At 68.9% G+C, this 40,904-nt stretch carries 32 protein-coding genes and 1 pseudogene; 18 read left to right on the forward strand and 15 right to left on the reverse strand.

Features of this window, described 5'->3' with window-relative positions; all coding sequences use genetic code 11:
• Positions 1 to 193: 193 nt before the first annotated feature.
• Positions 194 to 619, reverse strand: a complete 426-nt coding sequence (locus QHF83_RS44000; protein WP_282424099.1) for a rhodanese-like domain-containing protein — start codon at positions 617 to 619, stop codon at positions 194 to 196.
• 87 nt (positions 620 to 706) lie between these two features.
• On the opposite strand from QHF83_RS44000, the gene QHF83_RS44005 reads away from it, so the two are divergent.
• Positions 707 to 1,801, forward strand: a complete 1,095-nt coding sequence (locus QHF83_RS44005) for a quinone-dependent dihydroorotate dehydrogenase (protein ID WP_282424100.1) — start codon at positions 707 to 709, stop codon at positions 1,799 to 1,801.
• On the opposite strand, the gene QHF83_RS44010 is transcribed toward QHF83_RS44005, so the two are convergent.
• Together QHF83_RS44010 and QHF83_RS53620 are read right to left on the reverse strand one after the other, a co-directional pair.
• A complete protein-coding gene (locus QHF83_RS44010) occupies positions 1,802 to 2,704 on the reverse strand; it encodes a DUF6687 family protein (RefSeq protein WP_282424101.1) in 903 nt (300 codons plus the stop codon).
• Positions 2,705 to 2,935: 231 nt separating this feature from the next.
• Positions 2,936 to 3,169 (reverse strand): annotated as a pseudogene (locus QHF83_RS53620) (DUF2330 domain-containing protein); the annotation flags it as partial.
• Between the two features lie 775 nt (positions 3,170 to 3,944).
• Between QHF83_RS53620 and QHF83_RS44020 the strand changes: the two are divergent.
• Together QHF83_RS44020 and QHF83_RS44025 are read left to right on the forward strand one after the other, a co-directional pair.
• Positions 3,945 to 4,160, forward strand: coding sequence for a hypothetical protein (locus QHF83_RS44020; protein ID WP_282424103.1), 216 nt, complete (start codon positions 3,945 to 3,947; stop codon positions 4,158 to 4,160).
• Between the two features lie 31 nt (positions 4,161 to 4,191).
• The gene (locus QHF83_RS44025) at positions 4,192 to 4,842 is read left to right on the forward strand and encodes a hypothetical protein (protein ID WP_282424104.1); all 651 of its coding nucleotides are present in this window, start codon (positions 4,192 to 4,194) and stop codon (positions 4,840 to 4,842) included.
• A gap of 33 nt (positions 4,843 to 4,875) precedes the next feature.
• Here the strand turns inward: QHF83_RS44025 and QHF83_RS44030 are convergent, their stop codons facing one another.
• Entirely contained in the window at positions 4,876 to 5,787 is a 912-nt protein-coding gene (locus tag QHF83_RS44030) for an FHA domain-containing protein (protein WP_282424105.1), read from the reverse strand.
• Between the two features lie 85 nt (positions 5,788 to 5,872).
• On the opposite strand from QHF83_RS44030, the gene QHF83_RS44035 reads away from it, so the two are divergent.
• Entirely contained in the window at positions 5,873 to 8,428 is a 2,556-nt protein-coding gene (locus tag QHF83_RS44035) for a bifunctional serine/threonine-protein kinase/formylglycine-generating enzyme family protein (RefSeq protein ID WP_282424106.1), read from the forward strand.
• A 16-nt stretch (positions 8,429 to 8,444) separates the two neighbouring features.
• Here the strand turns inward: QHF83_RS44035 and QHF83_RS44040 are convergent, their stop codons facing one another.
• The 3 genes from QHF83_RS44040 to QHF83_RS44050 all read right to left on the reverse strand — a co-directional run bounded on the left by QHF83_RS44040 (position 8,445) and on the right by QHF83_RS44050 (position 11,883).
• A complete protein-coding gene (locus QHF83_RS44040) occupies positions 8,445 to 8,990 on the reverse strand; it encodes a hypothetical protein (RefSeq protein ID WP_282424107.1) in 546 nt (181 codons plus the stop codon).
• Positions 8,991 to 9,203: 213 nt separating this feature from the next.
• Positions 9,204 to 9,749 carry a hypothetical protein gene (locus QHF83_RS44045; RefSeq protein ID WP_282424108.1) on the reverse strand — a complete coding sequence of 182 codons (546 nt, stop codon included), beginning with the start codon at positions 9,747 to 9,749 and terminating at the stop codon, positions 9,204 to 9,206.
• A 1,348-nt stretch (positions 9,750 to 11,097) separates the two neighbouring features.
• Complete coding sequence (locus QHF83_RS44050) at positions 11,098 to 11,883, reverse strand: hypothetical protein (protein WP_282424109.1); 786 nt, start codon at positions 11,881 to 11,883, stop codon at positions 11,098 to 11,100.
• 266 nt (positions 11,884 to 12,149) lie between these two features.
• On the opposite strand from QHF83_RS44050, the gene QHF83_RS44055 reads away from it, so the two are divergent.
• The 6 genes from QHF83_RS44055 (at position 12,150) to QHF83_RS44080 (ending at position 20,037) form a co-directional block, all read left to right on the forward strand.
• On the forward strand, positions 12,150 to 13,439 hold the full coding sequence (locus tag QHF83_RS44055) for a serine protease (protein ID WP_282424110.1): 1,290 nt from the start codon (positions 12,150 to 12,152) through the stop codon (positions 13,437 to 13,439).
• A gap of 97 nt (positions 13,440 to 13,536) precedes the next feature.
• Positions 13,537 to 16,359, forward strand: coding sequence for an AAA family ATPase (locus QHF83_RS44060; protein ID WP_282424111.1), 2,823 nt, complete (start codon positions 13,537 to 13,539; stop codon positions 16,357 to 16,359).
• Positions 16,360 to 16,495: 136 nt separating this feature from the next.
• Positions 16,496 to 17,128 carry a hypothetical protein gene (locus QHF83_RS44065; protein WP_282424112.1) on the forward strand — a complete coding sequence of 211 codons (633 nt, stop codon included), beginning with the start codon at positions 16,496 to 16,498 and terminating at the stop codon, positions 17,126 to 17,128.
• A 266-nt stretch (positions 17,129 to 17,394) separates the two neighbouring features.
• A complete protein-coding gene (locus tag QHF83_RS44070; RefSeq protein WP_282424113.1) occupies positions 17,395 to 18,279 on the forward strand; it encodes a hypothetical protein in 885 nt (294 codons plus the stop codon).
• A 66-nt stretch (positions 18,280 to 18,345) separates the two neighbouring features.
• Positions 18,346 to 19,227 carry an aldo/keto reductase gene (locus QHF83_RS44075; RefSeq protein WP_282424114.1) on the forward strand — a complete coding sequence of 294 codons (882 nt, stop codon included), beginning with the start codon at positions 18,346 to 18,348 and terminating at the stop codon, positions 19,225 to 19,227.
• 24 nt (positions 19,228 to 19,251) lie between these two features.
• The gene (locus tag QHF83_RS44080) at positions 19,252 to 20,037 is read left to right on the forward strand and encodes an aldo/keto reductase (RefSeq protein ID WP_282424115.1); all 786 of its coding nucleotides are present in this window, start codon (positions 19,252 to 19,254) and stop codon (positions 20,035 to 20,037) included.
• Between the two features lie 172 nt (positions 20,038 to 20,209).
• Here QHF83_RS44080 and QHF83_RS44085 read toward each other — a convergent pair whose 3' ends face one another.
• Together QHF83_RS44085 and QHF83_RS44090 are read right to left on the reverse strand one after the other, a co-directional pair.
• The gene (locus QHF83_RS44085) at positions 20,210 to 21,052 is read right to left on the reverse strand and encodes a hypothetical protein (RefSeq protein ID WP_282424116.1); all 843 of its coding nucleotides are present in this window, start codon (positions 21,050 to 21,052) and stop codon (positions 20,210 to 20,212) included.
• A 99-nt stretch (positions 21,053 to 21,151) separates the two neighbouring features.
• Positions 21,152 to 21,988: a hypothetical protein gene (locus tag QHF83_RS44090; protein WP_282424117.1), complete on the reverse strand. Its 837-nt coding sequence runs from the start codon at positions 21,986 to 21,988 to the stop codon at positions 21,152 to 21,154.
• A gap of 429 nt (positions 21,989 to 22,417) precedes the next feature.
• Here QHF83_RS44090 and QHF83_RS44095 point away from each other — a divergent pair, with 429 nt between their 5' ends.
• The 4 genes from QHF83_RS44095 to QHF83_RS44110 all read left to right on the forward strand — a co-directional run bounded on the left by QHF83_RS44095 (position 22,418) and on the right by QHF83_RS44110 (position 27,981).
• Positions 22,418 to 22,873 carry a hypothetical protein gene (locus QHF83_RS44095; RefSeq protein ID WP_282424118.1) on the forward strand — a complete coding sequence of 152 codons (456 nt, stop codon included), beginning with the start codon at positions 22,418 to 22,420 and terminating at the stop codon, positions 22,871 to 22,873.
• 384 nt (positions 22,874 to 23,257) lie between these two features.
• Complete coding sequence (locus QHF83_RS44100; protein ID WP_282424119.1) at positions 23,258 to 24,751, forward strand: serine/threonine-protein kinase; 1,494 nt, start codon at positions 23,258 to 23,260, stop codon at positions 24,749 to 24,751.
• A gap of 9 nt (positions 24,752 to 24,760) precedes the next feature.
• Complete coding sequence (locus QHF83_RS44105; protein ID WP_282424120.1) at positions 24,761 to 26,647, forward strand: hypothetical protein; 1,887 nt, start codon at positions 24,761 to 24,763, stop codon at positions 26,645 to 26,647.
• Positions 26,648 to 26,679: 32 nt separating this feature from the next.
• On the forward strand, positions 26,680 to 27,981 hold the full coding sequence (locus QHF83_RS44110) for a tetratricopeptide repeat protein (RefSeq protein WP_282424121.1): 1,302 nt from the start codon (positions 26,680 to 26,682) through the stop codon (positions 27,979 to 27,981).
• A 181-nt stretch (positions 27,982 to 28,162) separates the two neighbouring features.
• On the opposite strand, the gene QHF83_RS44115 is transcribed toward QHF83_RS44110, so the two are convergent.
• From QHF83_RS44115 to QHF83_RS44125, 3 genes are all read right to left on the reverse strand, one after another.
• On the reverse strand, positions 28,163 to 28,501 hold the full coding sequence (locus QHF83_RS44115; RefSeq protein ID WP_282424122.1) for a hypothetical protein: 339 nt from the start codon (positions 28,499 to 28,501) through the stop codon (positions 28,163 to 28,165).
• A 284-nt stretch (positions 28,502 to 28,785) separates the two neighbouring features.
• Positions 28,786 to 30,222: a DUF2252 domain-containing protein gene (locus tag QHF83_RS44120; RefSeq protein WP_282424131.1), complete on the reverse strand. Its 1,437-nt coding sequence runs from the start codon at positions 30,220 to 30,222 to the stop codon at positions 28,786 to 28,788.
• Positions 30,223 to 30,320: 98 nt separating this feature from the next.
• Positions 30,321 to 31,100, reverse strand: coding sequence for a DUF4239 domain-containing protein (locus QHF83_RS44125; protein ID WP_282424123.1), 780 nt, complete (start codon positions 31,098 to 31,100; stop codon positions 30,321 to 30,323).
• A gap of 651 nt (positions 31,101 to 31,751) precedes the next feature.
• Between QHF83_RS44125 and QHF83_RS44130 the strand changes: the two genes are divergently transcribed.
• Together QHF83_RS44130 and QHF83_RS44135 are read left to right on the forward strand one after the other, a co-directional pair.
• Positions 31,752 to 33,425, forward strand: coding sequence for a serine/threonine protein kinase (locus QHF83_RS44130; RefSeq protein WP_282424124.1), 1,674 nt, complete (start codon positions 31,752 to 31,754; stop codon positions 33,423 to 33,425).
• A gap of 93 nt (positions 33,426 to 33,518) precedes the next feature.
• The gene (locus tag QHF83_RS44135; protein WP_282424125.1) at positions 33,519 to 33,941 is read left to right on the forward strand and encodes an STAS/SEC14 domain-containing protein; all 423 of its coding nucleotides are present in this window, start codon (positions 33,519 to 33,521) and stop codon (positions 33,939 to 33,941) included.
• 331 nt (positions 33,942 to 34,272) lie between these two features.
• Here QHF83_RS44135 and QHF83_RS44140 read toward each other — a convergent pair whose 3' ends face one another.
• Positions 34,273 to 35,034 (reverse strand): glucose 1-dehydrogenase, encoded by a 762-nt coding sequence (locus QHF83_RS44140; RefSeq protein ID WP_282424126.1) that lies wholly within the window; start codon positions 35,032 to 35,034, stop codon positions 34,273 to 34,275.
• 125 nt (positions 35,035 to 35,159) lie between these two features.
• Between QHF83_RS44140 and QHF83_RS44145 the strand changes: the two genes are divergently transcribed.
• Positions 35,160 to 36,422 carry a serine/threonine-protein kinase gene (locus tag QHF83_RS44145; protein WP_282424127.1) on the forward strand — a complete coding sequence of 421 codons (1,263 nt, stop codon included), beginning with the start codon at positions 35,160 to 35,162 and terminating at the stop codon, positions 36,420 to 36,422.
• Positions 36,423 to 36,490: 68 nt separating this feature from the next.
• On the opposite strand, the gene QHF83_RS44150 is transcribed toward QHF83_RS44145, so the two are convergent.
• Both QHF83_RS44150 and QHF83_RS44155 read right to left on the reverse strand, forming a co-directional pair.
• Positions 36,491 to 36,856 (reverse strand): hypothetical protein, encoded by a 366-nt coding sequence (locus QHF83_RS44150; RefSeq protein ID WP_282424128.1) that lies wholly within the window; start codon positions 36,854 to 36,856, stop codon positions 36,491 to 36,493.
• A 377-nt stretch (positions 36,857 to 37,233) separates the two neighbouring features.
• A complete protein-coding gene (locus QHF83_RS44155; protein WP_282424129.1) occupies positions 37,234 to 39,714 on the reverse strand; it encodes a hypothetical protein in 2,481 nt (826 codons plus the stop codon).
• A 183-nt stretch (positions 39,715 to 39,897) separates the two neighbouring features.
• On the opposite strand from QHF83_RS44155, the gene QHF83_RS44160 reads away from it, so the two are divergent.
• Entirely contained in the window at positions 39,898 to 40,674 is a 777-nt protein-coding gene (locus QHF83_RS44160; protein WP_282424130.1) for a crotonase/enoyl-CoA hydratase family protein, read from the forward strand.
• The last annotated feature ends 230 nt before the right edge of the window (positions 40,675 to 40,904 follow it).

The following is a 40,904-nucleotide window of genomic DNA, read 5'->3' on the forward strand; positions in this document are numbered from 1 at the left end:
GTCGATGAACTGCGCGATGCGCAGTTCATCGAACAGGCCGAGGCAAGACTGGCGACGGGGTTGCCCGTCAAAACCCGGGCCCGTCGGATAAACCGCGCATCGCGCGGTTTATCCGCCCTCGGTCCAGGCCGTGCCTGGTCCGGGGTGCAGGGGGCGGACAGCCCCCTGCTGGGGTGCGGGGCAACGCCCCGCTCTACTTCGCGTCCCAGTCGTTGATGCCGCCGAGGTTCGTGACCTGCGTGTAGCCGGCGCCGAGCAGGATCTTCTTGGCGCGTGCGGCGCGCGGGCCGGCGGCGCAGTGCACGACGATCGGCTTCGACTTGTCACCGCCTGTCAGCTTCTCGACCTCGGAGAGGCGCGCTTCGAACTCGCCGACGGGGATGTTCGTGGCCTTGTCGAGGTGACGCTCCGCGTATTCCTCGGGCGTGCGGACGTCGATCAAGATGCCGCCTTCGGCCACGAGCTTGCGGGCGAGGGCCGGGTCGCGGTCCGGCAGGCCTGCCTGCGCGGCTGGCTGCTGCGACGGGCCGGGAGGCGCGGCCGACTCGTCCTTCGAGCAGGCCGGGACGACGGCGAGGAGGGAAAGCACGACGGCGGCGGAAAACGCAGGGGCTCGCATGGCTCCCGCACTCCCTGCCACCGTCGCCGCGGAGGCGCAAGACACGCCTTGACGCACGGCCGCCGCATCGTATGCGTTCGCCGGCCGATGTACCGCCTGCTGTTCCGCCTGCTCCTCCGCCGCATGTCCGCCGAGACGGCCCACCACCTCGGCTTTGGCCTCTTGCGGTTCTTGATGGCCCTGCCAGGCGCGCGCGCCCTTTTGAAGCGGCTCTTCGGCCCGCGGGAGCCGCGCCTCGCCGTACGGGCGTTCGGCGTCGACTTCCCCGGTCCGCTCGGGCTCGCCGCGGGGTTCGACAAGGACGCGCGGGGGTTCGAGGCGCTCGGCGCGCTCGGGTTCGCGTTCGTGGAGATCGGCACGGTCACCGGCGAAGCCCAGGGCGGAAACCCGAAGCCCAGGCTCTTCCGCCTGGAGCCGGATCGGGCGCTCATCAACCGCATGGGCTTCAACAACGAGGGGTCGCGCGCGGCGGCCGAGCGGCTCGCGAAGCGACGGCCGGGCGGCGTGATCGTGGGCGCGAACATCGGCAAGACCAAGGTCGTGCCCGAATCCGAGGCCACAGCCGATTACGTGGCGAGCGCCGAGCGCCTGGCGGCGCATGCCGATTACATGGTGGTCAACGTGAGCTCGCCGAATACGCCGGGCCTCCGGGATCTCCAATCGACGGAGAAGCTCCGTCCCCTGCTCGCGGAGGTCCGCGCCGCGCTCGATCGCGCTTCTCCCGGGCGGCGCGTGCCGCTGCTCGTGAAGATCGCGCCCGATCTCGCGGACCAGGACATCGACGGGATCGGCGACCTCGCGCGGGAGCTCGGCCTCGATGGGATCATCGCGACGAACACCACGATCCGCCGCGATGGCCTCGCGACGGACGCCGCGCGCGTCGCGGAGATCGGCGCGGGCGGGCTCTCGGGCAGGCCCGTGAAGGCGCGCGCGCTCGCGGTGCTGCGCAGGCTCCGGGCGCGCGTGGGCGATTCGATGGTGCTCGTCGCCGCGGGCGGCGTGGAGAACGCGGACGACGCGTGGGAGCGCATCGCGGCGGGGGCGACGCTAGTGCAGGCGTACACGGCGTTCATCTACGAGGGGCCCGCGTTCGCGAAGCGGATCCACGAGGGGATCTCGGCGCGAATGCAGGCCGAGGGGATCGGCTCGATCGCGGAGCTCGTGGGCAAAGAAGCGCGCTGATCAGGCCTCGAACCGCTCGAGCTGGGCGAAACGTTCCGCCATCGCGCGCGGCGCCTCGCGGAGCGGCGCCGTCGTGCGCAGCAGGGCCGTCATCCCGAAATCGACACCCTTCATCGCCCACGCGGGCCCGAGGCCCGCGGCGAGCGCGTTGCGGCTCGGCGCGGGGATCGTGGGCCGCACGATCGTATCGGCCCAGGCCCAGCGCGGCAGCTCGTACCGATACCGGAACGAGCCGTCCGGCTCCTCGAACGCGAGCAAGAGCCTGCGCACGCCCTCCCCCGTCGAACCGAGCTTCGAAAGCACCGCCCCCGGCGCCTCGGGCACGCCCGGCCCGTGGTGGAACACGCGAATCGGGCCGACGGCGTACGAGACCACGTCCCCCGCGTTCGCCCGCCGCTCGGCTTCGAGGAGCGCGGAGAACGACGTCCCCCAGAGATCCTCGCGCGACTCGATGGTCCGCACGAGCTCGCCGAGCGAGGCGAGCGCGATCGGATATGCGCTCGCCTCGGGCTTCAGCGTGACGAGGCGCCGGATCGCGATGTTCAGCCAGATGCCGCGTGTATCGGCCGGCCACTCCTCGAAATCGCCGGCCTCGGCCGCCGCGACGATGAGCTCCGCGTGCGCGGTGGCCGTCTCCGGGTCGAGCAGCGACCAGACGGCGAGCACTCCATCCGCGTCGAAATGGTTGTTCACGACGACAGCGGGCCCATCGGCGGGCGACGCCTCGCGGACGAACGTGAGCGCGATTTCGACGGAGGTATCGGCCTTGAAGGCCTTCGGCGTCCGGTTTTTCGCCCAGTGGCTCAGATCGAGGGCCGCGCCCGCGACGAGCCCGTCGCAAGAGACGGCGCCTTCCGGCGCTCGCTCGCCCATGGGAACGAACTGGAACTGTCGTGCGGCCATGGGCGAAGGCTAGCACGGAAAACACCCGAACGAGCGCGGGGCCCGGGCGAGAGCACGGGACCGCCCGATTGACGGCCGAGCTCGCGGGCTCGACACCCCGCGTGAATCGACGACGGGCTCGGCAGGCGCGTCGCCCGGGAGCGCCGCGCCCTCACGCGGGGAAAGGACGATGCTGAAAGACGGGTGGACGAGCGCATGGTGCGTGGCCCTGACGAGCGTGACGGCGATGCTCTGGAGGACGACGGGCACAGGGACCACCATGGCGAACTTGTCCGGCGGGCCCTGGTAGTTGTTCTGCATGGACAGCACGGTGCGCGTGCCGTCGCGCAGGAGGACGACCTGCGTCGCGTTGTTGTAGAGCTTCGCATCGGCGCCGCTCACGTAAAACCCGCAAAACGCCTCCGCGCTCCCCGCCCACGAGAGCGCCGCGAGCCCCGCCGCCCCGAGAGAGAATCGTGTCCGCACGGGTCGAGCGTACCCGAAAGGGGGTTTCAGGGGCGACAAATCTTGGGATTGCCCTCCCGCTCGACCGGCCCGCGTCCCTCGTGCTCCGTCGTGCCTCGACGAGAACGACTTCCTACGACGAGGGATCAGGGGTTTTCGCAGGTCTGTGTGCCATCCGGATTGGTTTTACAAACCAGGGGCGCCTCACAGCCATCTGGGCTCGAGGCGCAGTTCCCGCCTGCGGGGATCTGGCAACTTTGTTTCTGGGAGCAGATCGCCTCGCCGGCGCAGAAATCCTCGCCGGCGGGGTTGCAGGGCGCCCCGAGGCCCTGGAGGCACCGGCCATCGATGCAGGCGCCAGGCTCCATGCAGCGGCCGGCGCCGAAGGTCTCGCAGGCGCCTCCCATAGGAATCATGCACTCGAAGTCCCCCTCCTGCGACTGGCAAACCGTTCCTTGCGGGCAAGGATCGCCCTCCGGATGGCAGTCGTCGCCGGGCTGCTGTGGGCTCGGCCCAGAGCAGGCTGCGCCAAGCAGCAAGGACAGGGTGAACACCTGGAACAGGCAACGGCTTTTCAGGGATATTAGGGTCACGGTACCTCCGCGTAAGCAACGCATGCTGGGGTGAGCATGCAGCTCTGACCAAGGCAGCAACCATGCCAAAGCCACGAAAACCCCTCCAAACGGCCCTGAAGTACCGTGTCACTGGACCCAATCTTACGTTTTCGCTTCTACTGCCGTTGCCGCTTGGTATAGAATGGAGGCTCGAAGATCCTCCTCCTCGACGCGGAAGGCTCATGATGAAAACATTCGTTCGTAGGGCCTGGATCATCCTCGTGGGGGCCTCGATGGCTCCGTGGGTGGCCGGTTGTGATAGCAAACCGAGCAAGCAAGACGAGTGCGAGGTTTGCGTCGTCGACAAGGACTGCAAGCGCGGTTTGTCGTGCGAGCTGTTCGAGAGGAGGGGGTTGAAGTACCGGAAGTGCGCGCGGGCGAACACGAAGAAGTGCTGAGGCTCACCTCTGGAGGTGAGGGGCGGGTGTCATGAACGACATGCTCGACACGCAGCCACGCGATCTGGCTGTCTCCCTGTTCGGCCAGGGGAAATCTTCGGCCGAGATCTGGTCTGCGCTCGTGTCGAGCGGCGTGGCGCCGGCCGTGGCGGAGGCCCATGTGAACAGCCTCCTCCTCGCAGTCTCACGGCTCGACCAGGGCAAGTCCGCGGCCGAGATCTGGTCCGCGCTCGTGGCGAGCGGCGCGGCGCCGGCCGCGGCGGAGACGCTCGTGAGGGATCTCGTCGAGGTCCGCCGAATGCAGCGGGCAAAACAGCGCGAGGAGGAGGAGCACAAGGGCTCCGGGTTCTGCAAGAGATGCCATGACGAGTCCACCCCGCTGTCGCCTGGCAACATCTCCACCGTCAATGGCACAGGGACGACGTTTTACGGAGAGGACCGGGGATGCAGCGAATGCGGCTCCGTGGTCCGGGTCCACTGGGTCGTCTTCTGCTCCTTGCCGCTCATTCCGCTGGGAACCTACCGTTATCGGGACCTGTACGGCGAAGGGGCCTCCAGCAAGTTCCTTGCCCGCCGGACGCAGGCGAACTCGGTGCAGATCGCTCTCCACTACACGGTTTCGCTCGTGGTGTTGTTCGTGTTCGTCGCCGTCGTGATGACCATCCGCTCGTCAACGCCGTAGGGTGAGGCTCTCTCGGGCTAGGATGCCCGGCCTTCACATCCGGACGACCTCGACGCTCCGCACGCCGATCCGGATCTCCCCGGTGCTCGGCCGCCGCTCCACGAGACCCGCAGCATTCTGGACGCCGAGGACCGCGAGCTGCCTGCGGGCGCGGTGGATGTCGACGTTCAGCTTGTTCACGTCCGTCGCGAGCATTCGGCATAACGCCTCGCGCCCGAGCCAGCCTCGCTTCGGCGCCGGCGCGTCGTGATCCTCGAGCCACGCGCGGGCCAGCGTCACCAGAAGGTAATGGTGGGTGCGCGCCGGCAGCTCCGCCTCCCGCCCGCCCATCACCACCGTCGCCGTCACCTGCTCTTCATTCCGGCTCACGGCGAGCCGCAAATGAATGTTCTCGAGCATCGGGCTCCGGATGTCACTCTGCCAGGTCTCGGTATCGCGCGGCGGAAGCTCGAGCGTCCAGGACTCGCCCGCAATCGTGATGACCTGTCGATCCTCGACCGGCCGCACATCGTCGCCGCTCTCGGCCACCCATTGGCCCTCGCCATTCTCGAATACGCTCACGAGCGGCAGCTCCTCGTCCGGCAGGAGAAGCATGCCCCCCGAGGCCGCGCGCCGCGCGCCGCTCGGATGGTGCCGAGCCGCCGCGCCGGGCGGGGAATCGTCGGTCAACACGAACGCGGGGCTCGCGCCTCCCAGCGAGAATGACGCCCCCTCCGTGAGCGGCACCCGCTCTCCAGGCGAAAGGCGCTGGCCCCCGAGGAGCGTCCCGTTCCGGCTGCCGAGGTCCCGCAGCTCCCAGCGCCCGCCCGTCCAGTGCAAGCTGGCGTGCTCCGCAGAGACACGCCGTTCGTCCACGCAGACGTCGCAGCCCGAATGCCGCCCGATCAGGCACCGCACCCCCAGGGTGACATAGGTTTGTGTCGACTCGTTCTTGAGTGTCCCCATCCTCACCCTCCGAGGGTCCCGCGTATCCAGAACGGACGGGCCGCAGGCTACCATGCCCGTCCAATCCCGTGTATACGCCATCTTCATGGCTCCCAGTCGCGTTCCTCCGCCGACGGTGGATACCTCCAGCGACGCGTCTGCGTCGGTCCTCACCGCCGAGACCGACTCCGGTGTGCGCGCCGTCGAGCCGATGGAAGCCGAGGAGCCGTCGCTGCCGCGCCGCTACGAGGATCTGGGTCGCATCGCCAGCGGCGGGGCCGGCGACGTGCGGCGCGTGCGCGATTTGCTGCTCGGGCGTGTGCTCGCGATGAAAGTGCTGCGGTGGGAGCACGTGCGCAACCCACGGATGCGCGCCCGATTCATCAGCGAGATCGAGCTCACGGCGCGGCTGCAACACCCGGGAATCATCCCCGTCCACGAGCGAGGCGAGTTCGACGACGGTCGGCCCTGGTTCACCATGCAAGAGGTCCGCGGACGTACGTTCGACGCCGTGATTGCAGAGCTCTACAGGGCCGCGGGGCCGACGGGCTTCGGGCCCACGCCCTCGGGCTGGACCTTCCGCCGCGCCGTCGACGCGTTCGCGCGCATCACCCAGGCGGTCGCGTACGCGCACGGCGAGGGGATTCTTCATCGCGATCTCAAGCCGATGAACCTCATGGTGGGTGAACACGGCGAGGCGTTCGTCATGGACTGGGGCCTTTCGCGCCGCATTGGCGATCCGCTGCCGAGCGAGCCGGACGATAACGACGCGATCCACGCCGAGGACGAAGGAGGGCTCACGCGCCACGGTGAGGTGCTCGGGACGCCCACGTACATGCCGCCGGAACAGGCGGGCGGCGAGCACGCCATGCATGGCAAGCCGAGTGATGTCTACGCCCTCGGCGCCATCCTTTATCACCTCCTCGCCGGGCGCCCGCCCTATCGAGGCAGTGGCCTCGCGATCTGGCGGCAGGTGCTCGCGGGTCCCCCGATCCCGGTCACCGAGGCGGCCCAGCATGGCCCTGCATTACCGCGTGAGCTCGTCGCGATGTGCGAGCGCGCCATGCAGCGCGATCCTGCCGCGCGATACCCCGACGCCGCGGCGCTCGGCCGTGAGGTCCTCGATTGGCTCGACGGGGCGCGCCGCCGCGAGCAGGCCCGCCTCGCGCTCGCGGAGGCGGCGGCGCTCCTGCCGGAGATCGCGGAGCTGCGGGCACGAGCGCGCGAGGTCACGGCGCGCGCGCGGCGGCTCATGGAGGCGGTGCGCCCGTACGATCCGGTGGAGGTCAAACGGCCGGCCTGGGCGCTCGAGGACGAGGCGTCGCGGATCGCACAGGACGCGGCGCTCCGCGAGGCGGCCCTGCTGCAAGCGGCGCACGGCGCGCTGATCCTGGACCCCGAGCTGCCCGAGGCGCACGCATTGCTCGCCGATCGTCATTGCGCCGAGCTCCTCGCCGCCGAACGCGCGCACCGGCACGAGGACGCGGCGCGCGCCGAGGCCATGCTCCGGACGCACGATCGGGGGCGACACGCGGCGATCTTGCGCGGCGACGGCGCGCTCTCGCTCGTGACCGATCCCGAAGGCGCCGAGGTGCTGCTCTGCCGTTACACCGCGGGCGACCGGCGCCTCGTGGCCGAGCCGGTGCGGCATCTCGGGCGCGCGCCGATCCGGGAGGCGCTGTTGCCCCGCGGCAGCTATCTCCTCGTCATCTCGGCGCCGGGGCGGGCAGAGGTGCGCCTGCCGGTATGCATCGAGCGGGGCGCCCACTGGGACGGCACGCCGCCTGGCGCGACAGGGCCTCGTATCCTCTCGTTGCCCCTCCTGCATGCGCTCGGGCCGGACGATTGCTTCGTGCCTGCGGGGTATGCCGACATCGGCGGCGATCCGGAGGCACCGGACAGCCTGCCCGGCCGGCGGGTATGGATCGATGCGTTCGTCCTGCGCCGCTTCCCCGTGACGAACGGCGAATACCTCGCGTTCCTGAACGCGCTGCTCGGCGAGGGCCGCGAGGAGGAGGCGCTCGCGTGCGTGCCGCGCACCGCGCACGGGATGGCGGAGGCCAGGGACGAGCGGCCCCTTTTTGGTCGCGAGGCCGGAGGGCGCTTCGTGCTGGCGGTCGACGAGGCCGGCGCGCGATTGGCGTCGGAATGGCCCGTGGCGTCCGTCGATTGGCATGCGGCGGTTTCGTACGCGCGCTGGCTCTCGGCGCGGACGGGGCTGCCCTGGCGGCTGCCGAACGAGCTCGAACGCGAGAAGGCCGCGCGCGGGGTGGATGGCCGGGCCTACCCATGGGGCGATTACCCGGACGCGACGTTCGCGTGCGTGCTCGAAAGCCACGCGGGCGTGCCGATGCGCGTCGCGGCGGACAGCTATCCGGCCGACGAGAGCCCTTATGGGGTGCGCGGGCTCAGCGGCAACTCGCGAGATTGGTGCGGCAATGTCTGGCGGCGCGAGGGGCCGGCCATCGTCGAGGACCGAGTGCTCGTCGACGAGGCGTCGCCTGACGATCCGGAGCACCGGGCGGTGCGGGGAGGCGGGTGGAGCAGCGCGCTCCCCTTCGCGCGGGCGGCGGGGCGCTTCGGGCTCCTGCCTGGGATCCGGCGGGCGACGGTGGGGCTGCGGGTCGCGCGGAGCTTGACCGCGGACGTGGAGAAGCGCTGAATCGCTCGCTTTGCGGTCAGGGCGACTTGGAATCGGCATACCACATCCGTCCGGACCCGAGCGCCGAGACCTGGGTATACGTCCCGCTCGGTTCGAAGGACGGCGCCGGAGCCGTGGTTTTCTTCTGATACCATCGAACCATCGAGATGGTCGCGTCCTCCTTGTCGGTGATCGCGATACGCACGTAATAATCCTCCGTCGCGTGCTTGTAGAGCGTGCCGGTCGTGAGGTCGGTGTCCACCTCGGTCCAGTCCGCGGCGCAGGGAGCGGTGAACTCCTGCGCATTCGTGGGGGCCGCGGGACGCGGATCGGTCCAGGCCTCGTCACCCACGCAGGTGACGACGAGCCCGTTCTCGAGCGTCAGGGCCGCCTTGTCCACGAGCCAGTACTCCACACCGGCGTTGTACCCCGCGCCGGCGACCCGGGTGGCGATGATGTCGGCGAACTTCCGGCTCCCGCTCCATTCGATCTTGTAATACCGCCAATCCAGGAGCCCTGGGTCGAGCTGGGCGTTCAACGGATGGATACCACCGGTCTCGTCACTCTTGCCTTTGTCGTGCATGCGCTCCCTCCTACCCGAGCGCGGGGGCTCGGTCAATTACACACCCGTTACACGGCCGGGCCGGCCGGACGACCCGAAAGCGAAGAAGGAAAAGGAAGGGAACCGCGCCCCTGCTTCGGGAGCGCGCACTCGTCCAGGGTCGAACCAGGGCGGCTCGCAGCGAGCGACGGCCGCCCTGTTCGAGACCGAGCGTGTGACCGCTCGAGGACGTCCTTACGGACGGTAGACCGTCACGTAGGGATCCCAGGTCACGGTGTTCACCTTCTCCCTGCCCAGGTAGATGTCGACCGAGAACGAATAAGCGATCTTGGGGCTCACCATCTCGTCGCGGTTCGACATCTGCGTCTCGCACGCGACGAAGGGGCGATTGATGCCCTGCGTGGCGATGGGCGTGGGAGGCCCAAACGTGTTCTTCCCGGCGGTGATCGTGCCCGGAGCGCTGTAATAGGGGGTATCTCCGGCGCCGTTGTTGCTGATCCAGTCCACGAGGTACTTGCTCGCATCCCCCTGGGGCGGGGATTCGGTCGGTCCCCAGAGCTCGACCCTCGTGATGATCGCGTGGTAGAGATCGGCCTCGCCGCTGGCGCCCTCGGCGAGCTGGAGCGGCTCCACACGCCACCGCAGCTGCTCGGAGGCCGGGACGCGGACCCATAGCTCGTTCGAGCCCTGCGAGTTGCCCTGCACGATCGAGGGATCGGCGGCATACATCTGCACGGTGCCGGTCTTGGCGTTGACGATGATCAAGATATCCTGGGCCATGATGGATGCTCCTCTCGTTTCGGTCTCTCGTTCATTGCCCGCACGGCGTAGCTTCGCTGGCCGAACGGGCGATGTTCTCAGGTGCGCCCGCGCGATAGGCCATGCCTGATCGCGCTGGAACCCCCTCTCGGTATCGGAGGGGGCCGCGCCGCGCCTCCGACGATTGAGAAGATGTCACCCTTTCCGCCAGATTGCACTTACTCCGCCCTTACAGCTCGGCGTGGCGCCGGGGAGCAACCCTTCCGATCGCTGTAATGAACGTGTAATGGAGATGGGGCGCTCGACGCGCGAGAGGTGGGGCGTTTCCGTGATCACGCTGGGCGGCCGCTGCAGCGGTCACCTGCCCTCGCACATCGGCCACGCGAATGCCTTCGCCAGGTCCGCGAGAGATACCGCGCACAGAGCGCCGCAGCTCGCTGGGTAATCGCTCCCGCACGCCGGCCAGCAGACCGGCCCCGCGCCCGTACGGCCCGCGGGGCACGGCGCATAGCAGAGGCCCCCGTCGGGCTTGTGCGCCGCCGCGCCGGGGCGCCGCCCCGGACCCCGCGGGGGCTGTTCGCCCCTCGACCCGAACCAGGGCAAGCCCTGGACCTCAGGGGGAAGAACTGCGCGATGCGCAGTTCGTCCCACAGGCCGGTGGCAAGACCAGGGACGGCGTTGCCGGTCACGGCGGTCTTGGGATGAGACCCCTGCTCAGGCTCAAGCGGGGTTCGGGGCAGCCTGCACGGAGTGTGAGCACGCGCGAGGGGTGCACGTCCTCGCGAACAGAGATGGAGAACAGGCGCGGTGGGTCGCTCGTGCTCACGCGCGATGCACGTGAGCACGCCCGGGGAGGCGCACGTGCTCGTGCCCGGAGAGGGAGAGGACGACCGGGGAGGCGCACGTCTTCGTGCGCGATGCACGTGAGCACGCCCGGGGAGGCGCGCGTGCTCGTGGACGGAGAGGGAGAGGACGACCGGGGAGGCGCGCATCTTCGTGCGCGATGCGCGTGAGCACGCCCGGGGAGGCGCACGTGCTCGTGGACGGAGAGGGAGAGGACGACCGGGGGCGCGCACGTCCTCGTGCCCGGAGAGGGTGAGGACGACCGGGGGCGCGCACGTCCTCGCGCGCGATGAGCGAGAGCACGCCCAGGGGGGCGCACGTCCTCGTGAACGGAGCAGGGTGAGGACGCGCCAGGGGAAGGGCTACGACGACGCGGTTTGCAGAGACGTGGACGCGGTGGCGGGACGGGAACCACCTCACCACCCTCCCGATGTGCCGAGCATGGGTCTCTACGTGGGACCGCTGCGCTGGGGCCTGGGGCAACGCCCCAGCGAAGCGCCCCCGGATGAGACGCATGCTCGGCCCATCAGGGCGGCGGCGGCTCGCCAACGCCCGGGCCCCGCACCGTCCCGACACCGTTGACGAAGTAGATCGAGCAGGGCGCTACGGCGCCGGGCCAATCGGTCGAATAATTACCCTGGTCGCCGGTGACGCTGAAGACGATCCCGCCATCGGCCTGCGCAGCGTTGGAAGCGTTGACGAAGAACTGATAACACTGGGCCCTGCACGGGAACGCGTTGATGACGATCCCGACCCAGTTGTGTCCGGCGTACTGGTTGTAGACGACCTGCTCTGCGTGGAGATTGCCAGCGGCTCCCCGCGGCCCGAAGGCGCCGGCCCAGTTATTCAGGTTCCGCCGGTAGGAGGTGGCTTGCACACCACCCACGCCCTCGATCTTCTTGCTGCTCTTCTTCTTGGCCCTCTTGGTCCCGCCCTCCTTTTTCTTGCGTGTGCCGGGCACCGGGCCGCCTTTGACGTTGAGCGGGCGCGCCAACATCGGCTGCGCCGTGCCGCCGCGGCCGACCGTGGCCGGGTGCGGGGCGCGCTCCTCCGCCACCTTCGGCTGCACGGCCTCGCCGCCGCGGATGGTCGCCGGATGCGGAGGGCGCTCCGTGGCGACCTTCGGCTGGATGGGACCACGACCGACAATGGCCGGATGCGGAGGGCGCTCCGTGGCGACCTTCGGCTGGAGAGCGCGGCCGACCGTCGCCGGGTGCGGCGGGCGTTCTTCCGCCATCTTCGGCTGCGCGGTACCGCGTGGAATCGTGGCCGCGTGGGGCGGGCGCTCCGTCGGGGCGTCGTGGTCTTTCATCACCTCACGAGCGTACAGGCTGCGCGGGCGGAACGCCGAATTCTCGGCGACGACATTCGCGGCCTCCGCCGGCGAGTCTTCGGCGAAGGCCCGGCCTCGCGAACGATTAAAAATCGTTCATGTGCAAACTCCGCGTCGATTCCTAGCATCTCCAGCACGCCCCGGATCCGCCCCCGGGGTCGCTCTTGCCGGAGACCATCGACATGTGGAACCCCACCCGAGAAGGCACCCACGATACCTCCCCCGTGACGCGACGCGCGAGGTCCTTGGCCGCCGCCCTGTCCGCGGCCTTGTTCGCGTCTTCCGCGGTCGCCCGCGCGGAGCCCCTGGGCGCGGGTGCCGCGACCGAGCCTCCCTCCCCGCCCCCCGCGCCGACGCTGTCCGTCGCGTCTTCGCCTCCCGCCGCTTCCACCCGTCCCTCGGAGAGCAGCGCGTGCGGCGCGGCGGGGCTCGAGCGCGTCGCGGAAGCTGCGCGGCGCGGCACGGTCCGTATCACCACGCATACACAGTGGGGCGCAGGCTTTTTGGTGGACGACACGCACGTCGTGACCCATGTCAGCGTGGTGGAGCGGCCTTTCCGGCTGCGCGTCCATGCCCGCGACGACCTCTCGATTGGCGCGAAGGTCGTATTCACCGACGCATTCGAACGTATCGCCATCCTGGAGCTCGACGCGCCCATCCCTGGAAAGGCGCTCGAGCTCGCGACGTCGGCGCCCGCGATCGGTAGCGAGGTCGTCGCGATCGGCGTCTCTGTCGATTTCGGCACGCGTGAAGACCGCTTTCCGGCCCACCGCCGGGGCCTCGTCAGCGACCGCGACGACGATCAGCTCGCGATCGACGCGCTCGTCGGGATGAACCACACCGGCGGCCCGCTCCTCGACTGTCAGGGCCACGTCGTCGGCATCCTCGTCCCCTCCCCCTCGTGGCGGGCCGCGGGGGAGACTCCGATGAGTCACGCAGTCCCCGTGGGGAAAATACGCGAGGCACGCGCGAGCGTGGGAAAGACGCCGTACCAGAGCCGCCCTGGCATCAACATCGGACTGGAGACCATGTTCGCCGGTCAATTCGAGCCCGGCCGGGGATTCATCGGCGCGACGGTTGGCATTCCGATACTCTTCGCCGAGCAGTGGGAGTTCTTGCCCCGCTTCGGCGCCTTCGCGCAGGTCCCGGCGGAGAGCGACCTCCACCTGCCCATCGGGCGGACGGACACGCTGCGACTCGTGGGGGACATGCGCATCGGGTACCGCATTCCGCTGGTCTCGGCGCCCGCGACGGTCTCGCTCGTCCCCTCGATCGGCGCCGGCTGGAACTGGGATTTCACCCAGGAAAAGACCTACTCGCTCGTGCTCGAGGATCCGACGTGCATGAACCCGGCGGCAGCGTGCACCTTTCGGATGGTCGAGAACAAGCAGGAAGCCTGGACGCAGGCGGGCGCCTTGTTCGTGGGCCTCGGCATGCACGTGCACGCCATGACGTTCGGGTACGAGCTGCGCGTGCTGCCGTCGCCGGACGTGAAGTTCATCCATCAGCTCTCGCTGGGCCTCTCGACCTTCTGACGGCGCGCGCCCCACCTTAACGATTTTTAACGCGCGTCTCGCCGCCGCCTGCGAAGGGCTTCTCCCCGCGCGGCTCGTGGTGGTATCCTTTCCGCCCGTGACGGTAACCCCGCCCGGTACGTCGGCGCGCGGCGCCTTCGTCGGGCGCGCGCGGGAGCTTCGCGCGCTCGGGGAGCGCCTCGACGGCGGCGCCCGGCTCGTGACGATCACCGGCGCCGCCGGCATCGGCAAGACGCGCCTCGCGCTGGAGTGGGCCGCTTCGGCTCTCGCCGCGCGCGACGGGGCGCGCCTCTTGTTCTGCGATCTCAGCGAGGCGAAGGGGCTCGACGACGCGTGCGCGGTCCTCGCCCGCGCGCTCGACGTGCCCCTCTCCGCGGGGGGCACCGCCGACGAGGTCGTGGCCGAGCTCGGGCGCGCCCTCGCCGAGCCGCCGCGGAGCGTGGTCCTCCTCGACAACCTGGAGCAGCTCGTCGACGTCGCCCCGCGGATGCTGGGCCCCTGGCTCTCGTACGCTCCGCGCGCGCTTTTCGTCGTGACCTCGCGCGAGCGGCTCCGGCTGGACGGCGAGGTGTCCCTCGGGCTCGAGCCGCTCGGCGTGCCGCCCGCGGAGGAGCGCTCGCTCTGCGCGATCGCCGCGTCCGACGCCGTCGAGCTCTTCGTGGCGCGGGCGCGGGCCGTGCGCTTCGACTTCGAGCTCACCGAGGCCGAAGCCGAGAGCATCGCCGCGATCGTCCGTCGCGTCGACGGGATCCCGCTGGCGATCGAGCTCTGCGCGGCGCGGATGGGCGTCCTTGGGCCGGGACAGATCCTCGATCGACTCGCGCGCCGCTTCGAGCTCCTCGTGACGGGCGCCCGCGGCGCGCCTGCGCGCAAGGCGACGCTGCGCGGCGCGATCGACTCGTCGTGGGATCTCCTCGCGCCGTGGGAGAAAGACGCGCTCGCGCAGTGCTCGGTGTTCACCGGCGGCTTCTCGCTCGAGGCCGCGGAGGCGGTGCTCGACCTCGGCGCCGGACGCGAAGGCGGCACGCCGCCCATTCTCGACGTGCTCCAATCGTTGCACGACAAATCTTTGATCCGATCGTTCGATCTCCAACGGCCGGGCTCCGCGGGCGAGCGCCGCTACGGCATGCTGGAGAGCCTCCGCGAGTACGCCGCGGAGTGGCTCGACGCGCTCGGCGGCAAGGAAACCGCCGAAAGACGCCACGCGGCGTACTTCCTCGGCATGGAGGGCCCGCGGGAGACCGCCTTGCCGAGGGTCATCGACGTTCGCCGCGCCTCCCTGGAGGCGAGCAACCTCATCGCCGTGTGCACGCGCGCGCTCGCGCGGCGGCCGCTCACGCCCGAGGACGCGGAGGCCGCCCTGCGCGGGCTCTTGCTGCTCGAGCCCGTGCTCCTCCTGTGCGCCAAGGGCCGCCTGGAGCCGTACGTGGCGATGCTCGACGCCGCGCTCGATGCCGCCTCGGCCCCGCCGGCCCTGCGGACGCGTGCGCTTTACACGCGCGCCCTTTCGGACCTCCTTCGGGGCCGCGTGCTCGACAGCTTCCTCGGCTTTCAGCGGGCGCTCGACGAAGCGCGCGCGGCCCGCTCGCGCGCCGACGAATGCCTCGCCCTCACCAAGCTCGGGTTGATGTTCGATCAGGCGGAGCGCCCGGACGACGCGCGGTCCTGCTTCGATCGAGCGCGGGCGATCGCCCTCGACCTCGGCGAAGCATCGCTCCACGCCGACTGGATGCTCACCTACGGCGGCGCGCTCAACTGGCGGGGACGGGCCACGGAGGCCGTGGGGTACGTGGAGCAGGCGGCCTCGGGCTTCCAGGCCGCCGGCGATCCGAGGGGACAATCCCTGGCCCTGGCGCAGCTCGCCCTCGCGCGCCTGAGCCTTGGCCGGCTCGACGAGGCCGAGCTCGCCGCCGACCAGGCGCTTGCCTTGCTCCAGGAAGATCGGCGCACCGAGGGCTACGTGCTCGGCATCCTGGGGCGCGTCCAGCAAGCGAGGGGCCGGTTCGGCGAGGCTCGCGAAAAACTCCGGGCGGCGCTCGCGATCCACCGGGCCGTCGGCGATCGGTGGTCGGAGGGCGTGCTCCACGGCTACCTCGGCGACGTCGCGTTCGAGGAGGGCCTGCTCGACGACGCGCGCACCGCCTACGGCGAAGCCCTCGCGCGGCTCCATGGCACCGGCGAGCGGCACTATTCGGTCGTCTTCCTGGCCGCGCTCGGAGCCGTCGAGACCGGGCTCGGCCACGAGGACGCCGCGGCGCGCCACTTCGCGGCCGCCGCGGAAAGGCTCGGCGGCGGCCGCGTGCTCACGACGAGGATCGCGGTGGAGCTGCACTCCGCCCACGCGGACGCTGGGCGCGCGCGCGTCGCCGCCGCGGCGGGGGACGAGACGGCCGCGGAGCGACATCGTCTCGCCGCCGCCGCGCCGATGGCCGTGGCGCAGGCTCCGGCGCCCGACGGCAGCTTCGCGCCGGCGCGAGGCTCGGAGGACGTGCGCTTCGCCTTGCGCATGCTCGATCGCGCGATCGTCCTGCCCGCGGCCTCGGCGAGCGCGCCCGGCAATCCCCTCCCGCCGCCGATTGCGAGGCTCGTCGTGGGCCCGGAGGCCCGCTGGTTTCGCCTTCAGGATCACCGCCCCGTACCCTTCTTGAAGGCGAAGGCGGCGCGCCTCGTGCTGGCCTTCCTCGTTCGCGCGCGCATCGACGCTCCGGGGCGCGCCGTCTCGCTCGCGGAGCTCTTCGAGGCTGGCTGGCCCGGGGAACGGATCGCTTCCAAGGCGGCGGCGAACCGCGTCTACGTCACGCTGACCAAGCTCCGCAAGCTCGGCCTTGGAGCCCTGCTGCAGAGCCGCGATGACGGCTTCTTGCTCGATCCCACGGCGGTCGTCCTCGAATCGTTCGCCTTCGAGCTGCCGCCCGCTTAATCATTTTTAATACGACCCGAGCGCCCGGCCGCGACCGTTCCGGGCGGCTCGAAATGGTGTAAACCGCCCGGGAATCCAGGGCGATCGCGGACCAATCTCGTCCCGCGCCTCTGCCCTGCCATCCCTTCGAGGCATCATGCGTACTTTGCCGATTGTCGCTGCAATGGTCTCCCTCGGCGCGGTCCTCGTGGCCGCGCCAGCGCCCGCGCTCGCCGACATCCTCGTTCCCGACGCTCCCGACACGAACGGCATCCGTGCGATCGGAAAGGGCATCAAGGAGATCGGGGCCGAGAGCCTCCTCGTGCTCAATTACAGCAGCGAGGGCAATACCTCCTCCATCCGGACCACGAACATCACCGGGCTCTCGTTCCGCTACTTCATCATCAACAACCTCAACCTGGAGCTGAACGCCAGCTACTTCTACAAGGGCGTCGACGCCGCCGCGCGTCAGGGCGGCATGGTCACCCTCGGCGCGAATTACCTCGTCAACATCGGACGAGGGTTGTTCCTCAATCCCGGCCTCGCGGGCGGCGGCTTCTACGGCAAGGTGTCCGTCAAGGGCGCGCCGAGCGGCACGCCGGCGCCGACGATGGTGGGCGGCACCGCGCGGCTCGGCTTCGGGCTCGCGTTTTATGCGAGCCCGAAGTTCAGCTTGTTCGCGAGGCCCGAGGCGGTCCTCTACGTCGGGAAGGTGGGCGAAGGCTCCACCGCGACCTCGCTCCTGAACGTCGACGGCGGCTTCAACGTCGGGATGAATTACGTGTTTTGAGCCGGGGACGGCCGGGCGGGCGTTTCTGACGCGACAGCTCCAGATCCCGGGAACTCTCCCCGCCTCCCCGGCGTCTGAGCCCTCCCGCGAGGTACCGCCCCATGCTCCAGCCGAACGCCGCCGCCCCCGCCTCCGTCGCCGCTCCCGCCTCTGCCACTCCCGCCCCCGCTTCCGTCGTCGCTCCCGCTCCCGCTCCCGCCTCCGTCCCCGCCTCCGCTCCCGGCCGCGTTCCTCGCCTCTCGCTCCCGTACGCCGTCCTCGGCGCCGTGGGCGGATGGATGGCCGCCGACTTCTTCCGCGTCGGCGCCCTCAAGGCCATGGATGCCGGCCTCCGCCCCGCGTTCGTCGTTGTCACCCCGCTTTGCGCCCTCCTCCTCGGCCTCCTCGTCCAGCCCACCGTCCGCTGGCCCCGCCGCGCCGTGGCATTCTTCGCGGCCGCCGTGGGCGTCCTCTCGGCCGGGCTCCTCGGCGGCGCGCTCATCGGCGTCATGCGCTGGTCGCGCTGGGGCCTCGGCGAAGGCGCCGCCACCGGGTTCGTCTGCGCGCTCGGGTTCTTGCCCGCCTTCGCCCTCGTCCTCGCCGCCGCCCGCCGCGTCGGCCGCGCCCGCCCCGGATCCCTCGTCGATCGCGCCGATCGCCGCGCCGTCTGGCTCGCCGTCGCCGTCAGCGTCGCCCTCGGCACCCTCGCCGCCCTGCCCGATTGGAACGTCTTTCCCACCGGCGTCCGCCCCTCGCTCGAGGTTTCGCGCACCCTCGGCCTCGCCGCCGTCGCCGCCATCGTCGCGCTTTGCCTGGGCGACGCCGTGGCCCTCGTGCGTGCGCTCCGCGTCGAGCGTCTCCTTCACGCCATGCGCCCGGCGTCCAGCGACGACCCGCGCGTCGCCTGGTCGCCGCGCAAGCTCGATCTCGGCCTCGGCGAGGAGACGCGCGCGTCCGTGCTCTCGGCCGCCGTTGTTTACCGCGAGCACGACCGCGTCCTCTCGGTCATCCACGGCAATCCGCGCGACGCGCGACGCGCCCTCCTCGGCGCGTTTGCGTGCGGCGTCGTCGCCCTCGGCGTCGGCGGCGCATGCGTCAGCCTCACCGGCGCGCGCACCGCGAGCGCGGCCGACGCCGAGGCGCCCGCTCCAATCGCCGCCGAAGCGCGATAATCCCCCGCGCGCCTCGCTTGCCCTTCCCCGATCCTCCGTGCCACCCTCGGCGCCGGAGGATCTTGCATGTCTGCTTCCTTTTCCCCTGTCCGCCTCGGCCGCAGCCCTCTCGACGTCGTGCCCCTCGGGCTGGCGGCGAGTTATGGCGCCAAGGGGCGCGACGTGGAGCATGCATTCGAGCGCGGGATCGATTTTTTCTACTGGGGCTCGTCGCGCATGCCCGATTTCGGCGAGGGCTTGAAGCGCCTCGGCAAGCGCAGCCGCGAGCGAATCAAGGTCGTCATCCAGACCTACTCGCGCTCGCCGGCCGGCATCGGCAAATCCCTCGAAAAGGGGCTCCGCAAGCTCGAAATGGATCACGCGGACGTCCTGCTCCTCGGCTGGTGGAACCTGCCGCCGAAGGACGCGATCCTCGACGCCGCCGCGGATCTCGTGCGCCGCGGCCGCGCGCGTTCGGTCATGATCTCCTGCCACAACCGCCCGGCATTCAAGCACCTCGCCCGTGATCCCCGCATCGACCTCTTGATGCTCCGGTACAACGCGGCGCACCCCGGCGCCGACAAGGACGTCTTTCCGCACCTGCCGGATCCCGCCCCCGGAATCGTCTCGTACACCTCGACCTCGTGGGGTCAGCTCCTCGATCGCAAGCTCGTCCCCGCGGAGGAGCGTCTGCCGCGAGCGGCGGATTGTTACCGGTTCGCCCTCTCGAACCCGAACATCGGCGCATGCTGGGCCGGCGCGCTGGACGCAGCGCAGATCGACGAGGCCCTGAAGGCGCTCGAAGAGGGCCCGATGAACGAAGAGGAGCTCGCATGGATGCGCCGAATCGGGGCACGCGTCCGGGAGACGTCGAAGCTCACGTCGCGCGGCATGGGGATCGCCGATCGGCTGGTCAACCTCTACTCGGGTTTCGGCTTTCGCACGACCACAGAGCTCGGCGAAGGCTGAGCCCATCATGATAACGTGGAGAACATGAACGACTGGCTGTACGCGACTCCCTCGGCGCTGCGCGGCAAGCGTGCGTTTCGGCTTGGCCTCGCGGCGAACTACGGCATCGATGAGGACGGTGTCCGCGCTGCGCTCGATCGCGGCGTGAACGTCTTCTTGTGGACCTCGCGGAACAAGGGGATGCGCGCGCCCGTCAAGGCGGCGATGGGTGCGCGGCGCGGGGACGTGGCCGTGATTGGCTTCGCGCAGATCGGCTGGTTTGGCTGGGGCGTGCGGTCGGGGGCGGAGAAGCTCTTGCGCGAGCTCGGCACGGATCACCTCGACGTCTACTTGCTCGGCTGGCTGGGCACTGGCTCCGCTTGGACGGAGGCGACCCAGAGAGAGCTCCTCCACCTGCGCGAGAGTGGCAAGGTCCGCGCGATTGGCGTGAGCATCCACGACCGCCCGCGTGCGGGCATGCTCGCTGCGGATTCGCCGCTCGACCTCTTGATGCTCCGGTACAACGCGGCGCACCCGGGCGCCGAACGCGACGTCTTCCCGCACGTGAAGGAGCGTTCTCCCTCGGTGCTCGCGTACACCGCGACGGCTTGGCGGAAGCTCTTGAAGCGCCCGCGTGGCTGGGAGGGGCCGGTCATGAGCGCGGGCGACTGTTATCGCTTCCAGCTCTCCAGCCCGCACGTCGACTTCGCGCTCACGGGGCCCAAGACCCGGGCCGAGCTCGAAGAGAACCTGACAGCGCTCGAAAAAGGCCCGCTCACCGAGGACGAGGCGAAGTGGATGCGGGAGTTCGGGCGGAGGGTGCACGGGTAATGTGCTGGAATGGCACCCGACCGAGAAGATCAGGGATCCAGAGGCGATCCGCCGGTCTCGTTCGGCTTCGGGCACGCGACGGCGTGTAAGCACTCCCGCCTCCGCTCCGCTCCCGCTTCGGTTTCCGCCGCCGCTTGCCGCTTTGCGTCGAGATAGGTTGATCGGTGGGGGCTTACGCGTTCCTTTTCATGAGGCGCTCGATTTCCGGCTCCGAATAGGGTTTGCCCGTAAAGGGGTTGATAAGTGGCCGCGGCAGCGGCGGCTCGGGGGGAAGCTCGGGCGAGCCGGGCCAGGTGATGCCCACCTTTTGCAGGAGCCGTTGAACGCCGAGCAGTTGCTTCGGATCGGGCGGCTTGACGAGGAGCGTCGCGATCTCGTCGGGCGTGAACTCCGTGGGGCCCTGCAATCGCCGATCGACCACTGCGTCGATGATCGCGTGGATGGGAGCCTCGACCGTTCGGGCGCGCTCTGCTGCTAGCGGGGCAAGTTCCCCGATGACATAGAAGGGGAGTCGACCGTTTTGGAGCATGCCCCAGGGGACGAGTCGCTTGGCGCCCGGGCATTTCGGGTCGTCGAAGAGCGTGCCCGCGACACGATCGCCGTGGAGCCAAAAGCCGACCCCGGCCAACAGCTCCGAATACATTCTCTTATTGGGTAACTTCCCCTTGTACAAATCGCTGACCGTGTCGAGCTTGCCGACGGCCAACTGAAAGGCTGGCTCGAGCTCGGAGGGGAGCCCCGGCACAGCCGGGCGCACATCCTCTGGGCCACCCGTCACCGTGTCAGGCGTCAGGCCGAGGTTATCAATCGGGCCAAACCCCTTCTCGTACGCAAGACCCACGACGCCCGCCTCGGTCCAGGCCACGACCTCGTAGTCGCCACATCCGCTGTCGGTCCGCAAGGCTCCTCGATGCACGTCTCCCGTCCACTCCGAGTAGTCGCAGACGGGATACGCCAGACCGCACCCCAGTCTTTCCACGCGGGCTTCCACGTAGGCGCGCAGCGCGGCGCGCACGATGGCATCTCGGTCGAAGGCGAGGCGTCCGCGGGGATGGTTGCGTAGGACCATGTACCTCGCCTAGACCGCGTTTGTCTGGACGTCAACATGCCAGCGTCACGGCGTGTACGCTTTCGCGGCGTTGACCCGTTGTATCTCCTCGGCCGGCGGGTTTTTGTTGCGAAGCCACTGGTTGAGCGCCCTTGAGATGACCGCCGCGTTCTTGTTCGAGTTTGTCCCCCAGTCGCAACTGCGCTGGTCCTTCCTGGGCACGACGTGGTTCACCTCTGCGAACAGACCAGGGTCGAAGGGCGCAGGTTTGCCCATCCGATCGTGGAGCACGAGCGGCTCCTCGCACTCGGCTTCCACTATCTCGCAGTTCGCGTTGTACACCTCGCAAGTCCACTTGAAGCCCGCGAGATCGGAGTGGATCTCGCCGCCATGCGCTTTGCGGTTGACCTCGAGGATATACCTGTGCTGCAAGAGCGACGTGCCATCGGCGGCAAGCATGCCGCTGCTACAGTTGTTGAACTCGTGCCCCGGTCCGACCGTCGGCGGCTCGGGCAAGTCGCGATACGGCCCGCTCACCTCCGTCGGCACGCCATCGACCTCGATGAGCGGCGACTGCCTCGGCGCGGGCTCGTAGGAGATGGTGATGTGGATCGCGGGATCCGGCCCGACCTGGCGATAGTAGTTCTCCGTGCCGGGGATGGGCTCGCACGCCGGATAACTCTTGTCGTAGGGCGCCGCGCCGTAAAGCTCTGCGACCAGCACGCCAGCCTCGCACGCTTCCTCCGGCGTCTTGTAGAAGCAGTTGAACGTGGGGGTGGGGCCCTCGGACATGTAACAAGCGTCGCCGAACGCGCCGATGTACTTCTTGCGCAGCTCGAGGTCCGCGCTCGGATTGCCCATGAGCTGGATGCGATAACGAAAGCACGCATCTTCCATGGACATCGAGCACTCGGTCGATGTCTCGGTCGGGATGTCGGGGGGCGCTGGGCACGCCTTCGGAGGCCCCAGCTCGGGAGGCGAGTCGCACGCCCCCGTCAGGCCTGCCCCACCGAAGCCCCACACCAGCACGCCCAGCATGATCGAGCGGAGTCTCGTCCTTGCTTGCATGGTGTATTGAGTCGCACGCTCATCGCCTGGGTGACAACGGAAAACCAGCCAGGGGGCTCACGATGCGCCTGGGGACCGAGCGTTCCATGAGGGAGACCGGGTCGGTGGGAGCCGGCGGGAGCCGCGGGAGCGGTCCTTGCCGCTCCCGCCTCCGCTCCCCAGATACGCGGGCCCACGGAGTCCCCCCACATTCTTGCCCCGCCGCCTCCCCTTCCCCTATCCTCCGCGCCAACCATTCCGACCCCTCGCAAAGGAACCGCCACCATGGCCGAAATCAAGCATGGCACCGTCACCGTCACCATCCCCGATGAGCTCGCGCCGCCTCCGAATGCTGGCAAGCTCTCCGCGGACGAGGTGCGGCGATTGCCGAAGCCGCCTCGTGGCATTGGCCTCGTCGGGACCCATACGGCGGACGCCATCAAGAAGGCAGGGGACAAGCTCACGCTCCCCAAGGGCGTCACCGCCGAGGGGCTCCTCGCCTCGTGCGGGCGCGCCGATGGGATCGATCAGGTCATCATCGATCTCGAGGTCGTCCTTACGACCCTCAAGCAGGCCAACCTGCTCTTCGACGCCGAGGCCTGGGAGCAATTGCGCAAGGTCAATGGTCAGCTCAAGGAGCAGATGAAATACAACCCCGAGCTCGGGCCCATCTTCCGCGTGCTCATCGACTTCCTGAGCCGTGGCCCCCGGCAATCCGGGCCCACCCCGACCGAGGGTTGACCCTCGTCGGACCGCTCCCTGCGCTCCGGCGGAGCCCTCGGAGCGCTCCCGCGACCGGAACGATCGCTTCGCTCGACCGCTCGGATCGCTCCCCCGAACCCCTCGAACGCCTCGGGCATATCTCACGCCGCGCACCCCGAGCGCGATGCCGAGGCTCCGGCGTCGCGTCGCCTGCGCTCTCCCCGACCGCCGAGCGCGCACGCAGGATGCGATGGGCGCGGTCCCGGAAACCCGACGAAGCGGTCGAGAGGTGCCCTCGGCTCGCTCCGCCGAGCCTTCGCGCCCCTCCCCCGAAGCTTGACTTCGCTGGCAACTGGACGTCTACTGCGACGGAAAACCGTTTGCATGCAAACATGCGACGGTTCCTTGTCGAGGGAGCAGGCCGTGTCCTCTGATCTGGCAGCCGGGGCTATCTTTGCCGGGCGTTACCGCGTCGAGCGTCGCATCGCCGCCGGGGGCATGGGGGCGGTGTACGAGGTCGTCCACCTGGAGACGAACCGCCGCCGCGCGCTCAAGGTGATGCACCCGAACTTCGTCCAGAGCGACGACCTGCGCGGGCGCTTCCGGCAAGAGGCGCGCGTCGCCGCCGAGATCGAGAGCGAATACATCGTCGACGTCTTCGACGCGGGCATCGACGACGCGACCGGGATGCCCTTCCTCGTCATGGAGCTCCTGCGCGGCGAGGAGCTCGGCAAGCGGATCCGCCACACGGGCCCCTTGCCGCCGGCGGAGGTGGTCGCGTACCTGCATCAGACCTCGCTCGCCCTCGACAAGACGCACCGCGCCCACATCGTCCATCGCGACCTCAAGCCGGACAACCTGTTCCTCTGCGAGCGCGAGGACGGCCCCCCGCGCATCAAGGTGCTCGATTTCGGGATCGCCAAGATCGTGGCCGCCGGCTCCACGGCGGCGGGCGCGACGCAATCGCTCGGCACGCCGCTCTACATGGCGCCCGAGCAGTTCTTGATGGAATCGTCGGTCTCGCCCGCGACCGACATCTTCGCGCTCGGCATGATCGCGTTCACGCTCCTCGTGGGCAAAGCCTACTGGTTCGAGGAATCGCGGGGCGGCGCGAACGTCTTCGCGTTCGCCGCGCAGGCCGCGCTCGGGCCGCGTGAGCCGGCGACCGCGCGGGCCGCCCGGCTCGGCGCGCGCCTGCCGCCCGCGTTCGACACGTGGTTCGCGCGTGCCACGGCGAAGACGCCCTCCGAGCGGTTTCCTTCGGCCACGAGCGCGGTGAAGGCGCTCGCCGAGGTGCTCGGGCTTGCGCAGTCAGGGCTCGCCTCCGCGGGGATGCTGCCGCCGGGGGCGATTTCGCGGCCGTCGTTCGCGTCGCAGCCGTCCGAGGTGCCGATCACGACGCTCGACACGCAGGTGACGACGCCGATGGCGCCGCGACGGGCGCCGCTGCCGAGCGGCGTGGAGCTTGGCGTGATGACGCCGCCAGGACAGGTAGGGACGCCGGTGGGCCCGGTCCTGACGCCGCTCGGCAGCGGGATGACCGCGGTTCCGACGGGGCGAAGGTCCGCGCCGACGGGGCTCATCGCGGCCGGCGTGGGGCTTGCGTGTTTGCTCGTGGCGGTCGTTGCTGTCTTCGCGCTCTCGTCGCGCGAGGAAGGCAAGACGCCGGAGCCGGCCGCCGCGGTGCCGCCGTCGGCGCAGACCCCCGTGGCGACGGCCGCGCCCGAGGTCGTGCCGGTGGAGGCGGTGAAGACGGCGGAGGCGGCGCCAATCGCTTCGGCGAGCGCTGCGCCTGCGGTGAGCGCGGCTGCGGCAGCGCCGACGAGCAAGCCCGCGACGGCGACGCAGACGTCGAAGACAGGCGGGGCGCCGGCGGTGAAAGCGGCAAAACCCGCGACGACGTGGAGCAGGGATTGAGGAGCCTGGATGCGAGCCTGGAAGTCAGTCGGTGTTGCGGCGCTGCTCACGGCGGCGAGCTGTGTGCAAGTCCTCGGTGGGGACAATCCGTATAACGCAGGGGAAGCAGCGGGCGGCGGGGGGCAGGCGGGGGGAGCGGGAGGGGCCGGAGGGGCGTCGTCGAGCTCCACGGGTGGGGCCGGCGGGACGAGTGAGCCTTGCGAGCCGGGCGAGACGCGGCCGTGTTATTCGGGGCCCGCCGGCACGGAGGGCGTCGGCGACTGCAAAGGCGGTAAGCAGTTCTGCGCGGACGACGGCTCGGAGTTCGGCCCCTGCGAGGACGAGGTCGTTCCGGCGGCTACCGAAGATTGCAACCTACCCGGGGACGAGGATTGCAACGGCGAGGCCCAGGACGTGGGGGTCTGCACCTGCGAGCCGGGCCAGCCAGCGCCGTGCAGCACGGGACTCGCGGGCATCTGCGCGGCAGGCATGGGGACGTGCAGCGCGGATGGGAAAACCGTCGAATCGTGCATGACGGTGAACAAGCCCCGATTCGACGATTGCACGACGGCGGAGGACGAGGATTGCGACGGCGTGGCCATCGCGATGTGCACGGGCGCGGTGGGGGCGGGTTTCGTGCCGCCCGGGAAGAACACCGATCCGATGGACGACGCGATCTACGACGTGGCGTTCACGCCCGACGGCGGGTACGTGGTCGCGGGCACGGTCGACGCGGCGCTCGGGGCGGACCTGTTCAGCTTCAGCGCGAACCAGGGCAGCGTCTACGTCGCGAAGGTCGGCGCTGACGGACAGGTGCAGTGGGCGAAGACGTATCCTGCGTCGGAAGTAGGCGTCGCCCGTGGCGTCGCCGTCGACAGCGCGGGTCGCATCACCGTGGTGGGCGAATTCAGCGGAACGATGAATCTCGGCGGGGGTAACCTGCAGAGCCAGAACACCGATATCTTCATGGTCCAGCTCGACGCAGCGGGCGTGCATGTCTGGAGCCAGAACATCGGCGCGACGAATACACAATCCGCGCAGGATGTGGACGTCGACGCGGCGGGGAACCTGTACGTGACGGGGTTTCTCACGAGCGACGCGGTGAGCCTCGGGGGCAACATCCTCGACCCCAACATGGAAGACGTATTCCTGGCGAGCTACGATTTCAATGGGAATCATCGCTGGAGCCGCGTCATGGGCGACAGCAACAATCAACGAGGGCGGCGCCTCACGGTCACGAAGGACGGCAACATCGCGCTCGTGGGCGAGACGGACAGCGGCGCGAATCTCGGCGGTGGTAACATGAATGGAGGCGGCGGCCGCGACATCATCGTCGGCATGTACGCGGGCGCCACCGGCAATCACCTGTGGAGCAAGCTCTTCGGTTCGTCCGGGGACCAATTCTACGGAAACATCGCCTCCGCGCCGAACGGGAACGTCCTCGTCACGGGCCGGTTCACCGGCTCGCTCGATTTCGGCGGTGCCGCGATGTCGGCCGCGGGGGCGGCCGACGTGTACGTGGCCGAGCTTGCCGCGGCGAGCGGAAACCACGTGAACAGCAAGCGCTTCGGGATCTCCGGAACCTCGCGCGGCACGGGGATCGCGGTCGACGGCGCGGGGAACGTCGTCGTGGCCGGGCATTTCGATGATTCGATCGATTTCGGCGCCGGGACGATCAATACCGGCTACGTGAATGACGTCTTCGTCGTGAAGCTCGCGGCGGCGGACTGGTCGCCACTTTGGACCAGGAAGTTTGGCCTGGCAGGCACACAAACGGCCTGGGCCGCCGCCGTCGACGGGAAGGGCGACGTCGTCGTGGGCGGCAGCTTCGAGCAGCAGCTCTTCTTCGGCGCCCCGCTCGGCACGATCACGAGCAGCGGCGGCGCCGACCTCTTCAGCGTCCGGATCGCGCCGTGACGTACGGACCATGCGGCAAAGGTAGACACGACATGCGTAAGGCACGATGGTTCTTCGTGGGGTTCGTCTGCGCGGGCCTCGGGCTCCCGCAAGGCATGGCGTTCGCCGCGCCGACACCCGCGCAGGAGGCGGCCGCGGGAAAGCTCTTCGACGCCGCCGTCGCGGAGGTCCAAGCCGGGCGGTACGCCGAGGCGTGCCCGCTGCTCGAACAAAGCCACGTGCTCGATCCGAAGCCCGGGACGCTGCACGCCCTCGCCGAATGCGAGGCGAAGATCCAGAAGCTCGATCAGGCGATCGCACATTACAAGGAGTACCTCGGTCTCTACGCAGCGATGAAGAGCCCGCTGCGCGAGAAGCATACGGATCGGGCGCGGGTCGCCGAGGAGCAGGTCAAGAAACTCCAGGCGGAGATCCTGTTCAAACAAGCGATCGCGCACCGGGAAGCCGGCCGTCACGCCGAGGCGTGCGCCGCGCTCGAGGAGAGCCAGCAGATCGATCCGACGCCGGGGACGCTGTACGCGCTCGCCGAATGCGAAGCCACGCGGGGTCGCGTCGCGACGGCGCTCGGGCATTACACGACGTACCTCGGGCTCTTCGCGGCGATGAAGAGTCCGCTGCGCGAGCGTCACGCCGAGCGCGCGCGGATCGCGGAGGAGCAGCGCAAGAAGCTCGACGCGGAAACGCCTCGGCTCGAGCTCGTGTGGACGGGCGAGGTGCCCGAGGGGCTCGTCGTCTCGCGGGGGAATACCACGCTCGATCCGAAGACGCTGGGCGTCTTCGTGCCGATGGATCCGGGCGAGTATGCATTTCGGGTCGAGGTCCCAGGGCGCCCGCCGCAGGAGCGAAAGGTGCGGCTCGAGAAGGGCGACCGAAAGATCCTCGAGCTCACGCCGGGCGCGACGCAGGAGGCGAAGGGCGAGCCTCCTTCGCTCCCGAAGGAGCCCTTGCCGCCGCCGCCGGAGCCGCTCGCGACATCGAAGCCGGGAATGCACCCGTGGGCGCTCGGCGGAATCGCGGCGATGGGCGTGGGCGGCGCGGGGCTCATCGTGGGCAGCGTGCTCGGCGGGCTCGCGATGGCCGAAAAGGGCGAGGTCGACGCGGTGTGCGACCAGAATTTCGCGTGCGGCGTGGAAGGCATGAAGACGGTCGAGCGGTTCTGGGCGCTTGGCAATGCGAGCACGGCGATGTTCATCGTCGGGGGCGTCGTGCTGGCGACAGGCGTGACGCTGTTCGTGCTTTCGCCGAAGCCGGCGGCGGAGAAGGTCGGGGCGGTGCGGGTGCGGGGATTGGCGGGCCCGGGGGCCGGGTATCTGGGCGTCGAAGGGACGTTCTAGCGATCCCGGAAGCTCGTCCGGGTTGGGATGCGGGAGTTCGGGCGGAAGGTGCACGGATAGAGCGCTGTCACGGTCGGCGCCGTGAGGTCGGCGCCTGCTTCCGTAAGTGCTTCCGTAATCGCTGCTCCTGCCACGCCCGCCTGCGCTTCGGATGCCGTCACTCCGGCGTACCCCGCAGCATTCAGCAGTTGCCGCACTTCAGCGTGCCGTCCTGGTTCCAGGCGCACCAGCTCCGGCACTGGCGCGTGTAGATACAGGACCGCTCTGGCGTCCACGAGCCGTCAATCCGTCTGCAAAAGGCGCAGTATCCGCCGGAGACCGAACGACCCCGCCTACAGGTCCGATTCCACGAGCCGCCCGGCGGGTCGGCTACCCTGAGCTCGAAGTCATCGGCGCCCACGTCGCTCGAATCCGAATCCTCGTCGAGGTGGCCCTCCGCAGGCGCGGCCATCGTAGTTTCGGCAACCGAGCCAATGCCGACGAGCGCCGCGAGCGCAACGGCAATCAGATGGAATTTCATGTTCTTCCCCTCTGCGTTCGAGTCCCGGACGGCTTGGATTCGACGCCCCGGACGTCCTGGTCTGTGTATCGAGACACGGAGGAGCGGAGTCAAGCCAAGGGATCCTCCGTCCCGCGACCTTCCAGGACCTTCGCCAAAGGACGCTGGTCTTGCCTCGGCCCGTTCGATGAACTGCGCATCGCGCAGTTCATCGACCCCGGGTCCAGCGCTTGCGCTGGTCCGGGTCCAGGGGTGGACAACCCCTGGTCGGGGTCCGGGGTGAAACCCCGGCGCTACGCTCCCCCTCAAAGCCCGATTTCGGCTCGGATGCGCCCGTTCTTCGCTGCGGCGGCCAGCGCTTCGTGGTCGCGCTCCGTCTGGTCGGCGTAGGCGCGCGCGAAGGTGGCGATGGCTTCGTCGAAGGCGTCTGCTTTTCCGAGGTAGGCTGCGATTGCGATTCGGTCGCCTGAGCGCGCGTGTGCGCGTGCGAGGGTCCAGCCGCAGAGACTGCCGTACGTCGCCAGGACGACTCGATCCAGGGCGGCGATGTCCACCGAGAATTTCCAGTCGCGTAGCTGGCGCACGTAGAAATCGCGCTCGAGACCGCTCGCGGATTTTACTCGCTCCCAGCCGAGGAAGATATCGCTCGCGGCTTGCATCAGCCGCTGGCCTACCACCACGCGCTGGCCGTGGTTTTGGTACTCGCTCTTGCCGAGGAAGGGCTCGAGCACCGATGCTTGCGCCTCCTTTGCTTGCAGGAAGAGCGGGTCCTGGTCGTCACGACCGAGGAGCAGGATGATCCAGGCGCGCGCGCCGACGCTCCCGACGCCGACGACCTTGTGGGCCATGTCCGCGAAATCGTATCCCTCCAGCAGTTGCCTCCGATCGGGATCGAGGGTCGCGCGGTAGCCGACGAGCAGCTCGCGCACCTGCTGCTCGAGCTCTTCGCGGGCAACGCCCTTCATGAATTCGTCCATCGGCACGATCAGGGGAGGATCGCTGATGATTCGCGGCCGGCCGCCGACCTTGTGGGTCAGCTTCTCGTAGGCCTGAATGCTGTCCTTCGTCCGAGCCTTCGCGAGGTTGTGCTCGGTCACGTGCAGACGCTTGTGACCCACCCGCGAGCCGAATTGATCGAAAATCTGCTCGACGTCGAGGCTCGCATACCAGACTTCGAGGTTCGTGAGCTTCGCGAAGCTCCGCATCGCCTCGCGGTACTCGCGCATCGCCGCCTGGACGATGTCGGAGCGCGCCGCCTTCGAAAAACCGTGGTCGCGCCCGGCCAGCTCCAGGCTGACGGCCAGCCGCTTCACGTCCCAGTCCCACGGCCCTGGCAGCGTCTCGTCGAAATCGTTGATGTCGAACATCATGCGCCGCTCGGGGGATCCGAACACCCCGAAGTTCGAGAGGTGCGCGTCGCCGCAGAGCTGCACCGTCAGGCGCGAGCGCGGCGTCGTGGCCAGATCGGAGGCCATCACGTATGCGGCGCCCCGATAAAAGGCGAACGGGGAATCCAGCATTCGGCCGTAGCGGATCGGCACGAGCTCGGGCACGCGGCTCTTTGCTTGCTCCTCGAGCAGCGCGATCGGATCGGGCCGGTGGGGCGGCGCCTCCCAGGTCGCGTGGGCGACGCGTGGGATCGCCGCGCGCTCCGCCTTGCCGCGCGCCGCGTGCTCCTCGGCCGAGAGATGCGGCATCGCCGATTTCCCCGCGACCGTTGATGTCAAATCCACGGTGGTCATCTCCGTCATTGGTTCCCCCTCGGCGCTCATCAGCCCACGACATGACGGGGACGCGCCGTTCAAATCCTCGTCCGTTCCCCCCGACGCACGAACGATGCTCAATCACCCATCATCCGCCGCAGATCGATCATCGCTTGCTGACTCACCTTCAGCGTCCCCTCCTGCGGATGGTCGAGGTCGGCGGTCAATAGCATGACGATCGAAAGGCTCATGACCAGCGTCGCGACCGTGGGGGACCGTTGCGTCTTGACCAGACCGGCATGATACCCGACGGCCGTGAGGGTCAGGACCGCGATCAAGGCGAGCCCCGCCCACAGGGCGTCTGGAATGCCGCCTCGGACGGCGACCTTGACGCGGATCGCGTGGAGCTCGATCATCTTGTTCAGCGATTCGATGAAGAGCCCCACGACGACGGAGTCGGGTTGGTCTCGCGCAGCGGCCTCCGCCTCTTTCCAGAGCTCCCGCTGCAGCTCCACCGAGCGCCGCATTGCGTGCTCGACGTTTTCGATTTTCACCGCCGAAAGACGCACGTCGACGTATTCACGCAGCATCGGGCGGACCTTCGCGCCGCGATTGCCGGGGAGGAGGTCGGCGCGCAAGAAGATCGTCTCGATGGTGTTGGCCTCCTCGACGAGGACCTGTTTCCTGGCTTCGAAGCGGTTCGCCGCGAGGCTGAACGTGAACGCCAGGACGAGCGCCAGCAAGCCCATCGTGGTGGTGACCAGGGCGAGCACGTGGGGCGGATGCTCCTCTTCGGCGCGGTACCGCCGATGAGCTCCCAGCCGGAAGCCGCCCTCGACGGCGAGCAGGAACATCACGACGGTGCCCCCAAAGAGCAACCAGATCGGAAATCGCTCGAGCGATCCACCCACCGGCATCGGCGCACCTCCCATCAATTACGGAGCATGTGATCGCGGCTCCGGCGTGGGCAAACGCCGTCCGTCCGACACCCCCGCGGGCAATGGCACGATGGTCGCGACCCCCGGCGAAAGATAAACCCGCCCATCCTCGATCCGTCAAGCTCTTCAGCTCAAAAAATCGCAATATACGGCCGCGCTCCGTCGCCGGCATAGGCGGTTTTCATAGGCCGTTGCGCTGGGGCGTTGCCCCAGGCCCCTCTGGTCAACGATGGGGCTATCCGCCCCTGGACCCGGGGCCTGCGCAAGCGCTGGACCCAGGGTCGATGAACTGCGCGATGCGCAGTTCATCGAACAGGCCCTGCCAATCGAGACAGCGGCGCTGCCATTTCGACTGGCCACGCCGTCCCTTCCACCGGCCCGTGGAAGAACTGCGCACCGCGCAGTTCTTCCCCAAAGGTCCAGCGCTTGCGCTGGTTCGGGTCGAGGGGCGAACAGCCCCCGCGGGGCCCGGGGCAGAGCCCCGGCGCGGCGTCCCCGAGCACCCCGCCCGCCGATCGCCTGCCATGCACCCCGAACGCTTGACTTCGTCCTGGACTGGTCGTACTCCACGGAAGACCGTTTGCGTGCAAACGATGCAACCGGAAGATTCCTGTATCGACGGAGCGCGTCGTGTCGTCTGATTTGACAGCCGGAGCCATTTTTGCTGGGCGTTACCGTGTAGAGCGCCGTATCGCCGATGGCGGGATGGGGGCGGTGTACGAGGTCGTCCACCTCGAGACGAATCGTCGCCGCGCGCTCAAGGTGATGCACGCGAAGTTCGTGCAAAGCGACGACCTGCGCGGGCGCTTCCGGCAAGAGGCGCGGGTCGCTGCGGAGATCGAGAGCGAGTACATCGTCGATGTCTTCGATGCGGGCATCGACGACACGACCGGGATGCCTTTCCTGGTCATGGAGCTCTTGCGCGGCGAGGAGCTCGGCAAACGGCTTCGCCGCGCGGGTCCTTTGTCGCCTGCGGAGGTGATTTCGTACCTGCACCAGACCTCGCTCGCGCTCGACAGGACGCACCGCGCGCACATCGTTCACCGTGATCTCAAACCGGAGAACCTTTTCCTCTGCGAGCGCGAGGATGGCATCCCGCGCATCAAGGTGCTCGATTTCGGGATTGCGAAGATCGTCGCCGCCGGGGCCACGGCGGCAGGCGCGACGCAATCGCTCGGCACGCCGCTTTACATGGCCCCCGAGCAGTTCCTCATGGAATCGTCGGTCTCTCCCGAGACGGACGTCTTCGCGCTCGGCATGATTGCGTTCACGCTCCTCGTGGGCAAAGCCTACTGGTTCGAGGAATCGAGGGCGGGCGCGAACGTCTTTGCCTTCGCAGCCCAGGCGGCGCTCGGGCCACGGGAGCCGGCGACGGCGCGGGCTGCCCGGCTCGGCGCGGCGCTGCCGCCTGCGTTCGACGCGTGGTTTGCCCGCGCCACGGCCAAGGTCGCTTCCGAACGGTTTCCCTCGGCCACGAGCGCCGTGAAGGCGCTCGCCGAGGCGCTCGGGTTGCCGCCGCCGGGGCTCGTCGCCCAGGGAAGCCTGCCACCGGCTTCGAATGCACGACCGGCGTTCCCGTCGCAGCCGCCGGAAAGGCCGAGCGCTCCCGTGCCGTCGCACCCAACGGTGCCGATGGGGCCGCTGCGCGCGGCGATGCCGAGCAGCGCGGAGCCCGGCGCGGGGACGGCGCTCGGACCCTCGGGGGCGCCGATGGGCCCGGTCCCGACGCCCCTCGGGAGCGGTATGACCGCGGCGCCGGTGACGCGTCGGCCTCGACCGACGGGGCTCATCGCCGCGGGCGCGGGGCTCGTGTGTCTCCTTTTGGCGATGGTCCTCTTCGTGGCGGTCCTGGGGACCGAGAACGCGGAAGAGCGCACGTTGGCCGCATCGGCGACGACGCCTCCGGCGCCGGTCGCGACGAGCGCGGCGCCGGAGGTTCCCGCGAGCCCGGAGCGACAAGACCCGGGCGCCGCCGATCCGAGCCCTGCGATTGCCCGCGTCGAGTCGACGACACCTCCGCCCGAGCCGGAGGGCTCCGTAAACGTGCCGCCGGCACCGAGCGGCAGCGTCGTGAATGGCGAGACCACGACGAAGACCACGCCGTCGCCGTCGCCGTCGTCGAATACGAGAGTCTACACGAACGACGAGGAATCCGTGATGCGCAGGCAGCTCGAGCCCAAGGTCTGGTCCGGCCGCGCAACCGAGCAAGACATCAAGCTGCTCATCGCCATTTGCCGTCACCAGCGCGACCAGGGGTGCAGGGACCGTGCGATCGCAATGCTGAAGCAGAAGCAGGGCACCTGAAAATGCGCGCGTCGTCCTCTCGACGATCGCAAAACGTGCGGATGCTGCCCGCGCCTTGCCTTCCCCCATCTCCCCCGTTACGTTCCTCCTGGAATGCTTCCTTCCACCAGTGGTGAAAGCCACATCATCACCCACGAGCCCGATCTCCTCGTCGGCCACTTCATCGGCCGCATCGGCGTGGACGAGATGCAGCGCGTCCTCGACATTCAGCGCCGGTTTTCCGCTGGCAAATCAGGCATCTTCTTGCTCGTCGACGTCGAGCACCTGGAGCACATCACACCCGAGGCGCGCCGCATCGCCTCCGAGGGACCCGGCGAAAACGGCGCCGGCGTGCCCATCCTCGGCGCCGCCCTCGTCGGCGCACGCTTTCACGCGCGTATCCTCGGCGCCATGGTCTTCCGCGCAGCCCGCATCCTGCACCGAGGCCCCCACTTCGACGTCCGCTTCTTCGATACCGAGTCCGCCGCCCTCGCCTGGATCGACGAGATCCGCCGCAGTCTCCGCTCCGCAAGCTGACCTGGGGCGTCGCGCTGGGGCGTTGCCCCAGGCCCCACCGGGGCTATCCGCCCCTGGACCCGGACCAGCGCAAGCGCTGGACCCGGGGTCGATGAACTGCGCGATGCGCAGTTCATCGAACAGGCCGAAGAAGGACCCCTGCCAAGCAAGACCGCCGCGCTGACCTTTTGATCGGCAACGTTGTCCCTGGTCTTCCAACGGGCCCGTTGGAAGAACTGCGCGGAGCGCAGTTCTTCCACCCCGAGTCCAGGGCTTGCCCTGGTCCGGGTCGAGGGGCGGACAGCCCCCGCGGGGTCCGGGGCGGCGCCCCGGCGCGGCGTCCCCACTCAGCTCAGATCGCCAGCAGCCCGCCGTCGACCAAGAGCTCCGTACCCGTCACGAATTTCGCGTCGTCCGACGCCAGATACGCGACCGCTGCCGCCACGTCCTCGGGTTCGCCGAGCTTCCCTAGTGGAATGGACTTCCCCAGGTTCGCCTTCGCCCGCGCGGGATCCTCGGACTTCTCCACCATCGCGTCGACCATCGGCGTATCGATGAATGCCGGGTGTACCGAGTTTACCCGGATCCCGTACCCTTTCCGCGCACAATGCATCGCCACTGATTTCGTGAATGTGCGCACGCCGCCCTTGCTCGAGCAATACGCTGCCAGGTTCGGCGCGCCGATCATGCCTGCCACGCTCGACATGTTCACGATCGCCCCGCCCCCGCGCTCCTTCATCACCCGGATCGCGTGCTTGCAGCCGAGGAACGTGCCCTCCGTGTTCACCGCGTGCACGAACCGCCACTCCTCGAGCGTCGTCGACTCCACGTCGCCCACCACGCCCACCCCCGCGTTGTTCACGAGCACGTCGAGCCGACCGTGCTTCGCGACCACCGCGTCGAGCACGGCGATCCACGCAGCCTCCTGCGTCACGTCGAGCGCCGCGAACTCTGCCCGTGCCCCGAGCTCCGCGGCGAGCGCCTCGCCTCGATCCTGCGCCACGTCCGTGATCACCACGACCGCGCCTTCTGCGTGCAGCCGCCGCACGGCCGCCGCCCCGAGCCCCGAGGCGGCCCCCGTGACGAGCGCTACCTTTCCCTCGAATCGCTGCATGGCGCCGAGGAGAGCGGATCTGCCCGCTCCGTGTCAAACTCGCGGCAAGAAAGGTGGGGCCCGGCCGGGACGAACGAGCGGTTTTCCCATCGCGTCCGGCGCGGGTCCTCTTCGCGGTACTCCCCATGACCTTGCTCGAAACCATGAATGCGGAGACCCTGTTCGCGCCTGGGGACGATGGCTTCGCCCAGGCCAAGACCGCGGTGGCGCCCATGCGCGCCCTCTCCTCCCTGCCGCCGCCCTCGTCGGTCCTGCGCACCACCGTGCTGCCGCGCGTCGAGGGCGAAGGCGCCGAGGTGCGGCTCGTGGCCGAGTCCAAATCGCGCTACGAGCCCATCAAGACGCTCGGCTCGGGCGGCATGGGGGAGATCGTGCTCGTGCACGATCAGGACATCGCTCGCAAGGTCGCGGTCAAACGCCTGCTGCCCGAGGCGAGTGATCCCGTGATGCTCGCCCGCTTCGTGGACGAGATCCGCACCGTCGGCCGCCTCGAGCACCCGAACATCGTCCCCATCCACGACGTCGGCGTCGACGAGCTCGGCCGGTACTTCTTCGTCATGAAATACGTCGAGGGCGAGACGCTCGAGACCATCATCCGCAAGCTCGCGGACGGCGATCCCGACTACCACCGCAGGTACACCTTCGAGCGCCGCGTCGAGATCTTCATCGACATCCTTTCGGCGCTCGCCTACGCCCACGCGAACGGCGTCGTGCACCGGGACGTCAAGCCGGCGAACGTGATGGTGGGGCGGTACGGCGAGGTCGTGCTGATGGACTGGGGCATCGCCAAGCCCGTCACTGCCGAGCGGGACCTCGCCCGGGGCGCGGACGCGACGCTGGGAGAGGAGAACGACCGGGGGCGGATGTTCGTGACGCACGTCGGCGCGCTCGTCGGCACCCCCGCGTACATGTCGCCCGAGCAGGCGCGCGGCGAGGTGGACAAGCTCGATACGCGGAGCGACCTCTACAGCGCGTGCGTCCTCTTCCACGAGCTCGTCACGTTGCGCCACTACCTGGCAGACAGGCGGACGCTCGGCGACATCTTGTCAGGCGTCATGGACTACGAGCCCACCGTTCGGGACATGAAGCGGAGCTGCCACCACGCGCAGGATGGACTCCCGCCCGAGCTCGTCCACTTCGCCGTCGATGGGCTCGCGAAGGACCCGGCGAAGCGGTACGCCTCCGCGGGGCAGATGATCGAGCTCTTGCGGCAGAGCCTCGAAGGTCGGATGCACGTGGCCTGCTCCGGCACCCTGGCGAAGCGGTTCCTGCGCGAGGCGGCGCGGGTCGTGGACCGGCACCCGCGCCTCATGTTCTGGGGCCTCGTGGGGACGTTCCTGGCCGTGCTCTTCACAGCCGTGACGCTCGTCCGAATGATCGTGGCCTAACGCACGGCGATGGCACGTGTGCCGGGCACGTGCTGGCACACGTGCCAGGCGGACGGCACGTTGACGTGTCAGGCGGCGATGAGCCGCGAGCGAAGCGCTCGCGCGAGCTTGCGGCCGTCTTCGGGGACGGGCTCGAATCGTAGTGTGCGCTCGCTCGTGTGTTCGTTGGGACGCACGGAGAGCTTGTGCCCACGCGCCAGGCCTACGTGCAGGCCGGGGAACCGTGCGTGGAGCTCCTTGGCGAGCTCCAGTCGGTCGCCGGTCGGGAGCGCCAGCACGACAAGCGCGCAGTCGAAGTGGCCGGGGCCGTCGAGCGCGACAAAGGCCTCGCGACGGGTGCCGACGTGCACCACCTCGAGCCCCTCTGCTCGCAAGCCGCGGGCGATGATCTCCGTCCGGTCGTGATCGTCGTCGATGAGCAGGACACGCGCCATGAGTCCGCACCTCTCGTAGTAGCGCCGACTTGATTGCAATCGTCATGCCGCCCCGCGACCCTCGCCCGAGCGCGACGCGACGCACGCATCCGCGCCTGCATGGTGAGCTAGCTGAGGAGTATAGACCTCGGCATGCGGATTACGCACCGCAGCCCACCGAGACACGGGCGGCGGGGGCGGATGGCGGGGGCGCTGAATCCGGGGCCGCGAGGCCCGCCTCGACGAACGAGCGAAATGTCCTTGAAGATCGCATGGATCGCCAAAGGACCTCAGGCGGATTCTCCAAAGGAGCCGCCCTTGCAGGTTCGCATGAAGGGTGGCGTGTACGTGCCGGGACGAGGTGCGAACCCCGGCGCGGGTGCGGCGGCGCTTGCGCGTCAGGGCGAAGGCTTTGCGCTCTCGGGGACGATCGACGGCAGCGCCGCTTTCAGGTCGTCGAAGGAGCGCTTGCGGTAGGCGTGGTACGTCGGGATTTCCCATTCGGCCCAGGTGTACGAGACCACCTCGGCCGCGGGGAGCACCCACGACGTGTCGATCTTCTGGGCGCGCGGCAGCGTGTCCGTGACCTGCCCTTCCTTCTCCTCGGCGCCGCCGAGCGTCGCCACCATGATCCCGAACCCGGGGGTCTTCGTGGTGGTCAGCTCGACCTCCTTCGTCTTCGGCCCGGGCACGTGGTCATCGACCACGAGCCGCTGCGAGGGATCCGTCACGTTGAGCAGGGTCCAGGGGATGCGGACCTCGAGCGTCCCGTCCGCGAGCGAAAACCAGAAATTGCTCGTCGAGCGCTCGGCCTCGAGGCCGGTCCGGAACTGGCCCGTGCTCTGCCAGATGATCGGCGCGAGCATCTCGCCCTGGTACCAGAACGAGTTGTTCGTGATGGTGCGGACCGGGTTGAACAGGCCGTCGTCGTTGGGGGCCGTCCGATAGAGCTGCCAATCCTCCCGTTTTCTATGCCAGATGCCGAAAAGGTCGTAAGGCTGGTCGACGAGCAGCGCGACGTCCTCTGCCGACTCGATACGAAGGAGGAACTCGATGCGCCGCTCGGTGCGGAGCACACACTCGGGATCGAGGCACGCGTCGCCTGCCTCGGGCAGGTACGTGTCGAGGCCGACCACGTAATCCACGTGATCCCAGTCGACCTTTCCATTGCCGTCCGGATCGAGCGACTCGACCCGGATCAGGAGGTGCAAGAACCCCTCGTCGGAGTCGACCTTGAGCTCGCGGATGGTGCGCATGGGATCGTACACGTCCCCCTGCGGCACGAGAGGCGGCCCCGCTTGCCAGGCGTTCGGCTCGATCAGGAAATCGTCCCCTTTCCCGTCGAGCACGTGGTGGACCCCCTCCGCGCCGGGCTTCATCGCGATGAGGCCGAAGTTCTGCTCCGGGCTCATCGGGTTGTACCAGACCCGCCGCCGATCCGCGGGCAGCTCCACGCGATCGACCACCCAGGCTCGCTTGAACCACTCGTCGATGAGCTCGAAGAGAAAGGCGCCGTTCATCCCGGCGCGCCGGATCGTCCCGAGCGACCGCTCGACGGCCTTGGCTTGCTCGCCCTCGTCGAGATCGCCGTGGTGCAGCCCTGATTTCGCGTAATGCCCGGATCCCTGGCTCGAAGGATGCCCGATCTCGCCGATGATCAAGGTGCGGCCGGCGTAGAGCTTTCGCAGGTGGTCGAGGTAGCCGAGGTACGAGTTCGACCCCTCGTCGTCCTCGACCTGGTATTGCGGCTCGTACAGGATGAACTCGGGATAATACGGGTAGGCGTGATACGAAAAGAAGAGCCCGGGGCCGAAACTCGGGGCGACCTCGATCTTCAGGAGATCGAGCTGCTCGACGTCGTCGACGGACTCGGGATATTCGTATTCGACCACGTGGTCGATCGGATCGAGCGTGGGCCAGTTGGAGAACCCCATGGGGTGCTTCACCTCGTACCGCTCTTCCTCGTAGACCGTGAGATAATCGAGGTACTCGGCCACGAACGCCTCCATCGGCGTCGCGTGCTCGATGGAGAACCACGTGCCGGCGTACGAGACCTCGCACGGCATCCCCTGGCAGTGCTCGTCGTAGTAGAGCTCGTGCGTGGTCATGATGGTGAGCGGCTCGACCTCGCGGCCGACGAGCCAGCCGAGGAGCCACGGAGATACGTCGGCGGTGAAGGTGCCGAACGCGCGGCCGTAGTTCATCGGGTTCTCGGGCGTGCCGTACGGGATCTCGCGGTTGCCGTGGACGACGTCGACGACCTTCTCGATCTCGTCGCGGAACCAGATGCGGATCGAGTCGTCGAGGTAGTCCGGGATGCCCGTGAACTCGGGATCCTCTTCCGGCTCCTTGAGCCAGGCCCCTTGCAAGAGGTAGAGCGGGTGGTCCGGGTGCTCGGTGTTGTGGCGGAGGAGCTCCTCGTAAAACAGCGGAGACTGTACGGTATAGACGCGCACCGAATTGACCCCGAGCTCCGCGATGGTCTCGATCCACTCGGCGATCTGCTCGCGCGTGGCCACGAATTCGCCCGGGGACGTCCCCGGGATCGCGTGGCTGTAATTGACGCCGATCGGCCAGAACGGCTCGAAATGGTCGCCGTCGACGCGGATCTCGAAGCCGTTCTCGCCCGCGCGGAATTTGTACCCTTGATCCTCGTCGGGCGCCTCCCCTCCGCTGCCCGAAGACCCGCCTCCGCTGCCCGCGGTGCCTCCTCCGCTGCCCGACGTCGCCCCACCCGCGTTGCCCGACCCCGCTCCGCCCGAGAGCGTGCCGTCCGGAGACCCGCAGGCCGCCGTCACGAATGCGACGAGCGACACGAGCGGGCCCGCGAGCACGCGAAGGACGGACGTAGTGTGGAAACAATCCGTGCGCCATTCCATGACCACCAGCATAGCAATGTAAGAATCGAAATCCCGGGACACTCCGATCCTGGAAACGAAATCATTTCAATGTTCCGTGATGACATACGCGGCCGCCCGGAGCGATCCGGGCGAACGGGCGTGACGTCGGGCCGAGCCCGATTCGAGGCGCCGGCGAGGTCCCGGCCGTGGTAACGTCCGCCCATGGCACGCGTCACGGTGGAGCGTCTCGGTCATGTCGTCCGCATCGGCCTGAACAGACCGGAGAAGCGCAACGCATTCGATCTCGCCATGCTCGACGAGCTCGCGCAGGCGTACACCGCCTACGAGGAGGACGAGGGGCTGCGGTGTGGCCTCCTGTTCGCCCACGGAGGCCATTTCACGGGCGGGCTCGATCTCGCGGAGGTCGGGCCCGCGGTCGCGGCGGGGCGCGCGCTCTACCCGAAGGGGAGCGTCGATCCGCTCGCGATCGGGCCGCGGCGCCTCACGAAGCCGATGATCGTCGCCGTGGGGGGATATTGCTTCACGATCGGGATCGAGCTCGCGCTCGCCGCCGACATCCGCGTCGCGGCCGAGGACACGCGCTTCTCGCAGCTCGAAGTGCAGCGCGGCATCTTCCCGTTCGGCGGCGCCACGCTCCGGTTCCCGGCGCTCGCAGGCCATGGCAATGCCATGCGCTGGCTGCTCACGGGTGACGTGTTCGACGCGAAGGAGGCGTATCGGATCGGGCTCGTGCAGGAGGTCGTCCCCGCGGCCGAGCTCCTCGATCGCGCCACGTGGATCTGCGAGCGGGTCGCAGCGCAGGCGCCGATCGCCGTGCGCGCCACGCTCGCGTCGTCGCGCGCGGCGATGACGGAAGGGCCCGAGGTGGAAGCGGCGCGCCTCGAAGAGCGAGCCCGCGCCCTCATGGGCACGGAGGATGCCGCCGAGGGCATGCGATCGTTCGTCGAGAGGCGCGCCGGCCGCTTTCAGGGGCGCTAGGGGTCTCCTCTGCGACCGTGGAGCCGGGGCGCTGCCCCGGGCCCCGCGGGGGCTATTCGCCCCTCGACCCGAACCAGGGCAAGCCCTGGACCTTTTGGGGAAGAACTGCGCGATGCGCAGTTCTTCCCACAGGCCGCCGGTCGAGAGGTCAGCGCTGCTGTCTTGGTTGGCAGGGTCGCTCGCGGTCTTGACCCGTCTCGTTCGATGAACTGCGCATCGCGCAGTTCATC

This window comes from Polyangium sp. 15x6 (genome assembly GCF_029960785.1).
In the GTDB taxonomy this organism is placed as follows: Bacteria; Myxococcota_A; Polyangia; order Polyangiales; family Polyangiaceae; genus Polyangium.

Excerpts from the sequence above, each read along its gene's own strand:
- QHF83_RS44080 (WP_282424115.1), top strand. The coding sequence starts at position 19,252 with ATGAACGACTGGCTGTACGCGACTCCCTCGGCGCTGCGCGGCAAGCGT.
- QHF83_RS44105 (WP_282424120.1), top strand. The coding sequence starts at position 24,761 with ATGCGAGCCTGGAAGTCAGTCGGTGTTGCGGCGCTGCTCACGGCGGCG.
- QHF83_RS44155 (WP_282424129.1), bottom strand. The coding sequence starts at position 39,714 with ATGGAATGGCGCACGGATTGTTTCCACACTACGTCCGTCCTTCGCGTG.
- QHF83_RS44035 (WP_282424106.1), top strand. The coding sequence starts at position 5,873 with ATGGCTCCCAGTCGCGTTCCTCCGCCGACGGTGGATACCTCCAGCGAC.
- QHF83_RS44125 (WP_282424123.1), bottom strand. The coding sequence starts at position 31,100 with ATGCCGGTGGGTGGATCGCTCGAGCGATTTCCGATCTGGTTGCTCTTT.
- QHF83_RS44095 (WP_282424118.1), top strand. The coding sequence starts at position 22,418 with ATGGCCGAAATCAAGCATGGCACCGTCACCGTCACCATCCCCGATGAG.
- QHF83_RS44115 (WP_282424122.1), bottom strand. The coding sequence starts at position 28,501 with ATGAAATTCCATCTGATTGCCGTTGCGCTCGCGGCGCTCGTCGGCATT.
- QHF83_RS44030 (WP_282424105.1), bottom strand. The coding sequence starts at position 5,787 with ATGGGGACACTCAAGAACGAGTCGACACAAACCTATGTCACCCTGGGG.
- QHF83_RS44025 (WP_282424104.1), top strand. The coding sequence starts at position 4,192 with ATGAACGACATGCTCGACACGCAGCCACGCGATCTGGCTGTCTCCCTG.
- QHF83_RS44065 (WP_282424112.1), top strand. The coding sequence starts at position 16,496 with ATGCGTACTTTGCCGATTGTCGCTGCAATGGTCTCCCTCGGCGCGGTC.
- QHF83_RS44075 (WP_282424114.1), top strand. The coding sequence starts at position 18,346 with ATGTCTGCTTCCTTTTCCCCTGTCCGCCTCGGCCGCAGCCCTCTCGAC.
- QHF83_RS44090 (WP_282424117.1), bottom strand. The coding sequence starts at position 21,988 with ATGTCCATGGAAGATGCGTGCTTTCGTTATCGCATCCAGCTCATGGGC.
- QHF83_RS44050 (WP_282424109.1), bottom strand. The coding sequence starts at position 11,883 with ATGAAAGACCACGACGCCCCGACGGAGCGCCCGCCCCACGCGGCCACG.
- QHF83_RS44020 (WP_282424103.1), top strand. The coding sequence starts at position 3,945 with ATGATGAAAACATTCGTTCGTAGGGCCTGGATCATCCTCGTGGGGGCC.
- QHF83_RS44110 (WP_282424121.1), top strand. The coding sequence starts at position 26,680 with ATGCGTAAGGCACGATGGTTCTTCGTGGGGTTCGTCTGCGCGGGCCTC.
- QHF83_RS44135 (WP_282424125.1), top strand. The coding sequence starts at position 33,519 with ATGCTTCCTTCCACCAGTGGTGAAAGCCACATCATCACCCACGAGCCC.
- QHF83_RS44140 (WP_282424126.1), bottom strand. The coding sequence starts at position 35,034 with ATGCAGCGATTCGAGGGAAAGGTAGCGCTCGTCACGGGGGCCGCCTCG.
- QHF83_RS44145 (WP_282424127.1), top strand. The coding sequence starts at position 35,160 with ATGACCTTGCTCGAAACCATGAATGCGGAGACCCTGTTCGCGCCTGGG.
- QHF83_RS44040 (WP_282424107.1), bottom strand. The coding sequence starts at position 8,990 with ATGCACGACAAAGGCAAGAGTGACGAGACCGGTGGTATCCATCCGTTG.
- QHF83_RS44150 (WP_282424128.1), bottom strand. The coding sequence starts at position 36,856 with ATGGCGCGTGTCCTGCTCATCGACGACGATCACGACCGGACGGAGATC.
- QHF83_RS44160 (WP_282424130.1), top strand. The coding sequence starts at position 39,898 with ATGGCACGCGTCACGGTGGAGCGTCTCGGTCATGTCGTCCGCATCGGC.
- QHF83_RS44045 (WP_282424108.1), bottom strand. The coding sequence starts at position 9,749 with ATGGCCCAGGATATCTTGATCATCGTCAACGCCAAGACCGGCACCGTG.
- QHF83_RS44000 (WP_282424099.1), bottom strand. The coding sequence starts at position 619 with ATGCGAGCCCCTGCGTTTTCCGCCGCCGTCGTGCTTTCCCTCCTCGCC.
- QHF83_RS44120 (WP_282424131.1), bottom strand. The coding sequence starts at position 30,222 with ATGACCACCGTGGATTTGACATCAACGGTCGCGGGGAAATCGGCGATG.
- QHF83_RS44005 (WP_282424100.1), top strand. The coding sequence starts at position 707 with ATGTACCGCCTGCTGTTCCGCCTGCTCCTCCGCCGCATGTCCGCCGAG.
- QHF83_RS44010 (WP_282424101.1), bottom strand. The coding sequence starts at position 2,704 with ATGGCCGCACGACAGTTCCAGTTCGTTCCCATGGGCGAGCGAGCGCCG.